Origin of the sequence: Streptomyces sp. NPDC020742 (genome assembly GCF_040641675.1) — a bacterium.
Taxonomy (GTDB): Bacteria; Actinomycetota; Actinomycetes; order Streptomycetales; family Streptomycetaceae; genus Streptomyces.
In genome coordinates this window covers 1-57,671 of sequence record NZ_JBFAEA010000009.1, presented here as the reverse complement: position 1 = coordinate 57,671, position 57,671 = coordinate 1, and the positions used below count along the sequence as shown (strand labels likewise).

General features: G+C 71.3%; 42 protein-coding genes and 2 pseudogenes (1 of these 44 running past the window's edge). 24 read left to right on the top strand and 20 right to left on the bottom strand.

Annotated elements, in window-relative coordinates:
- The 4 genes from AB0G84_RS17840 to AB0G84_RS17825 all read left to right on the top strand — a co-directional run.
- A protein-coding gene (locus AB0G84_RS17840; protein ID WP_361321153.1) for a Tex family protein crosses the window boundary here: on the top strand, positions 1-1,288 show its 3' portion. It extends 1,172 nt beyond the left edge of the window; only the last 1,288 of its 2,460 coding nucleotides appear in the window; its start codon lies off the left edge, out of view; its stop codon occupies positions 1,286-1,288.
- 235 nt (positions 1,289-1,523) lie between these two features.
- Positions 1,524-2,930 (top strand): hypothetical protein, encoded by a 1,407-nt coding sequence (locus AB0G84_RS17835; protein WP_361321151.1) that lies wholly within the window; start codon positions 1,524-1,526, stop codon positions 2,928-2,930.
- Positions 2,927-4,870 carry an AAA family ATPase gene (locus tag AB0G84_RS17830; RefSeq protein WP_361321149.1) on the top strand — a complete coding sequence of 648 codons (1,944 nt, stop codon included), beginning with the start codon at positions 2,927-2,929 and terminating at the stop codon, positions 4,868-4,870. Before AB0G84_RS17835 ends, AB0G84_RS17830 begins: the two co-directional genes overlap by 4 nt.
- Positions 4,871-5,498: 628 nt before the next feature.
- Positions 5,499-6,974 (top strand): MFS transporter, encoded by a 1,476-nt coding sequence (locus AB0G84_RS17825; RefSeq protein ID WP_361321147.1) that lies wholly within the window; start codon positions 5,499-5,501, stop codon positions 6,972-6,974.
- Here AB0G84_RS17825 and AB0G84_RS17820 read toward each other — a convergent pair.
- A complete protein-coding gene (locus AB0G84_RS17820; protein ID WP_361321145.1) occupies positions 6,946-8,928 on the bottom strand; it encodes an FUSC family protein in 1,983 nt (660 codons plus the stop codon). The genes AB0G84_RS17825 and AB0G84_RS17820 overlap by 29 nt on opposite strands.
- A 327-nt stretch (positions 8,929-9,255) precedes the next feature.
- Positions 9,256-9,480, bottom strand: coding sequence for a hypothetical protein (locus AB0G84_RS17815; protein WP_361321143.1), 225 nt, complete (start codon positions 9,478-9,480; stop codon positions 9,256-9,258).
- Positions 9,481-10,172: 692 nt separating this feature from the next.
- Between AB0G84_RS17815 and AB0G84_RS17810 the strand changes: the two genes are divergently transcribed.
- Complete coding sequence (locus AB0G84_RS17810; protein ID WP_361321141.1) at positions 10,173-11,183, top strand: FAD-dependent oxidoreductase; 1,011 nt, start codon at positions 10,173-10,175, stop codon at positions 11,181-11,183.
- Positions 11,184-11,363: 180 nt separating this feature from the next.
- Here AB0G84_RS17810 and AB0G84_RS17805 read toward each other — a convergent pair whose 3' ends face one another.
- The 3 genes from AB0G84_RS17805 to AB0G84_RS17795 all read right to left on the bottom strand — a co-directional run bounded on the left by AB0G84_RS17805 (position 11,364) and on the right by AB0G84_RS17795 (position 16,602).
- Positions 11,364-13,157 (bottom strand): BCCT family transporter, encoded by a 1,794-nt coding sequence (locus AB0G84_RS17805; RefSeq protein WP_361321487.1) that lies wholly within the window; start codon positions 13,155-13,157, stop codon positions 11,364-11,366.
- Positions 13,158-13,223: 66 nt separating this feature from the next.
- Positions 13,224-14,588 (bottom strand): M14 family metallocarboxypeptidase, encoded by a 1,365-nt coding sequence (locus tag AB0G84_RS17800; RefSeq protein ID WP_361321139.1) that lies wholly within the window; start codon positions 14,586-14,588, stop codon positions 13,224-13,226.
- Positions 14,589-14,682: 94 nt separating this feature from the next.
- Positions 14,683-16,602: a Xaa-Pro dipeptidyl-peptidase gene (locus tag AB0G84_RS17795; protein ID WP_361321485.1), complete on the bottom strand. Its 1,920-nt coding sequence runs from the start codon at positions 16,600-16,602 to the stop codon at positions 14,683-14,685.
- A 264-nt stretch (positions 16,603-16,866) separates the two neighbouring features.
- On the opposite strand from AB0G84_RS17795, the gene AB0G84_RS17790 reads away from it, so the two are divergent.
- Positions 16,867-18,354 (top strand): M1 family metallopeptidase, encoded by a 1,488-nt coding sequence (locus AB0G84_RS17790; protein ID WP_361321137.1) that lies wholly within the window; start codon positions 16,867-16,869, stop codon positions 18,352-18,354.
- Between the two features lie 266 nt (positions 18,355-18,620).
- Here the strand turns inward: AB0G84_RS17790 and AB0G84_RS17785 are convergent, their stop codons facing one another.
- The gene (locus tag AB0G84_RS17785; protein WP_361321135.1) at positions 18,621-19,475 is read right to left on the bottom strand and encodes an oxygenase MpaB family protein; all 855 of its coding nucleotides are present in this window, start codon (positions 19,473-19,475) and stop codon (positions 18,621-18,623) included.
- A 709-nt stretch (positions 19,476-20,184) separates the two neighbouring features.
- Between AB0G84_RS17785 and AB0G84_RS17780 the strand changes: the two genes are divergently transcribed.
- Together AB0G84_RS17780 and AB0G84_RS17775 are read left to right on the top strand one after the other, a co-directional pair.
- Positions 20,185-20,394, top strand: coding sequence for a hypothetical protein (locus AB0G84_RS17780; protein WP_361321133.1), 210 nt, complete (start codon positions 20,185-20,187; stop codon positions 20,392-20,394).
- Positions 20,395-20,428: 34 nt separating this feature from the next.
- Positions 20,429-22,117 (top strand): hypothetical protein, encoded by a 1,689-nt coding sequence (locus tag AB0G84_RS17775; RefSeq protein ID WP_361321131.1) that lies wholly within the window; start codon positions 20,429-20,431, stop codon positions 22,115-22,117.
- 195 nt (positions 22,118-22,312) lie between these two features.
- Here the strand turns inward: AB0G84_RS17775 and AB0G84_RS17770 are convergent, their stop codons facing one another.
- Complete coding sequence (locus AB0G84_RS17770) at positions 22,313-23,773, bottom strand: amino acid permease (protein WP_361321129.1); 1,461 nt, start codon at positions 23,771-23,773, stop codon at positions 22,313-22,315.
- A 560-nt stretch (positions 23,774-24,333) separates the two neighbouring features.
- Here AB0G84_RS17770 and AB0G84_RS17765 point away from each other — a divergent pair.
- The gene (locus AB0G84_RS17765) at positions 24,334-25,095 is read left to right on the top strand and encodes a MerR family transcriptional regulator (protein ID WP_361321127.1); all 762 of its coding nucleotides are present in this window, start codon (positions 24,334-24,336) and stop codon (positions 25,093-25,095) included.
- Positions 25,096-25,129: 34 nt separating this feature from the next.
- On the opposite strand, the gene AB0G84_RS17760 is transcribed toward AB0G84_RS17765, so the two are convergent.
- From AB0G84_RS17760 to AB0G84_RS17735, 6 genes are all read right to left on the bottom strand, one after another.
- Entirely contained in the window at positions 25,130-27,334 is a 2,205-nt protein-coding gene (locus AB0G84_RS17760) for a 3-hydroxyacyl-CoA dehydrogenase NAD-binding domain-containing protein (RefSeq protein ID WP_361321125.1), read from the bottom strand.
- Positions 27,335-27,366: 32 nt separating this feature from the next.
- Positions 27,367-28,581: an acetyl-CoA C-acetyltransferase gene (locus AB0G84_RS17755; RefSeq protein WP_361321123.1), complete on the bottom strand. Its 1,215-nt coding sequence runs from the start codon at positions 28,579-28,581 to the stop codon at positions 27,367-27,369.
- 22 nt (positions 28,582-28,603) lie between these two features.
- Positions 28,604-29,746 carry an acyl-CoA dehydrogenase family protein gene (locus tag AB0G84_RS17750; RefSeq protein WP_361321483.1) on the bottom strand — a complete coding sequence of 381 codons (1,143 nt, stop codon included), beginning with the start codon at positions 29,744-29,746 and terminating at the stop codon, positions 28,604-28,606.
- 103 nt (positions 29,747-29,849) lie between these two features.
- On the bottom strand, positions 29,850-31,031 hold the full coding sequence (locus AB0G84_RS17745) for a CaiB/BaiF CoA-transferase family protein (protein WP_361321122.1): 1,182 nt from the start codon (positions 31,029-31,031) through the stop codon (positions 29,850-29,852).
- Between the two features lie 175 nt (positions 31,032-31,206).
- On the bottom strand, positions 31,207-31,587 hold the full coding sequence (locus tag AB0G84_RS17740) for an MmcQ/YjbR family DNA-binding protein (RefSeq protein ID WP_361321120.1): 381 nt from the start codon (positions 31,585-31,587) through the stop codon (positions 31,207-31,209).
- 176 nt (positions 31,588-31,763) lie between these two features.
- Complete coding sequence (locus tag AB0G84_RS17735) at positions 31,764-33,308, bottom strand: sialate:H+ symport family MFS transporter (RefSeq protein WP_361321118.1); 1,545 nt, start codon at positions 33,306-33,308, stop codon at positions 31,764-31,766.
- A gap of 293 nt (positions 33,309-33,601) precedes the next feature.
- On the opposite strand from AB0G84_RS17735, the gene AB0G84_RS17730 reads away from it, so the two are divergent.
- Positions 33,602-34,792, top strand: a complete 1,191-nt coding sequence (locus AB0G84_RS17730; protein WP_361321116.1) for a saccharopine dehydrogenase NADP-binding domain-containing protein — start codon at positions 33,602-33,604, stop codon at positions 34,790-34,792.
- Positions 34,793-34,807: 15 nt separating this feature from the next.
- Here AB0G84_RS17730 and AB0G84_RS17725 read toward each other — a convergent pair whose 3' ends face one another.
- A complete protein-coding gene (locus tag AB0G84_RS17725; RefSeq protein WP_361321114.1) occupies positions 34,808-35,512 on the bottom strand; it encodes an endonuclease V in 705 nt (234 codons plus the stop codon).
- Between the two features lie 193 nt (positions 35,513-35,705).
- Between AB0G84_RS17725 and AB0G84_RS17720 the strand changes: the two genes are divergently transcribed.
- On the top strand, positions 35,706-37,127 hold the full coding sequence (locus tag AB0G84_RS17720; protein WP_361321112.1) for an amidase: 1,422 nt from the start codon (positions 35,706-35,708) through the stop codon (positions 37,125-37,127).
- A gap of 128 nt (positions 37,128-37,255) precedes the next feature.
- A complete protein-coding gene (locus AB0G84_RS17715; protein ID WP_361321110.1) occupies positions 37,256-37,555 on the top strand; it encodes a YciI family protein in 300 nt (99 codons plus the stop codon).
- 213 nt (positions 37,556-37,768) lie between these two features.
- Here the strand turns inward: AB0G84_RS17715 and AB0G84_RS17710 are convergent, their stop codons facing one another.
- Positions 37,769-39,199 carry a sugar porter family MFS transporter gene (locus AB0G84_RS17710; RefSeq protein ID WP_361321108.1) on the bottom strand — a complete coding sequence of 477 codons (1,431 nt, stop codon included), beginning with the start codon at positions 39,197-39,199 and terminating at the stop codon, positions 37,769-37,771.
- A gap of 509 nt (positions 39,200-39,708) precedes the next feature.
- On the opposite strand from AB0G84_RS17710, the gene AB0G84_RS17705 reads away from it, so the two are divergent.
- The 3 genes from AB0G84_RS17705 to AB0G84_RS17695 all read left to right on the top strand — a co-directional run bounded on the left by AB0G84_RS17705 (position 39,709) and on the right by AB0G84_RS17695 (position 42,656).
- Complete coding sequence (locus AB0G84_RS17705) at positions 39,709-40,614, top strand: SIS domain-containing protein (protein ID WP_361321106.1); 906 nt, start codon at positions 39,709-39,711, stop codon at positions 40,612-40,614.
- 68 nt (positions 40,615-40,682) lie between these two features.
- A complete protein-coding gene (locus AB0G84_RS17700) occupies positions 40,683-41,564 on the top strand; it encodes a class II fructose-bisphosphate aldolase (RefSeq protein WP_361321104.1) in 882 nt (293 codons plus the stop codon).
- Positions 41,565-41,840: 276 nt separating this feature from the next.
- Entirely contained in the window at positions 41,841-42,656 is an 816-nt protein-coding gene (locus AB0G84_RS17695; protein ID WP_361321102.1) for a DeoR/GlpR family DNA-binding transcription regulator, read from the top strand.
- Positions 42,657-42,659: 3 nt separating this feature from the next.
- Here the strand turns inward: AB0G84_RS17695 and AB0G84_RS17690 are convergent, their stop codons facing one another.
- A complete protein-coding gene (locus AB0G84_RS17690; protein WP_361321100.1) occupies positions 42,660-43,454 on the bottom strand; it encodes an SDR family oxidoreductase in 795 nt (264 codons plus the stop codon).
- 262 nt (positions 43,455-43,716) lie between these two features.
- Here AB0G84_RS17690 and AB0G84_RS17685 point away from each other — a divergent pair, with 262 nt between their 5' ends.
- Positions 43,717-44,937 carry an MFS transporter gene (locus tag AB0G84_RS17685; protein WP_361321098.1) on the top strand — a complete coding sequence of 407 codons (1,221 nt, stop codon included), beginning with the start codon at positions 43,717-43,719 and terminating at the stop codon, positions 44,935-44,937.
- A 572-nt stretch (positions 44,938-45,509) separates the two neighbouring features.
- Complete coding sequence (locus AB0G84_RS17680; protein ID WP_361321096.1) at positions 45,510-45,821, top strand: hypothetical protein; 312 nt, start codon at positions 45,510-45,512, stop codon at positions 45,819-45,821.
- A gap of 70 nt (positions 45,822-45,891) precedes the next feature.
- Here the strand turns inward: AB0G84_RS17680 and AB0G84_RS17675 are convergent, their stop codons facing one another.
- Positions 45,892-46,509, bottom strand: a complete 618-nt coding sequence (locus tag AB0G84_RS17675; protein ID WP_361321094.1) for a TetR/AcrR family transcriptional regulator — start codon at positions 46,507-46,509, stop codon at positions 45,892-45,894.
- Between the two features lie 316 nt (positions 46,510-46,825).
- Between AB0G84_RS17675 and AB0G84_RS17670 the strand changes: the two genes are divergently transcribed.
- Positions 46,826-48,955: an FUSC family protein gene (locus tag AB0G84_RS17670; RefSeq protein WP_361321482.1), complete on the top strand. Its 2,130-nt coding sequence runs from the start codon at positions 46,826-46,828 to the stop codon at positions 48,953-48,955.
- A 237-nt stretch (positions 48,956-49,192) separates the two neighbouring features.
- Positions 49,193-49,699 (top strand): MarR family transcriptional regulator, encoded by a 507-nt coding sequence (locus tag AB0G84_RS17665; protein ID WP_361321092.1) that lies wholly within the window; start codon positions 49,193-49,195, stop codon positions 49,697-49,699.
- Positions 49,700-49,734: 35 nt separating this feature from the next.
- Here the strand turns inward: AB0G84_RS17665 and AB0G84_RS17660 are convergent.
- Positions 49,735-50,520, bottom strand: a pseudogene (locus AB0G84_RS17660) (oxidoreductase); the annotation flags it as partial.
- A gap of 500 nt (positions 50,521-51,020) precedes the next feature.
- Between AB0G84_RS17660 and AB0G84_RS17655 the strand changes: the two are divergent.
- Positions 51,021-52,262, top strand: coding sequence for an IS110 family transposase (locus AB0G84_RS17655; RefSeq protein ID WP_361321090.1), 1,242 nt, complete (start codon positions 51,021-51,023; stop codon positions 52,260-52,262).
- An 8-nt stretch (positions 52,263-52,270) separates the two neighbouring features.
- On the opposite strand, the pseudogene AB0G84_RS17650 reads toward AB0G84_RS17655, so the two are convergent.
- A pseudogene (locus tag AB0G84_RS17650) lies at positions 52,271-52,672 on the bottom strand (oxidoreductase); the annotation flags it as partial.
- Positions 52,673-53,366: 694 nt separating this feature from the next.
- Between AB0G84_RS17650 and AB0G84_RS17645 the strand changes: the two are divergent.
- Positions 53,367-53,792: an SsgA family sporulation/cell division regulator gene (locus AB0G84_RS17645; protein ID WP_361321088.1), complete on the top strand. Its 426-nt coding sequence runs from the start codon at positions 53,367-53,369 to the stop codon at positions 53,790-53,792.
- Between the two features lie 51 nt (positions 53,793-53,843).
- Here AB0G84_RS17645 and AB0G84_RS17640 read toward each other — a convergent pair whose 3' ends face one another.
- On the bottom strand, positions 53,844-54,458 hold the full coding sequence (locus AB0G84_RS17640) for a TetR/AcrR family transcriptional regulator (protein ID WP_361321086.1): 615 nt from the start codon (positions 54,456-54,458) through the stop codon (positions 53,844-53,846).
- Between the two features lie 227 nt (positions 54,459-54,685).
- Between AB0G84_RS17640 and AB0G84_RS17635 the strand changes: the two genes are divergently transcribed.
- The 3 genes from AB0G84_RS17635 to AB0G84_RS17625 all read left to right on the top strand — a co-directional run bounded on the left by AB0G84_RS17635 (position 54,686) and on the right by AB0G84_RS17625 (position 57,502).
- Positions 54,686-55,204, top strand: a complete 519-nt coding sequence (locus tag AB0G84_RS17635; RefSeq protein WP_361321084.1) for a PH domain-containing protein — start codon at positions 54,686-54,688, stop codon at positions 55,202-55,204.
- A complete protein-coding gene (locus AB0G84_RS17630) occupies positions 55,201-56,859 on the top strand; it encodes a PH domain-containing protein (protein WP_361321082.1) in 1,659 nt (552 codons plus the stop codon). The genes AB0G84_RS17635 and AB0G84_RS17630 overlap by 4 nt, the downstream gene beginning before the upstream one ends.
- Positions 56,860-57,040: 181 nt before the next feature.
- The gene (locus tag AB0G84_RS17625) at positions 57,041-57,502 is read left to right on the top strand and encodes a VOC family protein (RefSeq protein ID WP_361321080.1); all 462 of its coding nucleotides are present in this window, start codon (positions 57,041-57,043) and stop codon (positions 57,500-57,502) included.
- Positions 57,503-57,671: the final 169 nt, after the last annotated feature.

Here is a 57,671-nt window from a genome sequence, read left to right as displayed (position 1 = left end):
GCTGATCGCCATCGGCAACGGCACCGCCTCCCGGGAGACGGACAAGCTGGCGACCGATCTGATCGCCGCCCAGCCGGAGCTGAAGCTCACCAAGGTGATGGTCTCCGAGGCGGGCGCCTCGGTGTACTCCGCCTCGGCCTTCGCCTCCCAGGAACTGCCGGACCTGGACGTCTCGCTGCGCGGCGCGGTCTCCATCGCCCGCCGCCTCCAGGACCCGCTCGCCGAGCTCGTCAAGATCGACCCGAAGTCGATCGGCGTCGGCCAGTACCAGCACGACCTGTCCGAGGTGAAGCTCTCCCGCTCCCTGGACGCGGTGGTCGAGGACTGCGTCAACGGCGTCGGCGTGGACGTCAACACCGCCTCCGCGCCGCTGCTTTCGCGGGTGTCGGGCATCGGTTCCGGCCTCGCCGAGAACATCGTGGCGCACCGCGACACCAACGGCCCCTTCCGCTCCCGCAAGGCCCTCAAGGACGTGGCGCGACTCGGCCCGAAGGCGTACGAGCAGTGCGCGGGCTTCCTGCGGATCCGGGGCGGCGACGATCCGCTGGACGCCTCCAGCGTGCACCCCGAGGCGTACCCGGTGGTGCGGCGGATGGTGACGTCGGCGGGCACCGAGGTCGGCTCGTTGATCGGCAACACGGCGGTGCTGCGCACCCTGAAGCCCGCCGACTTCGTCGATGACTCCTTCGGTCTGCCGACCGTGTCCGACATCCTGCAGGAGCTGGAGAAGCCGGGCCGCGACCCGCGCCCGGAGTTCCGCACCGCCACCTTCAAGGACGGCGTGGAGAAGATCGGCGACCTACAGCCGGGGATGCTCCTGGAGGGCGTGGTGACGAACGTCGCCGCCTTCGGGGCGTTCGTGGACGTCGGCGTCCACCAGGACGGTCTGGTGCATGTCTCGGCGATGTCGCGGACCTTCGTCAAGGACCCGCGGGACGTGGTCAAGCCGGGCGACATCGTGCGGGTCAAGGTGCTCGACGTCGACATCCCGCGCAAGCGGATCTCGCTGACGCTGCGGCTGGACGACGAGCACGGCAAGGGCGCCTCGGCGGGCGGCGGCGAGCGCCGGGGCGGAGCGGGCGGCGGCGAGCGCCGGGGCCCGCGCGAGGGCGGCCGGGGCGGCGGTACGCCTCGCCCGCGGCAGGGCGGCGGCCCGCGGCAGGGCGGCGGCCAGCGCGGCGGCGACCGCCGTGGCGGCCGTGACGCCGGTCCGGCCAACGACGCGATGGCGGACGCGCTGCGCCGCGCCGGTCTCCTGGGCGGCGGCGAGCGGGGCGGGCGGCGGTGAACGGCGGGCGGCGGTGAGCTGGGGCTGAGGGGCAGCAGGAGCCACCGCCTGCTGCCCCTCGGCCCTGCCCCTGGTTCTGCCTCGCCGCTACCTCCTTCTGCCCCGCAGTCGCGCGGCCGTGCCCCCTGCTTCACCGGTCATGGACCCGCCTCCGGCCCGCCGTCCTCCCCTGCCCCAAGATCCGTTGTCAGTGGCCCCTGGTACGAATGGGAGCAGTGGAGAACGGGGGTTGGGCATGGCGTACGAAGCGATGACGGCGGGGCACCCGCCGGTGGTCGGCCCGGCCGACCGGCGCGCCCTGGAGCGCTGGCGGCCGGCGGAGCCGGAAATCGTCGAGGAGGCACGGCGGCTGAAGGAGGCCGCGCTGTTGGACTTCGGGCTGACCGAGTCCGTCGTGGCCTCGTGGATCTACGCCAAGTGCCCGCAGCAGATCCCGACGACGGCGGTGCCGTCCGCCGCGGTGGTGGCCTCCGGTGACGGCAGCTGCCCGCTGCTCTACAACCCCGAGTTCTTCGTCCAACTGGGCCTGCAGGGCGTGAAGTTCGTCCTCTTCCACGAGGCGCGCCACCTGATCCACCGCCATCTGTTCGCCGATCCCGAACTGCGCGCGGACCCGGCCTTCCTCATCGCCGCCGAGGTCGCCATCAACCATGTGGCGATGGTGCGGCTCGGCCGCAAGGAACTACCGCTGATCGACGGCAGTCCCGCAGGCGTCGACCCCCGTGAGATCCACCGCGACTACGTCGCCGACCTGGCTGCCCAGGGCCTCGACCCACTCGGCTACGCCGACTTCGTCGAGACCGACATGACCGTCTTCAGGGAGCTCAAACGGATGCGGCAGCCACCCGCACCGTCGGCCCCCTGTGCGCATCTCACCGATCCGCTGACGGTGGCCGGCGACCAGGAGACCATCGACGCGACGGCGTCCTCCGCGCTGCTGAACGCGCTGCTCGCCGCCCGGCGCGGACACCCCGGCGCGGAGCGGGAGTTGCTCGACCTGATGGACCGTACGGACGGCGCGTCGGAGCGGGCGTCCCGGGTATGGGGGCGATTGGGCGCCGGGGCGCTGCGCGGTGAGACCGCACGGACGGCGAAGGTCGACTGGTGGCAGCGCTGGCTGGTGGACGTCCTGGCCTCGAAGCTCCGGGAGGGCGAGCGCCTGGTCTATCCGAAGAAGCGCGGCGCCCTGCTGGCCGCATTGGGGCACGACCCGATGCTGTCGCGCTGTGGCCCGGAGCGCGAGAAGGTCTTGGTGATCGCCTACGACACCTCGGGGTCGATGCCCGACCGGGTGATCGACTGGCTGACCGAGCTGGTCGGCGCGATCGACGGGGTCTCGGCGCACTGGCTGTCGTTCGACGCCGTGGTGATGCCCTTCCGGCCCGGCGAGCGGGTGTACGGCGGCGGGGGCACCAGCTTCCAGGCGGTGGCCGACTACGTCGAGGGCCGTACGACGGTCGACGGCAGCCGCTTCGAGGAGATTCCGGACGCCGTGGTGATGCTCACCGACGGCTATGCCCCGCCCCTCACCCCCGCCGAGCCGGACAAGTGGATCTGGCTGATCACACCGGGCGGCGACGACTGGCCCGACCACCACACCCCACCGATGGCCTGCCATCGTGTGACGACAGGAGAGCGATGAGCACGACCACGCCGACGGCGACCCCGCGGGCGACGACCGCCAAGGCCCCGGCCGCTTCCGCCACCCCGGTCCCGCCGCGCTCCCCCCTCGCGCCGGCCGCGCCCGCCGGTCCCGCCCGGTGGCGGCCGACGGCCACGTACCCCGAGCCGCCCGAGGGCTGGACGGGCGTCTCCCGCCTGGAGTCGTTCATCGACGCGATGATCGACATGGGCCAGACCGGCCAGATCTTCGGCGAGCACGGGATCGGCAAGACGGCCACCTTCTTCTCTCACGTACCGACGGCCTACCCGGATGCCGAGCTGGTCTTCGTCCCGGCCGCCAACCTCACCCCGGACGACCTGCTCGCCAACGCCCCGGTGCGCGACGCCAGGACCGGCGAACTGGTGCTGCGCCAGCTGGTGATGAGCCAACTGCGTCCCGGCAAGCCGTTCGTGCTGCTGATCGACGACTCGCTGCAGGCCGGTGCCACGATCCAGTCGCAGCTGATGCAGATCGCCTGCAACTGGACGCTGGGCGAGTTCGACCTGCGGGAGCTGGGCTGCATCGGCGTCTTCCTGACCGACAACGAATCGCTGGCCGAGACCGCGGCCCGGCGCAGCGACCTGGCCGTCCTGGACCGCATGGTGACGATCCGGATCACCGCCAATGACACCTCCTGGCGGCACCGACTCGCGGCGAAGTACCCCGACTGGAACCTGCGCGAGGTGTTCGCCCTCTGGGCCAGCCTCGGTCCGGCGCTGCGGGAACTCCTCTCGCCCCGCACCCTCGACCACATCCTGGCCAACGCCCGCGAGGGCTTCCCGCTGCGCTGGGGACTGCCGCTGGTCAACGGCGAGCGGCTGCGCCTTGCCGAGCAGAAGGCCGACGGCGGGCCGGGCAAGGACCACACGGCCGAGGTGCTGGACCGGATCGCGTCCTCGGTGGGCGCCGACAACCCCGTCTCCCTCCCCGACCCGGTGCGTGCGGTGGTCCGCGCGGCGCTGCGCAACCGCTGGTCGGTACTGCTGCAGGGGCCGCCCGGGTGCGGCAAGACGGAGCTGGTGCGCGAGACGGTCCGGGAGGGCCTGGACGGGCGTGATCCGCTCTACTTCTCCCTGCCGGTGACCAATGTCGAGGACCTCTGCGCACCGATCCCGACCACCGACGGCTCCCTGGACAACCTCCTGTCCGCGCCGTTCCTGGGCCCGGAGCCCAAGGCGATCGTCTGGGACGAGTACAACCGCCCCAAGGACAAGGCGGCGTTCGCCAAGCTGATGGAGATCACTCAGGAGTGGTCGCTGGCCGGTCGGCGGATCGAGAATCTGCGGGCCCAGATAGCGGTGCAGAATCCGCCGTACCACCTCGGGCGCAAGCTGCTGGTCTCCCGGAACAACATCGCCCAGGCGACCCGCTTCACCGTCTCGCTGACGGTCGAGCCGGGCGACATCCCGGCCAATGAGTGGCTGATCACGCAGTACGGTGCGCTGGCCGAAACGGTCCTGGAGTGGTGGAAGCACGACATCGACGAGGACGGCCGGGCCTGGATCACCAAGCGCACCATCGAGCGACTGATCAAGCTCCATCAGCGTGGGCTGCCCCTGGAGATGGGCACGGTCTACCTCGGCGACGGGGAGTACGCCCCGGTGCCGCTGACCGCGCTCATGGACCGGCTCAACGACCGCCCGGTCACCGGTCTTCGGGAGATGGCGGACGAGGTGGAAGCCTGGGAGGCGCGGCTGCGGGCGGCGGCGAGCCGGTCCAGCGAGGGCTCGAACGACAGCGACCTGGTCCACCAGGTCCTGGCGAACGCGGAGTTGTCGCAGCTGAAGAAGCACCAAGAGGCGGTGGTCCGGCTGGTCGCCCTGCTGCCGCCGAAGCTGCGTTCGACCTATCTGGTGGGGGCGTCGAGCGCTGCCCAGCGGTTCTGGATCGAGGTCTTCGCACTGATACCGCGGCGGTGATGCGCCGGCCGGCACCGTGGTGGCCGGCACGGTAATGGTGTGGACAGGCCGGCCCGGGCCTGGTTAGCCTGCGGCCATGTCCAGCCCCGAAGCGTCAAGACGCTAGCCACCGGTCGTCCGGTGGCTGCTCGCAGTGCCCCGTCGTAGCGCCTCCTCCTGGGCGTAGCGCGGGGCTGTGCGCTCCCCTGCCATCGGATCGCCGCCGTAACGGGCTGTGTTCCGACCTGTTCAGGGCCTCCGTCGTGGGAGGCCAGGTCGTTCGCGCGGTGGCCGCACTCGGCCCGCCCGGCTGGACAAGGGCGTTGGGACTCCGTACGCGAGTCCGCGGGGAATCGTGGGTTTCGTGGGAGTCCGGGTGGGAGCCCGCTCGGGAATCCGTTTGGGGCCTGCTGGGGATTCCGTATACGGGTCCCCGCACGGGAATCCGGTGAACCCCGCACGGCCGTCCCTGGGGCGTAGGGGACTCGTGTCCGGGTCCCATGGAACGCCCGGGCAGCACCAGGGCTTGGGACGGACGGTTCCTGCTGGGGTCGGTTCCTTCTGGGTTCGGTTCCTGGGTTCGGTTCCTGCTGGGCTCGCTTCTGCCGCCGCGCACCATGTCGATCCCTCGTGGTTGCGGAGTATTCCTGTGCCCTTCTTCCTCTACCTCCTCGGACTTGCTGTCTTTGCGCAAGGCACCTCCGAATTCATGCTGTCCGGCCTGCTACCGGACATCGCCGCCGATCTGCGGATCTCGCTCGCCGCGGCGGGCTCGCTGACGTCGGCCTTCGCCGTAGGAATGATCGTCGGCGCCCCGCTGCTGGCGCTGCTGAGTCTGCGCTGGCCACGCCGCCGTGCGCTGCTGGCCTTCCTGACGGCCTTTCTGCTGGTCCATGTGATCGGCGCGGTGACCACCAGCTATGCCGTCCTGCTGGTCACACGGGTCGGCGCGGCGCTGGCCAACGCCGGCTTCCTGGCGGTGGCCCTGGCGACCGCGACGGCCGTGGTCCCACCGGACGCCAAGGGCCGCGCCACCTCGGTCCTGCTCGGTGGCACCACCATGGCGTGCATCGCGGGGGTGCCGGCGGGTGCGTTCCTCGGTGCGGAATGGGGCTGGCGGTCGGCCTTCTGGGCGGTGGCCCTCGTCTCGGTGCCGGCCGTGGCGGCGATCGTCCGGTCGGTGCCGGACGAGGGCGGCCGGCAGCCGGGCAACCGTCGGGCGGACACCACCGACCGGGCCCACACCCCCTCCCCGTCCCGTCCCGAGGCCCACTCCTGCACCCGGGCCCACACCGGGGCTCCCACCTGCACCCCGGCCCGACCCCACACCGGGACCCGCTCCTGCACCCCGGCCCGATCCCGCGCCCGTGGTGAACTGCGCGCGCTGCGCAGCCCCCGGCTTGCGGTGACCCTGCTCCTGGGCGCCCTGGTCAACGGCGCGACCTTCTGCACCTTCACCTACCTCGCACCGCTGGTCACCCGGGTCGTCGGCCTCGGAGCGGACCGGGTTCCGGCCGTCCTGGCGCTCTTCGGCCTGGGCTCGTTCATCGGTGTCAGCGTGGGCGGCCGGTTCGCCGACACCCGCCCGATGCGGCTGCTGACGGTCGGCGGGCCGGCGCTGCTCACCGGGTGGGCCGTCCTCGCCCTGGCCGCCGACAGCGCGTCGGCGGCCGTCATCCTCGTACTCGTCCTCGTCCAGGGCGCACTGTCGTTCGCGGTCGGCTCGACGCTGGTCTCGCAGGCGCTCTACGCGGCGACCGGGGCACCGACCCTGGCCGGGGGATTCGCCACCGCCGCCCTCAATGTGGGCGCGGCGCTGGGCCCTTGGCTGGGCGGGGCCGCCCTCTCCGCCGGCCTCGGCTACCGCGCTCCGGTGTGGGTGAGCGTGCTGCTGCTCGCGCTCGCCCTGCTCACGGCGGGAGCGGCCCGCGGCGCCCAGAACGTCTTCCGGCGGCGCGGGCGACGGGACGGCGCGCGGGCCGCGCAGCGTAGCGCCCGTGGAGGAGGCAGCGGCACCGGAGGAAGCAACAGCGGTGCAGGAGGCAGCGGAACTGGAGGAGGCAACGGCACCGCAGGAGGCGGCGGTACCAAGGCCCTCAGCCCCCGGCGCCGGCGTACCCCCTGATCCGCTCCAGTTCCGCCGCCACATCGGTGAGCGTGGCGCAGTCCGGTACCGGCCCCAGCTCGGGGGCTGGTACCGGGGTGCCACCCCCGCGCGGGTCCTCCAGGGCATCGGCCATCGCGGCGAGCGCCCGGCACAGCCGCTCGGCCTCCGCCACGCTCGGGCGGCGGGCGCCGTGGTCGAGGCGTACGGCGCAGGCGGTCGCGGCGTCCACGATGCGTTCGGCGGCGGTGACGACGGTCAGCCAGTCGGGGTTGCGGTCGCGGGCGGCGAGGAGTTCCGCCGCGGCGGTCTCCGCCGCGGCCCTGGCCTCCCCCAGCGCCCGGTAGGCGGCCCGGCGCAGCGCCAGCCGCTCGGTGGGGTCCGCGCCGGGCGCCGACTCCAGTACGTGGCGCAGGAACCGCTCGGTGGCCCGCAGCGCGGCGGTGACCCGCTGGCCGACCCTGCGGCGCGGGTCGGCCAGCCGCGGCAGGTGCCCGACGACCAGGACGATGCCGCAGGCGATGGAGGTGTCGACGAGCCGCTCGCCGGCCGCCTCCGGGGAGCCGCTGACGTGGACGAACGACAGCACCATCACGGTGATCGCGACGGTCTGCAGCGCGAAGTGCCGGGTGGCGAACGGCAGCAGCGCTCCGCCCGCACCCGCCATCAGCGCGGGCCACCACGAACCGGTCAGCAGCAGGCCCGCCCCGGCGAAGACCAGCACCCCGGCCACGGTCCCGGCGAAGCGGTTGACCGTACGGGAGAAGAGCGGGCCGAGGTCCGGCTTGACGAGGAAGGTGACGGTCGCCGGAAGCCAGTACCAGTGCTGTGCGCGCAGTGCCAGCGCCACGGCGGCGCTGGCGGCGATGCAGACGGCGACCCGCAGCCCGTAGTCCTGTCCCGCGGGTCCGAACGGGCCGCGACCGGGCCGGGGACGCCCGCCCAGGGTGCGGAGCGCGGCACGGGCCGTGGGCAGCAGACCGGGCTTCGCTTCCGCAGCGGGCCGCACCGGGGTCGGCTCCCGCCGGTCGAACGCCACCACCGCGTCGAGCAGCGCCTGGTCGAAGGCCCCGCGTCCGGCCGTACTGGTCTCCGGCGCGGACAGCCGGCCCGGTGACGTCCCGGTGCGCAGTGCCTCCGCGAACCGGCGGGGGCTTTCGGCGACCCGGGACGGCAGCGGGCGGCCCTCCCAGAGCAGCGCGACACTCGCCTCGCAGAGCGAGGTGGCCGCGGCGAACCGCTCGCCCAGCAGCAGCTCTTCGGTACGGGCGGGGCGCCGCAGCAGCCGGCCGGTCAGCCGGCGCAGCCGCAGTGCCTCGTCGGCGCGGTCCAGGGCGGCGGTGAGCCGGCGCCGGGCGGGCTCGGCGTCGGGGCCGCCGGCCGCGCCCAGGGCAGCGGCGAGCGCGTCGAAGACCGTGGCGACCGCCGCCCGCTCACCGCTGAGGGCTCCGCCCGCCGGGCGCGGTGAGCGGACCACGAGCCGGAGCAACAGCAGCCACAGGCAGCCCGCCAGGACGTACAGCGCCTTCGCCCAGGGCGCGCCGGGCAGAGGCATTCCGGCGCCGAGGACGGCGGTGGCCAGCATCTGCATACCGGCGTTGGAGCTCACCGGCCCGGCCACGCTGCCCGCGCCGGAGACATAGCCGACCGCGAACAGCGCCGGTACGACCCACCAGCCGGCGCCGGCGGCCAGCAGCGAGGCACCGATCAGCATGCCGAGTGCCGAGGCGAGCGCGGGCAGGCCGATGTGGACGATGCCGGTGCGGCGGGTACCGGGGCGGTCGTTGACGCCGGCCAGCATCGAGCCGAGACCGGCCAGCACCCCGGGAGCCGGGTGTCCGGTGGCGATGCCGGCGCCGAGCAGCGGCCCTGCGCACAGCGCACCGCGGGCGACGGCAGTCCAGGGCACGGGCAGTCGTTGCCAGCGGAAGGGGTGCGCCAGCCAGGCGGGAACGGCGCGCGGAGCGCGGAGCATGGGCCTCCTCAGATGACGGCAGACGGACGGCGGTAAGCGGAATCCGAGGGGCGACATCGGCCGACGGTGCTGCTACCAGCCTAAGGTCCAGGTTTGTCCGCATCGCTGCCGGAGGGTTACCGCAAGATCACCGATGGCTGGCGAGGAGGGGCCGTCCGCCCCGTTGGCGTCGGCGGGGGCCGGACGCGCCGCGTTCGCGGCCCCGGAGCCCGACGCCACCAACACCCCTACTCTCCACGGCCATTGGCGGTCCACCGGTGCACCCGAGAACGCGAAGGAACCCCGGGACACGACGTCCCGGGGTTCCGACCTTGCTGAGTCCCGCTGTCAGCTGCCGAAGCCGGTGGTCTCCACGGAGACCAGGCCACCGAGCGGCGAACCGGGAACCGCGGGCGCGAGGGAGCCGGCGGTACCCACGGCGTCGCCGACGGTCACGGTGGCGCCGTGGCCGGCGATCTCGCCGCCGAGGCTCGCCAGGCCGCCGGAAACACCGTCCAGCTCGCTGTCGGAAATCTCGCGGGTGTCGATCTCGGGGGTGAAGCCGTTACGCATGTGCGCGTTTCCCTTCAATACTCCGTTTTTCTGGACCAGCGCCAACCGGTTTCGATGTACAGCAAATCCGGCCGGTTCCACGGACGCCCGGCCGCCCGAATACGGGCCTTGCGCCGACCGTGCGTGCTGCAGGATGCAATCACGCCACCGGAGTTCACGGCAACCTGCGATCCCCCCTTTCCTTTCCCTTCCCACCTCCAGCATTCGGCCCTCAACTGCGGGTTCATCCGCCTTTACGGCACCAACACCGACGCATGGCACCTACCGGACAATCACCACGGAAAATTCTGGATAGATACCGACCAAGAAGCCGGAAAGACACCTGGCAAATACTGGACAGACACCCCGGAAAGCTCGCACATACCCCGGACCGAATTGCCCACTTCCCCTTCCGTTTCTACTTCTCCTTACACCTCCGCTTCCGCTTCCTCATGGAATTCGCCGCAGCATGTCAGCCATGAGACGTCGGCGAGATGCCGGACTCTTCTCCGTATGGAGCACATCGCCCGCATGGGCAGCATCGGATATATCAACTGCATCGCACGGATATCCCTGCCTCAGGAATGCACCGTTCCCACACACCCCTCCCACACATCGCTCCCACCCACCCCTCCCACACACCGCGGCGCGGCACCGGACCGAGGGATTCCGGCCGCTTCCGGCCGCACCGGTCCGGCTCTTACCATCCGGGCATGACGAGCGATACGGGCGACATATGGGTGATCGGCGGCGGCGTCATCGGGCTGACGTCAGCGGTCGCGCTGGCCGAGGACGGGCACCGGGTGCGGGTGGTGAGCCGGGACGCGGCCGGCGCGACGACCTCCGCGGTGGCGGGCGGGCTCTGCTGGCCGTACCGGATCCTGCCGTACGAACGGGCCGTGCAGTGGTCCGTGCGGTCCTTCCAGGTGCTCGCCGATCTGGCGGAGCGGCCGGCGGAGACCGGCGCCCGGATGGTGCCGGGGACGATGGCGCATACGGGGGCCGGGGACCTGGACGCCGCCGATAACGGCCTCGCCTCCTGGTACGCGGCCGTGCCCGGACTGCGGCGGGCCGGCGCGGACGAGCTGCCCGCAGGGTGCGCCGCGGGCTGGCGGGCCCGTACGCCGCTGGTGGACATGCCGGCCCATCTCCGCTATCTGGAGCGGCGGTTGGCGGCGGCCGGCGGGAGCGTACAGCGGGGCGAGGTGACCTCGCCGGAGCAGTTCGACCGCCCGGAGGACATCGTCGTCAACTGCTCGGCGCTGGGCGCGCGGAAGCTCGTACCCGACCCTGCGGTGCACCCGGTCCAGGGGCAGTTGGTGGTCGTGGAGAACCCCGGTATCGAGGAGTGGTTCGTCGCCGCGGACCCGGGCTCCGCGGACACGACCTATCTGCTGCCACAGCCGTACGGGCTGGTGCTCGGCGGTACGGCACGGGAGAACGCCTGGTCACGGGAGCCCAATCCGGCGGTGGCGGAGGCGATCGTGGCGCGCTGTGCGCGGCACTTCCCGGAGCTGGCACGGGCCCGAGTGCTGGCGCACAAGGTGGGCCTGCGGCCGGCCCGGCCGGCGGTACGGCTGGGGAGGGAACGACGGCCCGGTGGGGCGCGGTGGGTCCACAACTACGGGCACGGGGGTGCGGGGGTGACCGTGGCGTGGGGCTGCGCGGACGAGGTGGTACGAACGGTGCGGGAGGCACGGGACGACGCGGGCGGTGTGCCCTAGTACTGGCGTGGCCCCAGCCGAGCTGCGGTCCGATGAAGGGGAGGGAGGGGTACGGGGGTGGTCCCTCCCGTAAGGGCGCCGGGCCACGGCCCCGTGGAGGGGGGACGGCGGCCCCCTCCACGGGCCCCTCACAGGGCTGCCCTCCACCGGCGGCCCTCCACCGGGCCTTGGCCCCCTCGGCTACCTCCTGGTAGCCCGCGCCCCGTTGCGGCCACCCCCACCGCCGGTACCGGCCGTGCCGCCGGAGTCGTGCGTACCACCGGGGTCGCGCGTGCCACCGGAGTCCTGGGTGGCACCGGCGCCGTTCCCACTGGTCCCGTTGGTCGCGTTGGTCCCGTTGGTCCCCGGCCCGATGCGGATCTCGAAGTCCCCGTCGTACCGTTCGTGTCCGGCGATCACGGCCATCTCGACGGCCTCCTCGCCCCTCTGGCCCCGCACGATCAGCGGATCGGTGCGCAGATCCCGCAGCAGCGCCCAGCACATGGCGATCATCACGACCATGAACGGCACCGCGACCAGGATCGTCAGGTTCTGCAGGCCGGTCAGCGCGTCGCCCGATCCGCCGCCGATCAACAGCATGACCGCGGCGACCGCACCGGTCACCACGCCCCAGAAGATCACCACGAGCCGGCTCGGTTCGAAGGTGCCCTTCTGCGACAGGGTTCCCATGACGATGGAGGCCGCGTCGGCACCGGAGACGAAGAAGATGCCGACGAGGATCATCACCAGCAGGCTCGTCACCGTGGCGAACGGGTACTGGTGCAGGACGTCGAAGAGCTGCCCCTCCGAGGTGGACGCGCCGCTGAGCTGCTGGGAGTCCTGCAGCTTCATCGCCGAGCCGCCGAAGATCGCGAACCACACCAGGCTGACCGCGCTCGGCACGAGGATCACCCCGCCGATGAACTGCCGGATCGTCCGGCCGCGGCTGATCCGGGCGATGAACATGCCCACGAAGGGCGTCCAGGAGATCCACCACGCCCAGTAGAAGACCGTCCACTTGTGCAGCCAGGTGCCCACGTCGGCGCCACCGGACGCCTCCGTCCTGCCCGCCAGCTGCGGCAGTTCGCCGAGGAACGAGCCGAGCGAGGTCGGCACCAGGTTGAGGATGAGCACGGTCGGGCCGACCACGAAGACGAAGACGGCCAGGACCACCGCCAGCACCATGTTGATGTTGGACAGCATCTGGACGCCCTTGGCGATGCCGGAGACCGCGGACAGGATGAAGGCAATGGTCAGTACGGTGATCACCACGACCAGCAGGCTGGTGCCCACGCTGTCCATCCAGCCGAGCACCTTGATCCCGCTGCCGATCTGCAGCGCACCCAGCCCGAGTGAGGCGGCGGAGCCGAAGAGGGTGGCGAAGATGGCCAGGATGTCGATGACCTGGCCGCCCCAACCGTTGGCCCGGCGCCGGCCGATGAGCGGGGTGAACACCGCGCTGATGGTCTGCCGTCTCCCCCGCCGGAAGCAGCTGTAGGCGATGCCCAGGCCCACCACCGCGTAGATGGCCCACGGGTGCAGCGTCCAGTGGAACAGCGTGGTGGCCATGGCAGTGTCCATCGCCTGGGCGGCGTCCTTCGGGTCGGTGCCCGGCGGATGGCTGGTGAAGTGCCCCAGCGGCTCGCTGACCCCGTAGAACATCAGGCCGATGCCCATGCCCGCGCTGAACATCATCGCGATCCATGACACGGTGCGGAATTCGGGCTCCTCACCCTCCTTGCCGAGGGTGATCCGGCCGTACTTGCTGACGGCCAGCCAGATCGCGAAGATCACAAAGCCGGAGGCGGCGAGGACGAAAGCCCAGCCCCCGTTGTCCATCACCCAGTTGAGCAGGGCGGTCGATACGTTCTTGAGCGAGGAGGTGGAGAGCGCTCCCCAGGCGATGAAGGCGAGGGTGAGCAGCGCGGTCACGCCGAAGACCACCCGGTCGGTCTGGGGCGGCCCGGACCGCTGGGGGCCGGTGGGCTGATCCACCGGCGAGGACGTGCCGCCGCCTCTGTCGCCGGCCTTCTTGACTGTGTCCGTCACATGTCAACCTTCCTATGGGACATATTTGCCCAGCCCTTTACCCCCCTTCACCGCCGGGCAGACGTCCAACGGCGCCGCAACCGCAAGGTGGTATCCGGCCCGCTGGTCCAGCAGCAGCGGGATGAGGCCGCGCAGCGACTGGCGCAGCGGTACGACGGCACTGCCGTCCGGGCCCCGCCACCAGCGCACCCCGTGCAGCGCCAACACGTCCTCGATCCGGGCGAATTGGGCCGCGTCGAGACGGTAGGCACAGGGCGGGTCGGCCAGGACCTGGCCGGCAGTGGGCGGTTCGTTGTCCGCGCCGCCCAGGTAGACCGGGCCGCGGTCGGCGTAGCCGGCGCGCCGGGCCGCGCTGGTGGCCGCCTCGATCCGGGTCCGGTGCCGGTCGAGGAACCGGAACGCGCCCTTCAGCGCGGCGAGCTGGGAGCGGACCCGGCGCCGGTTGTTGAGCGCGGGGTCGGCCCGCTCGGCCGCGGTGAGGGCGTCGACTCTGTTCTCGACGAGCAGCCCCACGGAGCCCTTCACGCCCGCGGTGTTGCGCAGGATCCGCTCCTGGCCGTCGCCGGCGACCTGCTTGACCGGCTCGCCGGTCTCCGGGTCGGTCCAGATGCCGTAGACGCCGGTGCTGAAGCCTGCCCGCTGGACGGCGGGTTCGACGAAGTCCTTGGACAGCGCGCCGGCTTCGCGGTGCACCGCGTCCCCGGTGTTGAGGTTGCGCGGCCACAGCGACAGCAGGTCCTTGCTGTAGTACGGCGCGGTGGGGCCGTACTCGTGCAGGTCGTAGACGGTGTCGGGGCGGTAGTCGCGGAGCACCGCGGCCATGGCGCGGGCCTCGACGGTCCGCAGGCCGAGGTGGTCGCGGTTGATGTCCGCCCCGTCGGCGTTGGTACGGGTGTCGGCCGCCCGGCCATCGGGGTTGGCGGTGGGGACGACCAGCACACTGGTCCGCTCCAGGAAGCGCCGGGTCGCCCGGTCCTTGGCGTAGGCGAGGTCGCGGATGGTCGTCAGGCAGGCCTCGCGGCCGGCGGGCTCGTCGCCGTGCTGGGAGCAGATCAGCAGCACCGAGGCCCCGCGCCGGACCGCCGCGGCCCGCTGCGGGGCGGGGGCACCGATGCGTACGAGCTGGAGCGGGCGGCCCTGGCCGGTGGTACCGATCCGGTCGATCCGCACCCGGGGCGTGGCACGGTCGACCGCGGCGAGGAAGCGCTGTTCCTCGGGCTGGCTGGTCCAGCGGGCACCCTGACTGGATTCGAAGCCCGTACGGGGTATTCGGCTTGCGGTGGCGCCGGCGGGCGGCGCGGGCAGGGTCGCACCGAGGCTGACGGTCAGCCCGAGGGCCACTGTCCCCAGGACGAGGCGGCGGGAGTGAAGCGTCACGAGGAGGTGCCTCCCTTGGGTGAGCGGTGGGGGTGAGGAGGAACGTCGGTGGGGGAATCCGGGGCCGCCCCTGAGGAGGGGCGGCCCCGTGTGGTCAGCCCGCGTACGGCAGCCGGCTGAGGGTGCGCGGCGGCGCGAGCCCGTCCAGCGGCGCCGTGCCGGGCACGTGCGGTGGGGCGGCGCCCGCGGTGGCCCGGGCAAGGGCGGCGGCGCCGCCGGTCAGCGGCAGCCGGGCGGCGGTGCGGGACAGGTCGAGGGTGAGCCGCGGTCGGGACGCGGGCGGGTCGATCAGGCCGGCGTCGGTGCCGGCCACGATCAGCGCCAACCGGTGGCCGGCGGGCACGATGTGGTCGGCGGCGGCGAGGTTCAGGGTGAGGGTGTAGGGCTTCCCGGGGGTGAGCGGGCGGCCCTTGTGGGGGTCGGCGTAGGTGCCGAGGTCGGCCCAGCCGCGGCTGAAGACGGTGTGCGCCACCTTCGCGGTATCGGCCGCGGTCTCCTTGAAGCAGCCGGTGTCGCCCTTGGTGCCCGCGCCCCAGCAGGTGCGCCGGTCGAGGGTGGTGATGCCCTCGCCGTCGGCCGCGTAGTTGCGGATGGTGGCGGGGCCGAGGTCTACCAGGACGGCGGTCAAATGGGCGGTCGTGGTGCTGGGGGTGGCGGTGACGGTCACCGACCCCGAGCCGGACAGCCGGAGCGGTGCGCGCAGCGGTCCGGTACTGAACCCGACCTTGGCGGGCGTCGTACGGTCGATACCGGCCGCCCAGTCGGCCTCGCTCAGTGCCGGGTCGTCGGTGAAGGCCTCGGTGGCGCCCTGGGGCGCCCGGCCGGTGCCGAGGACGCCGACCCCGGGTGCGCTGCCCGGGCCCGGCCGCAGGGTGGTCGCGGCGGTTCCGGGCGCGGGCCACCGGCGGTCGGTGGACCAGGTCCCCGGCGCACGCTCGACATCGGCCATCGGGGCCCGTTCGATGCCGTTGTCGTAGCCCATCAGGTAGTGGTCGAACCAGTGGTGCAGGGTCCTCACCCATGCGCCCCGCCGGTAGTCGAACGGGTCGACATGGCCGGTCCCGGAGAGCCAGATCTTGCGCTCGACGCCGTGCCGGGCGAGCGCGTCCCACCACTGGCCGGCGTTCCGGGTGCGGACGTTGAGGTCCTGCAGGCCGTGCACCAGGAAGACGCTGGCGCGGACCCGGTCGGCGTGCCGGACGTAGTCCCGTTCGGTCCACAGTCCGGTCCAGTCGCCGCTGCGCGGGGCGCCCTCGGCGAGCTTGCGCTGCACCGCGGCGCAGCGCTTGTGCGCGCCGGGGCTGTCGACCGCGTCCGCGAGACCGTCGGGGCCGGAGTCGTAGAGCGGGGCGCCCTGCGAGAAGTAGTAGTCGTACCAGGAGGAGATGCCGGCGATCGGGACGATGGTCTTCAGTCCCTTCACGCCGGTGGCCGCGACGCCGTTGGCGATGGTGGCGTCCCAGCTCTTGCCGATCATTCCGGTGCTGCCGTTGGACCAGCCGGCGGTGACGGGGCTGCCTCCGGTACGGGCGGTGTAGGCGCGACCCCGGCCGCCGAGCCAGTCGACGACGGCCCGGGCCGACTGGACGTCCGAGCGGCCGCCGACGTCGACGCAGCCGTCGGAGCGGTTGGTCCCCGCGAGGTCGACCAGCACCGTGGCATAGCCGCGCGGTACGAAGTAGTTGTCGTAGAAGAGCGGGAACTGGACCGGCCGGCCCGTGGCGTCATAGGTCTTCTTCTGGCTCTCGTTGCCGCGCCCGCAGCAGGAGTAGTAGGGGCTGGCGTCCATGATCACCGGTATCCGCCGCCCCTGCCGGGCGGGTTCGGACGGCCGCACGATGTCGACGGCGACGCGGTCGGTCCTCCCGTCCGCATCGCCGTCGAGCCGCGTGTCCACCCAGACCGATTCGCGTATCGCGTGGTCGTAGGAGTAGACCGGTCTGCTCTCGCCGGGTGCCGCCTGCGCCACGGCCGGTGAGAGCAGGACGGACAACAGGGCGACAACGGCCGTCAGGACGACAGCTGTGAAGGGGGTGCGGGGGATCCGCGCAGGATTGGTCACGGGCGGACGGTAGCGCGCCCGCCTCCCCGGCGTAAGGGTGTAAGGGGCCATGGCCGGCCGGTCGGTGCCGGACGCGCGGGGAGGAGCCGAGCTGACACCACGGCAGTTGGTGGGTTCATGTCGGTCATGTGTCAGATCGGGCCATGTACATGACGCCGACTCAACGGGCTGCATAGGGTCGTAACCAGAGCCATCCCCCTACGAGTTGGAGGACTCGTGCGTCACAGACTCCTCGTCCCGGGCGCCGCCGCGCTCGGTCTGCTGCTGGCGGTCCCGGCCTCCGCGGCCGACTTCCATCCCGGCGCTCCGGGCGTGGGCGACACCTACTACCCCGAGAGCGGAAACGGCGGCTACGACGTCTCCCACTACGACCTGCGGTTGAAGTACCAGCCGAAGACGGACCTGTTGGAGGGCACGGCGACGCTGCTCGCCACGACCACCCAGGACCTCTCCCGCTTCAACCTGGACTTCGGCCTCAAGGTCAGCGAGATACGCGTCAACGGCAAGAAGGCCTCCTTCGCCACCTCCGGCAAGCACGAGCTGGAGGTCACTCCGGCCACACCGCTGGAGAAGGGCCGGCAGATCAGCGTCGTGGTGCGCTATGCGGACAAGCCCTCCGACCTGAAGATCGACGGCTTCACGGCCTGGGCGCGTACCCCGGACGGCGCGGTGATCGCCCAGGAGCCGGACTCCGCCGTGTGGTGGTTCCCGAGCAACGACCACCCCACCGACAAGGCCACCTACGACGTCTCCGTTGCGGTCCCGGACGGCACCCAGGCGCTGAGCAACGGCGTCCTCGCCTCGCAGTCCTCCAAGCTCGGCTGGACGCGCTACAACTGGCGCTCCGACAAGCCGCAGGCCACGTACCTGACGACGCTGGCGGTCGGCAAGTTCGACCTCACCACCGACACCACGGCGAACGGCCTGCCGGTGATCAACGCCGTCAGCAAGGACCTCGGCGCCAACGAGGGGTCGGCGAAGGCCAGCCTCGCGCGCACCGCCGAGGCCACCGAGTGGCTGGAGAGCGTCTTCGGCCCCTACCCGTTCAACGCGGTCGGCGGCTACGTCCCCAATGTGCCCGCCCGGTACGCACTGGAGACCCAGACCCGCCCCTTCTACGGCAAGAAGGCCTTCGACCGCGGCACCAACGTCTCGGTCGTGGTGCACGAGCTGGCGCACCAGTGGTACGGCGACAGCGTCTCGCTCAAGGACTGGAAGGACATCTGGATCAACGAGGGCTTCGCCGCCTACAGCCAGTGGCTGTGGTCGGAGAAGGAGGGCGAGGGCACCGCGCAGGAGCTGGCGGACTACGTCTACGCCCAGCACCCGGCCGACGACCCGTTCTGGAAGGTCCGGCCCGGCAACCCCGGCGCGGAGAACCAGTTCGACGACGCCGTCTACGACCGTGGCGCGCTGGCCCTCCAGGCGCTCCGCAACAAACTCGGCGACAAGGTCTTCTTCGGCCTGCTGAAGTCCTGGCCGACGGAGCACAGGTACGGGAACGCCTCGGTGGCGGACTTCGTGGCCTTCGCCGAGAAGAAGTCCGGCAAGCAGCTGGCCGGCTTCTTCGACACCTGGCTGTTCCAGCCGGTCAAGCCGGCGGCCGGGGCGGGCAAGCGGGCGTTCGGCACGCAGCGGACCGTGGCACAGCCGAAGTCCTGGAAGCAGATCGCGGCCACCCACGACATCCACGACGGGCACTGACCCGGGCCTGGGAACTGCCGTCACACTCCCATGACCTGACGTCACGCTCCCGTCGTTCGCCCGGTGGGCCGGCGGGAGCGTGACGACCGGGCCTGGGACTGACCGGTTGGGGCGGCCGGGGACCTGCCCGGCCCCGTCCGGGCACCGCACCGTCGCCGGCCGAGGCCCGGAGCGGCCCGTACGCTCAGTGCCGACGGTCCGGCCCGTAACCCTCGCCGCAGACGGTCCGGCCCATAGCCTCGCCGCCGACAGCCGGGCGCGCGCAGTCAGTGCCGGCGCGCCGCCTGCCGGGCCCGCCGGGCGATCGGCAGGAACCGCAGCCGCTCGGGCAGGGCCGGGACCACGGCACGGACCACCCACCCGAGGCGGCGCAGCCGGCGCTCCTGAGCATCGGTCCACTCCAGCCCGAGGGCGCGCCGGGCGTCCGGTGGCATCAGCCCGATGCTGACGAACCGCCGGCAGCGGGCGAACCGCGGCCGGAGCCAGGGCCAGCTCAACCTGAGCAGCAGCCGCAGCCACCGCGGCCCCCGGTCCGGTACCGGAAGCGTCGGGTCCGTCGAGAGCAACTCCCTTACTACTACGTTCTGTTCGAGCTCATCGGCGAGAACCTTGTGGTAGTAGGGCCAGAACTCCTCGATGGTTTGCGGCATATCGCGGTCATGAATGCCCAGGATGCGGCCCACCTGGAGCCACTCCGCATAGAGCTGGCGCTCCTGCGCCTCGGTGAAGGGACGGCCGAGGTACCGCTGGGCGTGCCGGAAGACGGGGAAGCCCGTGGCGTGCACCCAGGCGTAGTGCGCCGGCATGAGCGCGTGGTACGCGCGGCCGTGGGCGTCGGTGCCCTGAATGGTCTTGTGCAGCTGCCGTAGCCGGCGCCCCTCCTCGGCCGCGCCCGCACCGCCGTACACCCACAGCTGCAAGGAGACCAGCGACCGCACACCGCGACCCCAGGGGTCGGTACGGAAGACGGAGTGGTCGTCCACGCCCGCGCCCACCGCCGGGCGGGCGACCTGCATCGTCAGTGCGGGCGGCAGGGTCAGGAGCATCCGGATGTCCCCGGCCATCGACCAGAGGACCCCTCCGACCGGCGGGGGAAGTGGGTCATTTTCTACCACATTCATGTCATTAATCATCATACGATGACCCGCTGCGACCGACGGACGCGGACCCCGCTCCCGCCGCCGCACCTCCGACACTCCAGCACCACGGCGCGGAGGCACTGCGGGGAAACCGGTCAGCGCGCCGATTCACCTGCCGGACCACCGCGGCCGACACCGCCGCTTCCCGCTCCGGACCAGGCCGAGCCCCTTGGGCGGCACGGACGCACCAGCGGCTCCGACGAGCGAGACACGCCACCAACAGGCCGCGACATCGCCCCACTTGACCGCGTGGACACCGGAAGCCGCCACCCGGGCGGCCGAGTTGACCCCTGAGGCTCACACAGCGTACGCCGCACCGCTGGAAGCATCCACAGTGGGGCACCCTTCACTCGGTGCACCCCTCATGGCGGCGCCTCACCCTCCAGCCCATCGAAGTCCGGCCACCCGACGCACCTGAGCCGGCCCGGTACGGTCGGCCCGACCCTCGCGCCCACGGGCCGGCGGCGCCATGCGGCTCTCCACTCACGACGCAGCCAGGCGAGCCCGCCACATCGGCACCACCCCGGCCTTACGGCCGAAATTCACCCTCAGGAGTGGTTTTCCTGCGGGATAAACCCTTGAGCTGGGCCGATTAAATCCCCACTTTTCCCACTAGAAACAGATAGTGACAAGTGCGCTACACAACGCGACACTCGCACTGTCCGTCCGAACCACCCGAAAGGAGCAATCCATGTCCTGTCCTCCCCCGATGGTCGATGCGCGCAAGGCACTCGACTTCCTCAGGACCAGCGGACTCGTCGACCTCGGCGTTCCGCTTGAGCGAGTCGTCGATCAGGTCAGCCAGCTCGACGACGTGGCCGGCTACGTGCTCGCCTGGGAGCGCTACGTCCTTGTGGTAGCCAACCAGGTCGCGGACGACGACTCCGCTGCGGGCAGCTGAGCCATTGACTGCGCCGATCGCCGGGAGGCATCCGATGGACACGACGCAACCCGGTGACGGATCGTCACAGAGGCGCGCGGTGGAGACCCGGGCAGTCGCCTGGCTCGCTGCGCGCCGCACTCTGATCGATCCGGCCGAAGCCGCCCCGGACCGGGTTCTGTTCGCCCGCAAAGCCCTCATCGAAACCGCATTCCTGGTGGGGCTGCGGGCGCGCCTCGACCCGGAACCACTGGATGCCGACTATGCGGCCGTCCTCGATCAGGTCGAGCGGATCGCGGCCCGCCCCTCCTACCGGGAACTGATCGCCCGGGACGAGGCCGCCCTGCTGTTGTACGCGGGGACCTATGCGGCACTCCGGCTCTGCGGACGCGAGGACCCGGAGTTCCGGCACCTGCTCACCCAGGTCGCCGCCGATGGATATGCGGCGGTCTTCGAACGGATTCCGTACCGGCAGCTCGATCTGCTGCACACCCTTGAGCTGTGCGGCGTCCCGCACACGCTGCCGGCCATGGACGACGCCCTGCCGTTCACCCTGCTCTGCAACCGCCCGAATGTCATCAAGCTCACCGATCGCGACATCTACGCCCTCACTCACACGATCTTCTACGCCACGGATTTCGGTCTCCGCGAGCCCCGTTGGCCACGGGGCTTCACACCGGGCGCGGCGGTGGAACTGCTCGAGGCGCTCCTCGTTCTCACCCTCGATCAGGAGAATGCCGACCTGGTGGGGGAACTCCTGTGCTGCCTGCTGTGTCTCGGGGTGAGGGACTCCGAGGAAGCCCGCCGGGCATGGGAGTTCCTCACGGCAGTACAGGAGGCCGATGGTCGGGTCAACGGGCCGCCCGGTGTGGTGCATCCCGGGCTCGCCGAGGGCGATGCCGCGTACCGGCGCTGGGCCACCGGCTACCACACCACGATCGTCGCGGCCCTGGCCGCGCTGCTGGACCGCAGCCCCCGGGTCGTGCGACGGAATCGGCCCTCGGCGCCGGCTCCCCGCCCGGCCGTGGAACAGCCGCTGCGGCGTGCGGTCGGGTGGCTGGCGGACACCAGCCGGCGCCATGCCCCTGCCACCTGCCTGCCCGCCGCAGCGGCCGTCGCGCACGCGGCGGAGGCTCTCCGGGAACCCGAGCTCGCGCTCCCCCTGCTCCTCGACTTCTCCGAACGGCTCATGGACGCGGACGCGGAGGTGTGGCAGGGGCACGGGATGGAGGTCGTGGGCGAGTTCGCATCGGGCCTGCGCACGCACGGGATCACCTGCTCGTCACTCGATGCGTTCCTCAAGTCCACCGCCGCCGCCGTCGACCTCCTGGACCGGGTTCCACCGCAGGCGGCGTACAACGTCCAACGCCTGGTCGGTCTGGGGCTGCTGTCTCCCGAGCGTGCGGAGGCTCTGACCGGTGGGGTCGACGCGGTGCACACCGCGCCGGAAACAGGGGTCTCTGACGTGCCCGGTGCCTGGAAGAACTACCACCTGGGGCACCTTGCCGGCTTCGTCCGGGACGCGGCTCGCACCGGGCGGGCGCAGCACCGCCTCACCCGCGACACCGTCTCCTTCCTCCTCGCCCAGCAGCACGCCTGCGGCGCGTTCGGCCACCCGGCCGGCGACGATCCGTCGACCCGCGAACGAACGCAGCTGTCCTGGACCCGGAGTGTCGTCACCGCCCTGGTCACCGTGCACACCGCCTGCGAAGCGGTCGGCACGCCCCCGTCGCCCTGCCCGTGATCCGTGCGCCCCGGCCGCGCCGGGGACGCAGCGGGGGTCCGGCGTCGATCGCCTCATGCACCCACCGTAGGTGCGGGCACTGACAGTCGGCCGGGCCCGGCCACGTCCGCCACGTCCGCCACGCACAAGGGCGGTCGCGAACGCCTTCCGACGTCCGCGACCGCCCTGTCCGTAGCAGGTGGCGCTGCGGTGCGGCTACTTCGCCTCTTCCCGCTCCTTGGCGATCCGTGCCACCCGGCCGCGGACCGCGAACCAGCCGATCACCAGGGCGGCACCCAGCACCGGGATCAGCATCACGGTCTGCCGGCCGACACCGTCGTCGAACCACATCAGCACGATCACGCCGAGGAGGAAGACGATGGTGGCGATGTCGGTGACCGGCGTGCCCGGCAGCCGGAAGCGCGGGCGCTCGAGGAGGCCGGCCTTCGAGCGGCGGACGAACACCATGTGGCAGATCATGATCGTGCACCAGGTGCTGATGATGCCCAGCGCCGCGATGTTGAGCACGATCTCGAACGCCTCGCCCGGCACCACGTAGTTGAGGGCGACGCCCAGCACACACACCGCGGAGGTGAGCATGATGCCGCCGTACGGCACTTGGTTGCGGTTCATCAGCCCGGCGAACTTCGGCGCGGAGCCGGCCATCGACATCGAGCGCAGGATGCGTCCGGTCGAGTAGAGGCCGGAGTTCAGGCTGGACATCGCCGCGGTCAGCACGACCAGGTTCATCACATCGCCGGCGGCCGGGACACCGACGTTGGACAGCACGGTGACGAAGGGGCTCTCACCATCGGTGAACTTGTTCCACGGCAGCAGCATGGCCAGCAGGACCACCGAGCCGACGTAGAAGACGCCCACCCGCCACATGATGGAGTTGACGGCCTTCGGCACGACCTTGTGCGGCTCACCGGTCTCACCTGCGGTGACACCGACCAGCTCGACCGCGGAGTAGGCGAAGACCACGCCCTGGAGGACGATCACCACCGGCAGCAGGCCGGTCGGGAAGATGCCCCCGTTGTCGGTGATCAGGTGCAGACCGGGTGCGTGGCCGCCGACCGGGTGCTGGGTGGCCAGCAGGAAGATGCCGATGAACATGAAGATCACCAGCGCGGCGACCTTGATGATCGCGAACCAGAACTCCAGCTCACCGAAGATCTTCACCGAGATCAGGTTGACGGTCAGCACGACCGCCAGCGCGATCAGCGCCATCACCCACTGCGGGATGTCGGTGAACAGGCTCCAGTAGTGCGTGTAGAGCGCGATCGCGGTGATGTCGGCGATACCGGTCGTGGACCAGTTGACGACGTACATCCAGCCGGCGACGTAGGCGCCCTTCTCCCCCAGGAACTCACGGGCGTACGAGACGAACGAGCCGGAGGACGGGCGGTGCAACACCAGCTCGCCCAGCGCGCGGACCACGAAGAAGGCGAAGAGGCCGCAGACCGCGTAGGCGACGGCCAGCGCCGGACCGGCGGAGTGCAGTCGGCCGCCGGCGCCCAGGAACAGGCCGGTACCGATCGCTCCACCGATGGCGATCATGTTGATGTGCCGGCCCTTGAGGCTCTTGCTGTAGCCCGCGTCGCCCGCGTCCTGCTGCGCGCCGCTCCCCCCGTCAGGTGACCTCTGGGCTGTCTCGGTGACGGTTTCTGTGCTCACTGCTGGTGCTTCTCGCTTTCGGGCAGGCGCTTGAGCGATGGCCGGATTCCGCGGGGTGCGCGGACGACCGACGGCACACCTTCCCTGAAGAGCGGCCCCCCGTCTGTGTGCAAGATCACACCGCGTATAGGCCACCCAAGGTTTGTCCATATTTGTCGTGAATTATTCGGCGATAGTTTTTGGATAAGGCCGCCGGTTCGCCCGATTCGGGGCCTGATTCCACGTCGAACACCAGGTATTTCGTGGCCTGTTTCGGTGTGGTTCAACTGGAAGTTAGCGGGATCGGCACATGCATGCCGTCGCCCATACGCGCCGGGGGCGGCTGTCCCCGACGGCCGTGCCACGCTCAGGAGGTCCGGCACTCCTCGGCAGGGTGATCTCGTCACGGCGTACGCCGTAGGCCGCGCCCCGGGGGGTGCGAGCGCCCCCCGGGGCCGGTCCGGCGACCGGGCGCGGTGCGGGGCTGCGCACAGGGTCAGGTTGCCGGGTCTGCGCGTGGGGCCTGCGGAAACGGTTCGTACAGGTTTCACAGAAGTGGTGAGACAGCAATACTGTTGAACATGAAGGAGTCCGCCACCGGCCTGACCGTCGACGAGCTGGCCGCCCGCGCCGGCGTCACGGTCCGCACGATCCGCTTCTACAGCACCCGGGGCCTGCTGCCGCCGCCGGAGATCGGTCCGCGGCGGGTCGGCCGCTACGGGCCGGACCACCTCTCGCGCCTCGCGCTCATCGAGGAGCTCCAGCACCAGGGCCTGACGCTCTCCGCAATCGAACGCTACCTGGAGCAGCTGCCGCCCGATCTGAGCGCCCAGGACCTGGCCATCCACCGTGCCCTGGTGGCAAGTTGGGTCCCGGACACGGCGGAGGACGCCACCCGGGAACAGCTAGAGCGGCGGGTCGGCCGGGAGCTGACCGAGGAGGACCTGGACCGACTGGCCGCGATGAGCGTGCTCGTACGGACCGACGATCCCCGGATCTTCCGGGTCGATCCCGGGCTGCTGCACCTGGGGACCCGGCTGCTGGACGTGCCGATCGCGCTGGAGACCATCCTGGCCGCGCGCACCGTCGTCATCGAGCACACCCGCTCGGCGGCCCGTGAGCTGAGCCGGCTCTTCAAGGACGAGGTGTGGGAGCCGTACCGGGACAGCGCGCCGGACGAGGAGGAGGTGGCGCGGATGAAGTCGCTGTCGGCGCATATGCAGCCGATGGTGATCCAGGCGCTGATCACGGCCTTCCAGCGGTCCATGAAGCAGGAGCTGCGGCAGTCGTTCGGCAAGGAGGGTGACGACACCGGCCGCGGGGAAGGCGCCGCGCCGGAGTGACGGGGCGGGCCGCGGCGGCCCGCCCCGTGACCGGTCAGTCGCTGAACTTCTCGCCCTTCTCGGCCTTGTCGACCAGCAACGCGGAGGGCGCGAACCGGTCGCCGTAAGCCGCCTGTAGCTCACGGGCGCGGGCCACGAAGCCGGGCAGACCGACCAGCTCTTCCCGCCCTGGCCCACCTTGGTATCCGTTGATGTACTGGATCACGCCGCCCGTCCAGCCGGGGAAGCCGATGCCGAAGAGGGAGCCGATGTTGGCGTCGGCGACGGAGGTGAGCACGCCCTCCTCAAGGCAGCGGACGGTGTCCAGCGCCTCGACGAAGAGCATCCGCTCCTGCATGTCCTGGAACGGGATGCCGGCGCCTTCCTTGCCGAAGTGCTCGCGCAGCCCCGGCCACAGGGCCGCGCGCTTGCCGTCCTCGCCGTACTCGTAGAAGCCGGCGCCGCCGCTGCGACCGGGGCGCTCGAACTCGTCGACCATCCGGTCGATGACCTCGTCGGCCGGGTGCGGCTGCCAGGTGCCGCCGGACTCCTCGACCGCCCGCCGGGACTCTTCCCGGATCTTCCGGGGCAGGGTCAGGGTCAGCTCGTCCATCAGGGACAGCACCTTCGCCGGGTAGCCGGCCTGGGCCGCGGCCTGCTCGACCGAGACAGGGTCGAGGCCCTCGCCGATCATCGCCACGCCTTCGTTGATGAAGTGGCCGATGACACGGGAGGTGAAGAAGCCGCGCGAGTCGTTGACGACGATCGGGGTCTTCTTGATCTGCCGCACCAGGTCGAAGGCGCGGGCCAGCGCCTCGTCCCCGGTCCGCTCGCCCTTGATGATCTCCACCAGCGGCATCTTGTCGACCGGTGAGAAGAAGTGCAGGCCGATGAAGTCCTGGTCGCGCTCGACGCCCTCGGCCAGCAGCGTGATGGGGAGGGTGGAGGTGTTGGAGCACAGCAGCGCGTCGGGCGCGACGATGTGCTGGATCTCCTTGAACACCTTGTGCTTGAGGGCGACGTCCTCGAAGACCGCCTCGATGACGGCGTCGCAGCCCGCGAGGTCGGCCGGCTCGGCGGTCGGCGTGATGCGGGCCAGCAGCTCGTCACGCTGCTGCTCGGTGGTGCGGCCCCGGGAGAGCGCCTTGGCGAGCAGCCCCTCCGAGTACGCCTTGCCCTTCTGCGCCGCCTCCAGGGAGACGTCCTTGAGGACGACCTCCATCCCGGCCCGGGCGCAGGAGTAGGCGATGCCGGCGCCCATCATGCCGGCGCCGAGGACCGCGACCTTCTGGACCTTGCGGGGCTCGATGCCCTTGGGGCGGCTGAGGCCCGCGTTGACCGCCTGAAGGTCGAAGAAGAAGGCCTGGATCATGTTCTTGGAGGTCTGGCCGGTGACCAGCTCCACGAAGTAGCGCGCCTCGATGGTCTGCGCGGTCTCGAAGTCGACCTGGGAGCCCTCGACGGCCGCGGCGAGGATGTTGCGCGGCGCGGGGTACGGTGCACCGTTCAGCTGCTTCTTGAGATTGGCGGGGAACGCCGGCAGGTTGGCCGCGAACTTCGGCTGGGCGGGCGTGCCGCCGGGGATGCGGTACCCCTTGACGTCCCAGGGCTGCTGGGACTCGGGGTGGGCCTCGATGAAAGCGCGGGCCTTGGTGAGGAGCTCCTCGGGAGTGGCCGCGACCTCGTGGATCAGCCCGGCCTCCTGGGCACGGGGGGCGTTGTACTGGGTGCCCTGCAGCAGCACCTTCAGCAGTGCGTCGGCGATGCCCAGCAGCCGGACCGTGCGGGTGACCCCGCCGCCGGCGGGCAGCAGGCCGAGGGTGACCTCCGGCAGGCCGATCTTGGTGCCGGGGGTGTCCAGGGCGATGCGGTGGTGGCAGGCGAGCGCGATCTCGTAACCGCCGCCCAGCGCGGCACCGTTGATGGCGGCGACGACGGGCTTGCCGAGGGTCTCGATGCGGCGCAGGTCGCGCTTGATGCCGTTGCCCGTCTCGAAGGCCTGCTGAGCCTGGGCGGGGGTGATGGCGATCAGCTCGCGGAGGTCACCGCCGGCGAAGAAGGTCTTCTTGGCGGAGGTGAAGATGATGCCGCGGATGCTGTCCTTCTCGGCCTCCAGGCGGTCCGCGACCGCGGTGAGGGAGGCCTTGAAGGCGTTGTTCATGGTGTTGGCGGACTGGTCGGGGTCGTCCAGGACCAGGGTGACGATGCCGGTCTCGTCCTTTTCCCAGCGGATGGTCGACAAAGCAGCGGTTTCACTCATGGTGCGTACTCCGTAGTGGGGTGGGACGAGGGTCAGAGGCGCTCGATGACGGTGGCGATGCCCATCCCGCCGCCGACGCACAGGGTGGCCAGGCCGTAGCGCTTGTCCTGCCGCTCCAGCTCGTCGATGAGGGTGCCCAGGATCATGGCGCCGGTGGCGCCCAGGGGGTGGCCCAGGGCGATGGCACCGCCGTTGACGTTGACCTTGTCCAGGCTGAGGCCCATGTCCGCGACGAAGCGCAGGACGACGGCGGCGAACGCCTCGTTGATCTCGACGAGGTCGATGTCGTCGATGGTCAGCCCGGCCTTGGCCAGCGCCTTGCGGCTGGCGGGGGCGGGACCGGTGAGCATGATCGTGGGCTCGGAGCCGGAGACCGAGGCGGACAGGATCCGGGCCCGCGGGGTCAGGCCGTAGCGCTCGCCGACCTCCTGGGAGCCGATGGCGACCAGGGCGGCGCCGTCCACGATCCCGGAGGAGTTGCCGGCGTGGTGGACGTGGTCGATCTTCTCGACCCAGTGGTACTTCTGCAGGGCGACCGCGTCAAAGCCGCCCGCGTCGCCGATGGTGGCGAAGGACGGCTTGAGGCCGGCGAGCGAGTCGGCGGTGGTGCCGGGGCGCATGTGCTCGTCGTGGTCGAGGACGACCAGGCCGTTGCGGTCGCGCACCGGGACGACGGAGCGCTCGAACCGGCCGTCCTTCCAGGCCGCGGCGGCCCGCTCCTGGGAGAGCGCGGCGAACTCGTCGACATCGCGCCGGGTGTAGCCCCCGATGGTGGCGATCAGGTCCGCGCCGATGCCCTGCGGGACGAAGCCGGTGTCGAAGTTGGTCATCGGGTCGGCGAACCAGGCGCCGCCGTCGGAGGCCATCGGCACCCTCGACATGGACTCCACGCCGCCGGCCAGGACCAGGTCCTCCCATCCGGAACGGACCTTGGCGGCGGCCATGTTGACGGCTTCCAGGCCCGAGGCGCAGAAGCGGTTCTCCTGGACGCCGGCGACGGTGTCGGGCAGTCCGGCGGCGATCGCCGCGATCCGGGCGATGTCGGAGCCCTGGTCGCCGACCGGGCCGACCACGCCGAGCACGATGTCGTCGATGGCGGCCGGGTCGAGGCCGGGGAAGCGGTTGCGCAGCTCGTGGATCAGGCCGACGACCAGGTCGATCGGCTTGGTGCCGTGCAGCGCGCCATTGGCCTTGCCGCGCCCGCGCGGGGTGCGGATCGCGTCGTATACGTACGCTTCGGAACTCACTGGTAAGCCTTTCGGGGGAGGATCAGTCGAGCAGGGAGCGGCCGATGATCTCCTTCATGATCTCGGTCGTCCCGCCGTAGATGGTCTGGATGCGGCCGTCGGTGAAGGCCCTGGCGACGGGGTACTCGGTCATATAGCCGTAGCCGCCGTGGAGTTGGAGGCAGCGGTCGGCGACCCGCTTCTGGAGTTCGGTGGCCCACCACTTGGCCATGGAGGCGTGTACGGCGTCGAGCGTGCCGTCCGAGTGGTCGGCGATGCAGCGGTCGAGGAACGTACGGGTGACGGCGCACTCGGTGGCCATCTCGGCGATCTCGAAGCGGATGTGCTGCAGCTTGGCCAGCGGCCGGCCGAAGGCCTCGCGCTCCTTGACGTACCGGGTGGTGATCTCCAGCAGGTGTTCGGCGCCGGCGATCCCGGCGACGGCTATGCCCATGCGCTCCTGCGCGAGGTTGGTCATCAGGTGCACGAAGCCGCCGTTGAGCTCGCCCAGGAGGTTCTCCTTGGGTACCCGTACGTCGCGGAAGAACAGCTCGGCGGTGTCCTGGGCCTTCTGGCCGATCTTGTCGAGGTTCCGGCCGCGCTCGAACCCGTCCGTGCCCCGCTCGACGACGAGCAGCGACAGTCCGTGCGCACCGCCCTCGGGCGTGGTCCTGGCGACGACGATGACGAGGTCGGCGAGGATGCCGTTGGAGATGAAGGTCTTGGAGCCGTTGAGCAGCCAGTGGTCGCCGCGGTCCTCGGCGGTGGTGCGGATGCCCTGGAGGTCGGAGCCCGTGCCCGGTTCGGTCATGGCGATGGCGGTGATGATCTCGCCGCTGCAGAATCCGGGCAGCCAGCGGCTTTTCTGCTCGTCGGTGGCGAGCGAGGTGAGGTAGGGGCCGATGATGTCGTTGTGCAGCCCCAGGGCGAAGCCGGGGGCGCCGGCGTGGGTGAACTCCTCGGCGAGGACGGCGCTGTAGCGGAAGTCGGGGTTGCCCCCGCCGCCGTACTCCTCGGGGACGGCCATGCCCAGCAGGCCCTGCCGGCCGGCCGCCCGCCAGGCGTCCCGGCCGACGATGCCGTCCTTCTCCCACTGTTCGTAATGCGGTGTCACTTCCTTGGCGAGGAAGGCGCGTACCGTCTCGCGGAAGGCCTGGTGGTCCTTGCTGTAGAGCTGGCGCGGCATCTGCGCGGTCATCTGGGCGGGCCTTCCTCGGAGCGGGTTCTGGACGGTTTCGATCAGCTTGTGTCGGCCTGCCGCGTGCGGGCGGGTGGTGGGGGGCGCTCGTTCAGCCGGTGGCGTCCTTCTGCTCGGTGCCGGCCGGGGCCTCGGCGTCGGCACCCGCCGGTGCGGTGCGGAGGCTGGGGACCTGCCAGTCACGGGCGATCTCTTCGGTGTCCGCCCCGGGCTGCGCGGGCGGCCGGCGGATCGCCCCGGGGGTCCGGGAGAAGCGGGGCGCGGGGGCGGGCTGGGTGAGGCCGCCGTGGTCGACGAAGGTGCCGCGGGCGGCGAGGTGCGGATGCCGGGGGGCCTCCCGCAGTGAGAGCACGGGTGCCACACAGGCGTCGGACCGCTCGAAGACCGCGGTCCACTCCGTGCGGGTCCGGGTCCGGAAGCGGGTGGCGATGGCGGTGCGCAGCTCACCCCAGGCGGCCAGGTCGTCCCGGCCGGGCACCTCCTGCTCGATGCCCAGCAGGCGGATGAACTCGCCGTAGAACCGCTGCTCCAGTGCGCCTACCGCCATATGGCCGCCGTCGGCGGTCTCGTACACGCCGTAGAACGGTGCGCCGCCGTCCAGGAGGTTCGCCCCGCGCCGGTCCTGCCAACCGCCGGCCGCGAGCATGCCGTGGATCATCGCGGTCAGATGGGCCGTGCCGTCGACGATGGCGGCGTCCACGACCTGGCCCCGGCCGCCCTCGGCGCGGGCGTGCTGGAGCGCCGCGAGCACGCCGATGACGAGGTAGAGCGAGCCGCCCGCGTAGTCGCCGAGGAGGTTGACGGGGACGGCCGGTGGGCCGTCGGGCGGGCCGATCATCCCGAGGGCGCCCGTGATGGCGATATAGCCGACGTCGTGTCCTGCGGTGTCGGCGAGCGGGCCCTGCTGGCCCCATCCGGTCATCCGGCCGTAGACCAGCCGGGGGTTGCGCGCCAGACATGCCTCCGGGCCCACGCCGAGCCGCTCGGCGACGCCGGGGCGGTACCCCTCCACCAGCACATCGGCGTGCTCGACCAGGTCGAGCACCTGGGCGACCCCGTCGGGGTGCTTCAGGTCGACCAGCACCGAGCGTTTGTTGCGGTTGGTGAGGTCGTACGCCGGGTCGATGCGCAGTCCGGCGCCGCCCGGCCGGTCGACGCGGACGACATCGGCACCGAGATCGGCCAGCAGCATGGCTGCGAAGGGGCCGGGGCCGATGCCGGCGAGTTCGACCACCCGCACCCCGTTCAGCGGGCCGTTCCCTGACTCCGTCATCGCGCCCCATGCCTTTCGCGCTGTGACACTTCTGATGTAACACTCGCGATGTTAAGAACGTGTTCCACTTTCCACAAGCCCCCTCCCAAGCGGCCACCACCGGAAAGGCCCGCGCCGACGATGGGCAACTCCCCTCGCCGTCACGGGCCTTAGCGCGCCGTCTGCCGCTGCGTCGCTACCCCCCGTCGAGCTCGGCGATGAGCTTCTTCGGGGCTATCACGCGGTACGACTCCTCCGCCCAGTCGCAGAGCAGCTCGGCCTGCGCGGCGCCGGCCTCCACCAGCGGCACCCGCACCCAACCGGACGCCCCTAGGCCGTAGCCCGCCGGCACGGCACCGGGCGAGCTCAGCGCATGCGCGTGCGCCTCCGGGTCCGTCAGCTTGACCGTGATCCCGAGCGGGTGGCTGCCGTCTTCGACGCCGAGGAACACGAAGACCTTCTTGTTGACCTTGATGACGCTCTCGCCCCAGGGGAACTCCTCCACGGCCCCGGGCAGACCGAGTGCGAACCGACGCACCCGCTCCCGCACCGCCGCCGGATCCGACGCCTTCGCCATCCCGCTCCTCCACGTCCGTTCCCCCGTACGGCACCGGCTGTGGTGCCGCCCGGCGCCGCGCTCGCCGCACGTTGCCGACCAACGTCCTCCACGCTAACCGCGACCACTGACAACGGCCCGCGCAGCGCCGTGCACCCGGCCGACAGGGGGAACATTGCCTCCGCACGACCGTGAGGTCACCTCGAGCCGGACGGCATCTCTCCGCTCGTCGGACCGGCCGGGCCCCCTTCCGGAACGGCCCCCTTCGCACCCCCGCCCTCGGGAACGAGATGGTCCTCGGGCGCCTGACGGCCCGCCAGCCCGCCCAGCCGCTGGGGCACATTGCCGCCCACCAGCACGATGACGACGAGCGTCAGCCCGAAGGTGAGCACCGCGAGCGCCCGTCCCAGGGGCATGCCCTCGGCCAGGTGCGCCCCGAGGACGGGCGCCACGGCTCCGCCCAGGGCCCCGACGTTGTAGACGAAGCCCAGCGAGGCGGCACGGGTCGCGGTCGGGAAGTGCCCGGCGAGGTACTTGGGCAGGATGCCGGAGATGCCCTGGCTGAGCGCGAGCAGCCCGAAGAGGAGCACACCGAGTGCGGTCAGGTTGTGCCGCACCGCGAAGACCGGGAAGACGAAGGCGAGGGAGGCCAGCAGGGTCACTGCGTAGGCGCGCCGGGTGCCCAGCCGGTCACCGACGAAGCCGGCCAGCCAGCAGCCCGCCATCGTCCCGAACCCCGCGTAGAACATCACGTCGGCGACCTGCCCGGGGGCGTACCCGAGATCGGTCTTGAGGTAGGTGGGCAACAGTGCCTGGAGGGGCCAGCTGTAGAGGAAGGCGCAGAAGACGGTCGCCATCAGGGCCACGTACAGCAGCCAGCCCCGGCGCCCGCCCAGCTGCACGGCGAAGGCGAGCAGACAGGCCGCCGCGGCGGCCGACAGCCAGGGCACGTACCCCGCGCCGACGGGCGTGAAGACGCAGAACAGCGTGGCCGAGGCGGTGAGCCCGAGCACCGCGTTCCCCCAGGCCCGCGCCCGCCCGGCGAACAGCGGCCGGAAGGGATTCGGACGCTCCCCTTCCATGCATCGCATCCCTTCCGTGCATCCTGGTGCGGCGGCGACCTCCCTCTGCCAGTCCCCCGCCTCCGGGAGTGCCCTGCGCATCCAGAGCGCGACGAGGACGGGCAGCACCCCGATCCAGAACATCCAACGCCAGCCCCAGTGGGGAACCACCCACCTGTAGAGCTCGGCGGCGAGGATGGTGCCGCCGGCGTATCCGGAGATCAGGAATCCGGAGGCCCGGTTGCGCCACCGGACGGGCCAGCTCTCCAGCACGTACGTCACGCCGGCGCTGTACTCCCCCGCCATCCCGAGGCCGATCACCAACCGGGCGACGAACAAGCTGGTGTAGCCCCAGGCGAACCCGCAGGCGAAGGTGCCGAGCGAGTAGAGCAGAATGCTGGCGATCATGGCGGCCTTGCGCCCGTACCGGTCGCCCAGCGCGCCCAGGACCGCACCTCCCAGCCACCGGGTGATGAAGGCGCCGGAGATGAGCGAGGCGGCGGTGGCGGTGCTCAGACGGAAGTCCTCGGCGATGTCGGTCAGGACCAGAGTGATCAGGACGAAGTCGAAGCCGTCGAGGAGGTAGCCGATCCAGGCGGCGAACATCGACGTCCACTGCTGCCGGGTGACCTCCCGGTACCAGCGCGGGGTCCGGTCGGCGGTGTCCTCGGTGCGCGTCATCACAGCAACCCGGCCTCCTCCAGGAGACGGCAGACGGGTCGGGGCGCGGCGGTCGTGCACCCACCGGCCCCACGGCATGGGACGTCCTATGTCAGCGATACTCACGGTGAATGTTGCCCGGAGTCGACGCCCCGTCAAGACCGCGCACTGCCCCCTCACCCCGGTATCGCCCAGTGCCCACCGGGCCACCTCAACCGTGACCAACGGGGCACCAGAGTGCGGCCGTTGACGGAACGACGGCGGCTGCCTAGGGTCCGGACACCAGGTCAACGGGGCCTGCGGAAGGATGCACCATGCGACGGCAGGACACCGCGGGACGGGCTCATGACCTCGTCCTCCACGGCGCGACCGGATTCGCCGGCGCCCTCACCGCCGAGTATCTGGCCCGGCACGCCCCCGACGACTGCCGCTGGGCGCTGGCCGGACGCAACCCCGGCAAGCTGGCGCGGCTGCGCGACCGCCTGGCCGAGATCAACCCGTCGTGCGCCGACCTGCCACTGCTGCAGGCCGACAGCGCCGACCGGGACGCCCTGCGCGACCTCGCCGCCGACACCCGGGTGGTGGTCTCCACCGTCGGCCCGTACCTGAGGCACGGTGAACCGCTGGTCGCCGCCTGCGCCGCGGCCGGCACCGACTACGCCGACCTCACGGGCGAGCCGGAATTCATCGACCGGATGTACCTGCGGCACGAGGCGACGGCGCGCAGCACGGGTGCGCGCCTGGTGCACGCCAGCGGGTTCGACTCCGTCCCGCACGACCTCGGCGTCCACTACACAGTGGGGCTGCTCCCCGAAGGCGTCCCGGTGCGGATCGACGGCTTCGTGCGCACCGATGCGACCATCTCCGGCGGCACCCTCGCCTCCGCGCTGACCGTCGCCTCCCGCCCGCTCGCCATGGCCCGGGCGGCCCGTGAGCGGCAGCGGGCAGAGGGGCGCCCGGCCGGCCGTACGGTCCGGGCACCGTTCGGCCCACCCATCAGGAGCAGCGAGACGCGCACCTGGGGCGTACCGCTGCCGACCCTCGATCCTCAGGTCATCGCCCGCTCCGCCGCCGCACTGGACCGCTACGGGCCCGACTTCCGTTACCGCCACTACGCCGGTGTCCGGCGGCTGCCGATCGCCGTCGGCGGGGCAGTGGGGGCCGGTGTGCTCTGTGCACTGGCTCAGGTTCCGCCCGCCCGGCGCTGGCTGTCGGGCCGTCTGGAGCCGGGCGACGGGCCGAGCCCGGAGCGCCGTGCCCGCAGCTGGTTCGCGGTGCGCTTCGTCGCCTCGGGCGGCGGCCGGCGACTGATCACCGAGGTCTCGGGCGGAGACCCCGGCTACGACGAGACGGCGAAGATGCTCGCGGAGTCGGCGCTCAGCCTGGCCTTCGACGACCTGCCGGATACCGCGGGCCAGGTGACGACCGCGGTCGCCATGGGGGACGCGCTGACGGCCCGGCTCCAGAAGGCGGGCATCACCTTCCGGGTGGTCCAGGACCGGTAGCCGGCGCGCCCGGGGTCAGGCGCTCGCCAGCGCCTTGCGGCAGAGCGCGTCGGCGGCCCTGGTCGTCTCGGGAAGCCGGTACGCGGCCGCCAGATGGAGGGTATGGGCGCAGGCGCGGTCGAGGTCGACGCGGTGCCCCACGGAGACGAAGACGGGCTTGACGCCCTTCTGGGTGCGCAGGGCCCGTCCGACCTCCTCATCACCGTCAAGGAGCGGCGAGGTCGCACCGCGCTCCGGCCCCGGCGGTGCGTACCGGAAGGTGAACGGGTTCTTGGCGACGCCGATCGTGGGCAGCCCGGTGAGCACGCCCAGATGGCTGGCGAGGCCGAACCTGCGCGGGTGCGCCAGCCCGTATCCGTCGCAGACCACGAGGCCGGGGGTGCGGGCGAGGCCGGCCAGGGCGTCCAGCACGGTGGGAATCTCGCGGAAGGCGAGCAGCCCGGGGACGTAGGGGAAGGCCACCTGGCCGACGGCGGTGGCCTCGTCGACGACGGCGCGGCTCCGGGCGTCCAGTGCGACGGCGGCCGCGGCGACGACGCCGCGCTCGTCGTCGTAGGCGACGTCCACCCCCACCACCGTGCCGTCGAAACCGGGCTCCGGCCCGGCCTCGTCGAGTCGCACGGCGGACCGCAACCGGTCCTGGACCGCGCGGGCCTGAGCTTCGTCGGTCGGCCAGTGCTGCAGCTCCGCTGCGCAGGAGATCGTTCCGGGGGTGTCCATGATGACCACCACGCTACCGAACGGCGTCCGGCCGTAAGGGCGCAGTGCGGTGCACCCCGCGGTCCGCCGCGCCCGGCGGCTTCCCGCTTCCGGTGGCACTTTGCGGCGGACCGCTGTCAGTGGTGCTGGGTACCGTGAACACGTAGGCACACACCGCACCGTGACCGTCCCCGCGACGCCTTGAGGGGTCAGCATGTCCGACGCTCTCCACTACCTCGACGCCACCGAACTCACCGGCCTGTTGGGCCGCCGCGAGGTCTCCGCCCGGGAGGTCGTACAGGCTCATCTGGACCGTATCGAGCAGGTCGGTTCGGAGCTCAACGCCATTGTGACGCTCGACCCCGAAGGGGCGCTGGCCGCCGCCGGGGAGGCCGACGACCGCCTGGCCGGGGGCTGCCCCCTGCCGCCCCTGCACGGCCTGCCGATCGCCTTCAAGGACACCCACCTCACCCGTGGCATGCGCACCACGTTCGGCTCGCCGCTCTTCGCCGACCATGTGCCCGATGAGGACGAGCTGGTGGTCGAACGTCTCCAGCGGGCCGGCGTCATCCGCCTCGGCAAGACCAACGTCCCGGAATTCGCCGCCGGTTCGCACACCTTCAATCCGGTCTTCGGCACCACCCGCAACCCGTACGACACCTCGCGCTCGGCGGGCGGGAGCAGCGGAGGAGCCGCCGCGGCGCTCGCCGCAGGGCTCCAACCACTCGCCGACGGCAGCGACATGGGCGGGTCACTGCGCAACCCCGCCTCGTTCTGCAATGTGGTCGGCCTGCGCCCGACGCCCGGCCGGGTCCCCCGGCACCCGGGCGACAACCTCTGGGACACGCTGACGGTCCCCGGCCCCATGGCGCGGACGGTCGCCGACGCCGCCCTGCTGCTGTCCGCGATGGCCGGCCCCGATCCGCGCTGCCCCCTCAGCCTGGAGACACCCGGGGAGGCATTCCGGGTACCACTCGACAGCGAGCTGAACGGGCTGCGCATCGCCTGGTCCCCGGACCTCGGTGAACTGGCCCCGGCCGACCCGGACGTCCTGGCCGTACTGGAGCCCCAACTGTCAGTCCTGGAGGGCCTCGGCTGCCGTATCGAGGCCGCGTGCCCCGACCTCACCGGGGCCGACGGGGCCTTCCGCACGCTGCGGGCGCACGCCTTCGACCTGGCATTCGGCGCCCTGCTGGACTCCGAACCGGCGGCCTTGAAACCGAGCCTGGCGGAGAACATCGAGCAGGGCCGCCGACTGACCCCGGCCGACCTCGTCAGCGCCACGGCGAACCGCAGCCGTCTGTACCTCAGGACGCTCGACTTCTTCGCCCGGTACGACCTCCTGCTCACCCCGGTCAGCCAGGTCACGCCGTTCGACGCGGAGCTGGAGTACCCCCAGCAGGTGGCGGGCCGGCCCGTGGAGACGTACCTGGACTGGATGCGCTCCGCCTATCTCATCTCCGTCCTCGGCGTCCCCGCCCTGTCGGTCCCCGCGGGGTTCACTCCGGGCGGCCTGCCGGTGGGGATGCAGTTCATCGGCCCACCGCGGGCTGATCTCGCCGTCCTCCAGGCCGGCCATGCGTATGAGCGGGCGACGGGGTACGGCCGGCGCCGCCCCGTCCTGGCCCCGGCCTGACCCATGTGCTGCCCGCGCGGGCCCGGAGCCTTGTCCCCTCGCCCCTCACCTGCCCCGGCTCTGCCCTGGCCTGCGCACACCGCGAGGCTGCCGGGGCGGTGCTGGGCGGGCCCTCGTATATTGCCTCCATGTTCGTACTGGAATTGACCTATACCGCACCCCTGGAGCGCGTCGACGCCCTCCTCGAAGAGCATGTGGCGTGGCTGCAGAAGCAGTACGCCGCCGGGCACTTCCTCGCCGCTGGGCGCAAGGTCCCGCGCGACGGGGGTCTGATCCTCGCCGCGGGGATGGACCGGGCGACCGCGGAGCGGATCGTGGCCGAGGACCCGTTCTCCCTCGCCGGGGTGTGCGAGTACCGGATCACCGAGTTCGTGGCGACGACAACCGCACCGGCTCTGGAGAGCTACCGCGAGCAGCTGCCCTCCTGAGGCACGCGCGCATCGGGCCGCCCGCTCAGGGCTGCGCCTGCATCGGGCCGCCCGCGCAGGGCCGCCCCCCGGTCACCCGTCCGGGATCTGGCGGGTGGCTGCCCGGTCCCGGAGGGTTGACCTCCTGTCCCGGCGACGTGGCCGGGTGGTCCGGCGGTGCGACTGGGCGGTCCGGCCCCATGGCCGGGTGGTCCGGCCGGAGCAGCCGCCGCCCTACCGAGCGTCCGTGCCCGCCGGATCCGACAGCGGCGTCTGCGGCCACCGGCCGCCATTGCGCCAGTAGTCCTGGATCTCTTCCAGCTGGCGGCCCTTGGTCTCGGGTGCGGTGACCGCGGCGAAGACCAGCGCGGCGAGCGCGAGGACGCCGAGGCCGGCGAACGTCGGAGCCGCGCCGGCCCGGGTCATCAGCGAGGGGAAGAACTGGGCGATTAGCAGGTTGGCGACCAGATCGGCGGTGAGCATCACCGAGGCTCCGGTGGAGCGCAGTTGGGCCGGGAAGGCCTCGCTCGCATAGACCCAGATCAGCGATCCGAAGCCGAAGTTGAAGGCCGCGGTGAAGAGCAGGATGGCGCCGAAGCCCACCCAGGTCGTGGCGCCGTGCAGGTCCCCCGCACCGAAGACCACGGTCAGCACGCCGAGCATCAGCACCATCGTTCCGATGCCCCAGAGCAGCACCGTACGCCGGCCGAGCCGGTCGATGATGAGGATCGCCAGCACCGTCGCGGCCAACGAGGCGAGTTGGACGAAGGACGGCAACAGGAAGTTCTGCCCGTTGCCGGTGAAGCCCATCTCCTCGAAGATCTGCGGGCTGTAGTACGTCACGGCGTTGATGCCGGTGATCTGGCAGAAGAACCCGAGTCCGACGACGAAGAGCGCGGCACGGGCGTACGGCTTGCGCAGCAGCGAACGCGCCGATCCGCCGCTCTCCTCGGCGAGCGCGGCACCCACGGTCGCGACCTCCGCGCGGGGGTCGACATCCGGGTCGGTCATCGCCATGACCTCGACGGCCCGTTCGGTGCGCCCCTTGAGGACGTACCACCGCGGGGTGTCCGGAAGCCGCAGCAGCGGGATCAGCACCAGGGCCGCGGGTACCGCCGAGAGCCCGAGCATCCAGCGCCAGTGACCGCCGCCCGACAGGCCCCAGTTGACGAAGTACGTGATCACGATGCCGGCGACGGTGGCCACTTGATAGGCCGCGACGGAGGCTCCGCGGATCCGTGCCGGGGTGGATTCGGCGACATAGAGGGGTGCGGCGACGATCGAGATGCCGATGGCGATGCCGAGCAGGAACCGGACGACGTCCAGCACCACGACATTGGGCGCGAGCGCGGAGAACGCGACGAAGACTGCGTAGGAACCCGCGACGATCAACATCGCCGCCCTTCGCCCCAGGGCGTCCGCGAGCTTGCCGCCGATCAGCGCGCCCACGATGGAGCCGAACACCAGGACGCTGTTGACCAGGCCTTTTTCGGTCTCGGAGAGGTGGAAGTCCCGGCTGAGGAAGACCAGGGCGCCGGAGATGCTGCCGGTGTCGTAGCCGTAGATGACGCCGACGACGGCGCCGGTGAGCGCGAACATCCGGCCGGTACGGCGTGCGGTGCGGGAGGAGGGTGGGGGCGTCGCAGGGAGCGTGCCAATGGACATAAGACGTCCTTAGTGCGGCGGAGCGGCCTTGTTGCAGGGCTGACGGGCGCCTGCAACAACCATCATTCATGACTGATCTTGCGAGTATTCGGCCACTTTCACGCAGCTGTCAACATCCACGCGCCACTCCGACCACTGACAGGTATCCCCGCCTCCCCGTCACACCGCCAGCCCTCACATCGATCCCAACTACGCCCTCTCAGCAGCCACCAGCCCTCACCAGCACTTACTACCACCAGCCTTCATCAGCACGTACTCACACCACCGGCGCCGACCACCGGCACCCCCTCCGGCACCCCCTTCGCACATCCACTCGTACGAGGGATGGATCGCGAGAGCGATTCTGCGTACAGTCGATTGCAACGAAGCCAAAAGTTGCAGAATCGCGCAGACGGGCACCAGTCACTACGCAGCGCATCTCCGCAACCCGACGCAGACCCAACGCAGCATCCACACGGCACCGGGCGGACGCCGGCCGGGCCGCGGTCGACATCACGGGAGGGTGGGCCATGAGCGAGACCTCGTACATGGAGCAGGAACTACAGAGCCAGCCGGAGACCTGGGCGGAGGCCGCGCGGATCGGCTCCGCGGGCGGCCCGCTACCGTCGGCGGGCCGGCGCGTGGCAGTGATCGGTTGCGGTACCTCGTGGTTCATGGCGCAGTCGTACGCGGCACTGCGCGAGGCTGCCGGGCTCGGGGTGACGGATCCGTTCGCCGCCTCCGAAGCGTTCCTCGGCCGCGACCGCGGCTATGACGCGGTGGTGGCGATCACCCGCTCGGGCACGACCACCGAGGTGCTGCGGGTACTCGACGCCGTCAAGGGGCGGATCCCCACGGTGACGATCATCGGTGACCCTGACACCCCGGCGGTCGCCCTCTCCGACGAGACGGTCACGCTGCCGTTCGCCGACGAGCAGTCGGTGGTGCAGACCCGCTTTGCGACCACCGCACTGACACTGCTGCGGGCACACCTGGGGCAGGACGTCTCCTCGGCGATCGCCGACGCGAAGGAAGCCCTGACCGCTCCCCTGGAGCAGGAGTGGGTGGACGCCGAGCAGTTCACCTTCCTCGGTACGGGCTGGACGTACGGCCTCGCCAACGAAGCCGCCCTCAAAATGCGGGAAGCGTCGCAGAGTTGGACGGAGTCCTACCCCGCGATGGAGTACCGCCACGGACCGATCGCCATAGCCGCGCCCGGCCGGGTGACCTGGCTGTTCGGGGAGGCGCCGGACGGGCTGGAGTCCGATGTGCTGCGGACGGGTGCGCGCTTTGTGTGCCATGCGCGCGACCCGCTGGCCGATCTGGTGCTGGTTCAGCGGGTGGCGCTGGAGCGAGCCCGCGCCCGAGGCCTGGACCCGGACAACCCCCGGAGCCTGACCCGCTCGGTCATGCTCCAGTCCCCCACCGCCTCCTAGCCGACGACCGGCACCCAGCCCCCTCTTCGCCCGTCCGTCCGCCCCACCGTTCAAGGAGCCGACACCCCATGCCCCTCGTGCCCACCGCTTCCATCGTCGACGCCGCGCGCGAGGCGCGGGTCGGTGCCGCGGCCTTCAATGTGATCCATCTGGAAACCGCCGAGGCACTGGTCACCGCGGCCGAGCGCACCGGCATCCCGCTGATCCTGCAGATCAGCGAGAACTGCATCCGCTACCACGGCAGCCTGCTGCCCCTCACCCGCGCCACCCTCGCCCTCGCCGAGGATTCCAGCGCCCCTATCGCGGTACACCTCGACCACATCACCGACGCCGAACTGGTACGCCAGGGCATCACCGCCGGCGTGGGATCGGTGATGGTGGACGCCTCCGCGCTTCCCTACGAGGAGAACGTCGCCACCACGGCAGAGCTCACCTCCTGGTGCCACGACCGGGGCGCCTACGTCGAGGCCGAGCTCGGCGAGGTCGGCGGCAAGGACGGTGTCCATGCACCGGGGGTACGGACCGACCCCGACGAGGCCCTGGCGTTCGTCCGGGCCACCGGAGTGGACGCCCTCGCCGTGGCGGTCGGCTCGTCGCATGCGATGAAGGAGCGCACCGCCGTCCTCGACAAGGAACTCATCGCCGCGCTGCACTCGGCCCTGCCGGTGCCCCTGGTGCTGCACGGCTCCTCGGGCGTACCCGATGAGGAGCTGCGCCGGGCCATCGCCGCCGGTATGACGAAGATCAACATTTCCACCCACCTGGTCTCCGTCTTCACCCGGTCGATCCGGCAGACGCTGGGCGCGGATCCCTCGCTGATCGACTCGCGCAAGTACCTCAAGCCCGCCCGGAAGGAAGTTGCCGACGAGGCAGCCAGGCTGCTGGACCTCCTGGGCACTCCGGCGACGGTACCCGGCCAGTACGCGGCCCAGGCTCCGGCCCGGGGCTGAGCAGACCGCGAGCCGGACCGGGGCCGTGGCGGGGAGGCAGCTCAGGGCTCGCCGGGCCGCAGCACAAGGCATGGAGGAGGCCCGGGGCCGGAGCGCAGGGTGGGGACGAGGCGGCTCAGGGCCGCAGTGCAAGGCACCGCCGAGGCCCAGGGCCAGCGCGCACCACACCGCTGAGCCCCGGGCCGAGATCAGGGACGATGCCTGCGCCCAGAGACAGACAGGAAGGCCACTACCAGGAGGTCATCGCATTCCGTGGGAACGAATTAGGCTCGCGCTATGAAGCGCCATGAACGGATGAACGCACTGCTCGAACTGCTCGGGGACCGAGGCCGAGTCGATGTCGAGGAGGCGGCGACCGCTCTGGAGGTCTCGGCCGCCACCATGCGGCGCGATATGGATGCCCTCGCCGAGCAGCAGCTGCTGACCCGTACCCGGGGCGGGGCGGTGCTCAGCTCCGTGGCGTACGACCTGCCGATCCGCTACAAGCACGCCCATCGGTCGGAGGAGAAGGAGGCAGTTGCGGAGGCCGCGGCGAGGCTGGTCGAGCGGGGGCAGGTGGTCGGGCTGAGCGGGGGCACGACGACCACGGCGATCGCCCGGGTGCTGGCCACGCGCGCGGACTTCGCCGAGGCGGGGCCGCAACCGCATCTGACGATCGTCACCAACTCCCTCAACATCGCCAATGAACTGGCGGTGCGGCCACAGATCAAGATCGTGCTGACGGGTGGGGTGGCACACTCCCGCTCGTACGAACTGGTGGGTCCGTTCAGCGAGTTGGTGCTCCAGCAGATCTCGATCGACCTCGCGTTCATCGGGGCCAACGGTGTGGATCCGGTGAGGGGAGCGACCGTCCACGACGAGGCGGAGGCCCGCGTCAACCGGCTCATGGCCGAGCGTGCCCAGCGCGCCGTGGTCGTCGCGGACTCCTCGAAGGTCGGCAAGCGGTGCTTCGCACGGGTCGGTGACACGGATGTCTTCGACACGTTCATCACGGACGGCGGGATGACGGCGGAAACGCGCCGCGAGTTCGAGGAGCGGGGCCTGAGAGTGGTGACGGCGCGACCGTCGTCCGGCGAACAGCCGGTGGGGTGACGACTACCAGGTGGTGTCGCCTCGGAGGGTTGCGTCGGCGCCACCGTCGATGAAGATGACCTGGCCGGTGACATGGGTGTTCTCGGGGGACGTCAGCCAGGTGAGGAGGGGGGCAATCTGGTCGGGACGAGCGTGCCCGTGGAGGGGCATGGGGACGGTGCTGTCGACGACCTCCCGCAGCTCCGGGGTGGCGAGCAGGGGCGCGGTCATGGGGGTGACGACGGTTCCGGGGGCCGCGGCGTTGAGCGGGATGCCGGCGCCGGCCCAGTCGTCGGAGACGGCCGTACGGCGGAGCCAGCGGGTGACGGCCTGCTTGGAGGCGCCGTAGATGGCATACCCCTCACCGCGTTCGACGGCGGCCCGTGCTGCGGCGACGGCCGCGTCCTCATCGCCGGAGAGCGCCGCGTCGACGATGGCCGGGTCGGCCGGATGGACGGAAGCGACGGACGAAATCAGTACGGCACGCGGGGCGGTTCCGGCGGCGAGCAGGGGGCGCAGGCCTTCGAGGGTGGCGACGGCTCCGAAGTAGTTGACCTGGATGGTGCGCGGGTCGAAGTGAGCGAGGCCTGCGCCGGCAATCACGGCGTCCAACCGTCCTCCGGTCAACTCGGCTGCACGGTTGACCAGTTCGGTGCGACCCTGGGGTGTGGCCAGGTCCGCACAGATGTCGGCGTCCTGGAGGTCGGCGCCGATGACGGAGTGGCCCTGATCGCGGAGTCGGGTCGCGGTGGCCTTGCCTATACCGGAGGCAGATCCGGTGATCAGGTACGTACGGGGCGTGGCGAGTTCACGGGGCACGGCGAGTTGACTCCTTCAGGGACGCATGACGGTCGGTGTGCTGGCTCGCCCACGGGAGCCGACAGCAGACTGACACACAGGGCGGCGATGGGGCCGAACCGAGGGTGCCGTACCTGCCGAACTCCCCTTGCTGTACGGCTCGGTGACGGTCACTCGGGTACCTGCGTGGTGAGCTCCGCTGCGGGTGGATACAGAGACCACTGCTATACTTTATGCATCCCGCCTCCGGCGCTCGCGATGCGCGCATTCGGAGGCTTTTTTCATGCCTTCTGACACCTACACACCCAGCGCGCCCGCCGCCACCGGCTACCGCGCCCTGCTCCGCAACCACGAGTTCGCCGGTTTGTACGCCAGCTTCACGCTGATGGTCGCCGGGAGCACCTTGTCGGGCTTCGCGCTCGGCACGCTGGTCGACCACCAGACCCGATCCCCGTTTCTGACGGCCGTGAGCATGTACGGCGCGACGTTCGCGACGGTGATCGGCGCACTGACACTGATGTCGATCGCGGACGGCAGCCGTCCTCGCCGGACCCTCGTCGCCCTCCAGTGCGTCTCACTGGTGGGCGTCGCCGCTCAGGCGATTCCCGGGCTGCCGTTGGCCGCCCGGTTCGGCCTTCTGCTGGTCCTGGGGTTCTTCCAGTCCCTGGCGAACGGCACACGGATGGGCCTGCTCGCCGAAGTCGTGCCGCCCTCCGCGTATGCGCTGGCACGTTCGCTGATGAACGTCACCTCGGGTGGCATGGCGATCCTCGGCTATGCCATCGGCGCCCTGCTACTGCGGTACCTGAGCCCGCAAGAAGTCTTCGTCACGGCCGCGGCGCTGAACGGTCTCGCCTTGGCGGTGGTGGCGACGACCGTCCGGGAACGCTCGATCCGTCTGACGCGCCGCCCGGGACCGCGGCAGACCTGGCGGACGAACGCCGCGCTCTTCTCCCACGCCGGCCAGCGGGCACTGTTGCTGAACCTGTGGGTTCCCAACGGCCTGATCGTCGGCTGCGAGGCCCTGTTCATCTCCTACGCGCCGGATCACGCCGGGGCTCTGCTGGCCGCCGGATCGGCGGGCATGCTCCTCGGGGATCTGACGGTCGGGCGCCTGTTCACCGCCGACCAGCGCCGTTGCTACGCCTTCGCCCTCCGGTTGCTGCTCGCCGCCCCGTACCTGCTGTTCGCCGTCCATCCGTCCCTGCCGGTGGTGATGGCCGCGGTGTTCGTCGCAAGTGCCGGGTTCGCCGCCACCCTGCCCCTGCAGGAGCAGCTTCTTGCACTGACCCCCGATCCGGTCCGCGGCCAGGTCCAGGGCGTTGAGTCCGCCGGCCGGATGACCTGGCAAGGGATCGGCGCGGCGATCGCCGGCGGGATCGCCCAGTACGTCACTCCGGGCATCGCGGTCGCCTTGCTGGCCGCCGTCTCGGTCGCTCTCACGGTCTTCTCCCGGCCCCTCGTGGTCCGGGCGCGCCCCGTCGACGTCGAGACGGCGCAGTGAGCACCGCGGAGCGGTCCGGAACCCGGGCGGAGTGAGCGCCGCCCGGCGGACGGAGCGGCGGAGCGACGGACGGTACGGCGGACGGAGCGACGGAGCGACGGAGCGGCGGAGCGGCGGAGCGGCGGAGCGACGGACGGTATGGCAGGCGGAGCGGCGGACGTCATGGCAGGCGGAGCGGCGGGCCGCCCGCTACTCATCGGCCAGCCGCAGGAAGCGCACAAACGGGCGGCCAGGATGCGCACACCCAGCGGTACCGGCGCTTGCCCTACCGGCCTGACCTGGGGCTATGCGGATATGGGCCGTCTCGCTCGGGCCCATCGGCGGGGCACCGAGCCGCGGTCGGGGCGAGCCTGAAGGGTCCCGAAAGCGTCGCTCTTGTGTCGCGCTTGTGTCCCCAGGGGACACCCGGGGCTGGATGTGCCGAGCGGGCATGGACAATGGGGAATGTACGTGCGAAGCCGTAGCGGCTCGCAGGGGAGTCTGAGTCTTGCGCTTCCCTGTCTTACGTTTCTCTGCCTTGCGTTTCGCCGTCTTACGTTTCTCTGTCTTACGTTTCTCTCGGGGGAGATGTCGTGCGGAAGATCTTGTCCATAGCGCTGGCAGCCGTGGCGTGCAGCACCTCGCTGACGGTGGCCGCCGCCGGGGACGCGGCGGCGGCCGGCCGCTCGCCGCAGTGCGTCAAGGTGCGGAAGTACTTCACCACGGGCCACAACCGGTATGTGCGGCTGACGAATCTGTGCACCCAGCGGACCTCGTGCTTCACCATCGTGGTGCCGCACCAGAAGGATCCCCGTGGCCGGCTGTCCAAGGGCGCCACGAAGGACGTCCGCTACGGCACAACGGCGACCCCGCGGGCGCTGTACGTGAAGAACATCCCCTGCTGAGGCGCTCCCGGATTCCCCGTCGGGAGCTCCGGATTGGGCGGAGCACTCCCCAGGAGCCGCCTCCTGAGCGTCAGGCTCGTACGGCGATGCCGTCCAGGACCATGGACAGGTACTGGCGGGCGATCTCTTCGGGGCTGTGCTGTCCGCCCGGGCGGTACCAGCTCGCCGCGACCCAGACGGTGTCGCGGACGAAGCGGTAGGTGAGCCGCACGTCGAGGTCGGCGCGGAAGACCCCGTCGGCAACGCCCCGCTCCAGCGTGCCCAGCCAGGCCTTTTCGAACTTCTGCTGGGAGTCGGCGAGATAGCGGAAACGGGGTTGGGCGGCGAGGTGCCTGGCCTCCTTCTGGTAGATGGCGACGGCCGCGCGGTGCCGGTCGATCTCCCGGAAGGACTCGGTGACCAGCGCCTGGATGGTCTCCCTGGGGCCGAGCCCGGCGGCCAGCACGGAGTCGTAGCCGTCCCACAGCTCGGTCAGGAACGTGGAGAGGATCTCGTCCAGCATCGATTCCTTGGAATCGAAGTGGTAGTAGAGGCTGCCCGCGAGCATGCCCGCCTCATCGGCGATCCGGCGGACCGTGGTGGCGTTGTAACCCTGCGCGGCGAAGACCTCGGCCGCGGTGTTGAGCAGTTCGCGGCGGCGCTCCGGGGAGGCGTTCGCGGTGGTCGTCTTCTTCTTGGCGGCTGGCACCCGGCCATTGTCGCCCCTCACCCCTCGCCCCCGGCCCCTGCGACCTGATCACGAACGCGACGAGGACGGCGTTCGGCGACACCACCCCGGCACGCCCAGCCCCACTCCCGTCCCGCCCCTGCACCACCCCGGAACGGAACGACGCCAGGCACAACGCCGCTAAATTATTTACGAGTAAAATACATGCTAACCTTTTTGCATGGGGAAGCACGTCAGGTACGCAGGGAAGAGAGGGAGCGCAGCCCCGGGGAGCGGAGCGGCGCGCACCCGGCCGTTGCCCATCAGGAGCACCGTGCGGCTGCGTCGCCCGGTCGACATCTGGCACAAGCCGGCGCTCAGCGCGGTGGTGGCCCTGGCGATCCCCGATCTCGCGCTCTACGCCGCGGGCCGACTGGACCTGGTCCTCTACACCTCGGCCGGGGCGATGTGCGCCCTGTACGCGCACGGCCTTCCGTACGCCGCGCGGGCCCGGACGCTGCTGTGGGTCGTACTCGGAATGGTCGCGAGTCTGGGTGTGGCGCTGACCGCGGCCTCGCTGACCGGCTCGGCGGCGCTGCTGGTCGTGCTCGCCTCGCTGATCGCCGCGGCCCACAAGGTGGTCTGCGACGCGACGCGGATCGGTCCCCCCGGGAACCTCATCCTGACCTTCGTCTCCGCCACGGCGTTCTTCGTTCCGCAGCGGCTGGAGCAGGTGCCGCTGCACCTGGCACTGGCGCTCGGCGGCGGCGTCCTCGCCTGGCTGGTGTGCATGGCGCCGGCGCTGGTACGGCCGCAGGGACCCGAGCGGATCGCGACCGCGCGCGCTCTGGAGGCCGCGGCCGCGCTGCTGCGTACGGAGTCGGCGGCCGGCGGTGGCACGACGGCCGGCGGTACCGCAGCCGGGGCGGAGGGGGCCGTTGCGGGTGATCGGGCCCTTGCGGGTGACGGGACTGCCGCGGGTGAAGGGGCCGCTATGAACGAGGGGGCCGTTGCGGGTGATCGGGCCCTTGCGGGTGACGGGACTGCCGCGGGTGAAGGGGCCGCTATGAACGAGGGAGCCGTTGCGGGTGCGGGGACCGCTGCGAGTGCGGAGGCTGCCGCGGTCGGAGCGGCGCCGGCACAGGCCCGGCATGCCGCCGCCGCTGCCGTGAACGCGGCCTGGCACACCGTGTTCCTGGTTCCGGCGGCCCGGGCCCCGGAGAAGGCCGCGGCCCGGGCCGGGCTCGAACGGCTGCTGGTGCGGGCGGAGGCCGCATTGGGGGATCCGGGCGGCAGCGAGGCCGACGCCCCCCTACCGGCTGGGGCTGTCGGTGGTGCTGTCGGCTCCTCCGGGGGTGCCGCCGGGGACGCCTCAAGGGATGCCGCCGGGGTCGGATGGGCCGCGGCCGGGGTCACCGGCCGGGCGGCGGCAACCATGGAGGACGCAGAGGACGAGGCGTCCCGCCCGTGGGCGGAGCGTGGCGTGGAAGCCGAGCGACTGGAGGCATGGGCGTGCGACCTGCGCCGAGGCCGCCCGTTGCCGGACGTCGCGCTGTCGACGGCGCAGGCCGAGGAGCTGAGGGGCATCGAGGCCGAGACGAGGGCCGGGGCGGACGCATGGGCCCATAGGGCGGTCGGGTCCGAGGCGGGGGACGCCGGTGCCGGGGGAACGGGCGGTCCGCGGCGTCCCGCCCCGGGGCGCCCGCGCGGGATACGGGCGGTGCTCGCCCGGTTGGCGCCCGGATCGCCACTGCTGCCCATCGGCGCCCGGGTGGCCGTCGGCTGTGCACTGGCGGGCTGGGCCTCGATGGCGGTCGGGGTCGGGCACCCGTACTGGGCGGTGGTCACCGCGGCGTCCATCTACCAGGCCAACACCACGCTCTCCTGGCAGCGCGCGGTGCAGCGCACGCTGGGCAATCTGCTCGGACTGGTGCTGTTCACCGCGCTGTTGCCACTGATCCACACCGGACAGCTCGCGATGATCGTGCTGGCGCTGGTCTGCCAGCTCGGCGCGGAGGCCTGCATCACCCGCAACTACTGGCTGGCTTCGGTATGCGTCACGCCGATGGCACTGCTGCTGACGCAGTTCGGCAGCCGTCAGCCGGCGACGACGCTGATCGCGGACCGCTGGATCGACACCGTGGTGGGCGCCGGGGTGGGCCTGCTCTGCTGCATCGTGGTGACCAACCGGCGGGCCGCCGACCGTATCGACATCGCACTGGAGCGGGTCGCGGAGGCGGAGGCGGCGGCGTTCCGGCTGCTCGCGACGGGGCCGGCGGCCGGTAGTGACGACGCCCGGGAGACCGGCTGGGCGCGCGACCGGCTGGTGGGCGCACTGGTCGAGCTGCGGGAGGCAGTGGAGGTGGCGGCCGGCGAGTGGTGGCAGCGCGCCCTCCCCGAAGAGCGGATCGCGCTGGCCGAGCAGCGGGGGCACCGCGCGCTGGCCGGCCTGGTCCGGCGGCTGTCCACCCCCGCCCTGGCCGCCTGACCACCCCGCCGCACCTCGGCGGAAAGCTCCACAAACTGCCGAAACGGCCTGTATCAAGGGAACCCACGGTGCGCTCACCCGCCTGGGCACGTCTCACCCGCCCGCCCGTTCCCGCACACCCCACGCTGCTTCGCCCGCGCGTCCACCCGGCCGCACCACGCGCCCGCCCGCGAGGCGGACGGCAGTGGATGGCAGGCACAATTAAGGGCGTAGGGAACGGCCGAGAGGAGCGTGCGGGTGACCGAGGACATCGTCGCGGGGGTGCTGCGCCAGTGGCAGCAGGTGCACCCCGGGCTGGACACCGGCCCGATGGCGGTGATCGGGCGGCTCAACCGCTGTTCCGCCCTGCTGCAGCAGGCGGCCGACGCACCGCTACGGCGAGCCGGACTCACCCGCCCCGAGTTCGACATCCTGGGCGCCCTGCGCCGGATGGACCGTGAGCTGACCCCGGGACGGCTGGCCCGCGAGACGTTCGCCTCCGGTGCGGCGGTGACCAAGCGCGTACGGCAGTTGGAGGAGCGGGGACTGATCGCCCGCCGGCCCGACGACCGGGACCGCCGGGTCGCGCACCTCTCGCTCACCGACGAGGGGCGCGACACCATCGACGAGCTACTGCCCGAGCAGCTCCGGTACGAGGCGTCCCTGCTCGACGGCATCGGCGATCAGCGACAGGAGGAACTCTCCTCGGCGCTGGGCGAGTTGCTGGTCGTGCTGGAGGGCCGCCTGGGGAGCCTGATGGAGTAGGGCGCCGTTCGACGCCCTCCCCCATGGCTCCGGCCTCACGGCTCCAGCCGCGCGACCCGTCCCCGCTCACCCGCCGCCCAGCAGCCCAGATCAGCGGCGCAGTCGACGGTGTCGTACGAGCCGTTGTCGAAGGCGTGCCAGGTGCGGCCGCCGTCGAAGGTGAGGTCGCTGCCGGAGGGCCCCACCGCGAGGGCGAGGCGGCGGGAGTGCGGGAGCCAGGCGACGCCGGAGCGGTACGCCTTCGGGGGCGCGGCGGCCGTCGTCCAGGTGGCGCCGGCGTCGTCGCTGACCGCCGCCGCCCGTGGGGAGGGCTGGTCCGGACGGAAGTCGCCGCCGACCGCAAGGCCGTGGGCCCGGTCGCGGAAGGCGAGCGCGAAGACCCCGCGGGCCGGGTCCCCCGCCGGGAGTGGAGCAGCGCTGACGGACCAGGTGCGGCCGCGGTCGGAGGTGTGCAGGACGCGGGCGGTGGCCGCACCCCCGGTCGCGATCCAGGCGTCGCGGCTGCCGACGGAGACCAGACACTGGCCGCTCGCAGCGAACGCGGCCTCGCCGCTCTGTGCCCGCGGCATACCGTCCGTGGGCAGTACCCGCCAACTGCGACCGCCGTCCCCGGTGGACAAGATGCGGTAGGCGCCGTCCACGGGGTCGCTGAGCGCGATGCCATGGCGCCGGTCGAAGAAGGCCAGGCAGTCGTAGAAGGCCCTCGGGTCGGTGTTGCGGAAGCTTTCGGTCCAGGTGGCACCGGCGTCATCGGTACGGAAGACCCGGGAGGCCTCGCCCTCTCCGATGGCGAGGACCACCGCGTGGCGGCCGTCGAACGCCCGTACCCTGCAAGCAGGCTCGATCGGGCATGAGTGGCAACACCGGGACACCGGCGTCGCTGCTTGCCCTCGCTGCTAATTAAGAGCTGCGATCAGGATCGCTACAGTACGGGCGTGCAGGTGGGCACCCGGTTGGGCTGTAAGCTCCGCGCCAGGAAGGCCGGATGCGACTTAGGTAAGCCTGCCCACAAAGGGGCTCTTTTGGACTCCGTCGGCCGGCCTTCCGGGGCGCCCCATGACTGCTGATTAAGAGTTGCGACTCGATCGCTTGTACGGACTTGCTGGCGGGTGTCCCTGCTGTCTGATGATCGTTGTATTTGCAGCCTGGAAGGCTGGATGCGACTTTCAAACGCCTGCCCGTCATGGGGCTCATCGAGACTGCGTCGGCCAGCCTTCTGGCCACCCTCACTAACTGATTAAGAGCTGCGATTCGATCGCTCGTACGGACTTGCTCTAGGGGTGGCCTGGCGCCCCGTCCGTGATCGATCTGGAGAGACGAGATGACGCAGCGGCCACCACAGGTATGGGCCGGGATCGACGTAGGAAAAGGACACCACTGGATCACGGTGGTCGACAGCGACGGGGACCCGCTGTGGAACCGCAAAGTGGTCAACTCCGAGTCCGACATCCTGGCTGCATTCGGTGAGGCCATGGGAATGTCGGACCACGTGACCTGGGCTCTCGACCTCATTGACGGTCCGGCGGCTCTGCTCTTGGGAGTCCTGGCTAACCACGGTCAGAGCCCGCGGTACGTCACCGGATCGAAGTTCGCGGCCTTCAAGAAGAGCTTCAGCGGCCAGGGCAAAACCGACTTGAAGGACTCCTACATCATTGCCGAGTTCGCCCGCTGCCTCCGGCGGCAGACAGTCCCTGTGCCGGCGCCCTCCAGACTCACGAAGGAACTGACGCTGATCCTGGCTCACCGCAACGGGCTCTCAGCCGAACGCACCAGGACCATCAACCGCATGAGGGCGTTGCTCACCAGCATTTTCCCGGAGCTGGAGCGGTCCTTTGACTTCGCCCAGTCTCAGGGTCCGCTGGTTCTCCTGTCCGGATACCAGACGCCGATGGCCATCCGGCGCATGGGCGAGAGCAGGCTGACTGCCTGGCTCGCCAAGCGTGGAGTGAGGAAGGCGGCAGCCATCGCCGAGAAGGCTGTAGCAGCTGCTAAGGCTCAGGAGACGGCAGCCAGTGAAGAAGACCTGGCGGCCGAGCTGGTGGCCGAACTCGCCCAAAAAATCTCGGAGATGAACAACCGGCTGAAGGACCTGGAGAAGAAGGTCAAGGAACTTCTCTCCCAGCACCCCCAGGCGTCCGTCGTCCTTTCCATGCCAGGCTTCGGCGAAGTCCTCGCGGCCGAACTCCTTGCGGCGATCGGCGACATCTCACGGTTCCCGACCGCTGGGCGGCTCGCTGTCGCGTCCGGGATGGCCCCCGTCTCCCGTGACTCCGGATCGAACACGGGAAACCGCCTGCGCCCGACCCAGTACAGCCGCCCCCTCCAGCGGGCGTTCTTCCTGTCGAGCCAGGTCGCGTGCTTGACCGTGGGGACGTGGGAGAACGAGACGTACTTGCGCAAGTACAAGGGCTACACGCACGACAAGGGACGCCACAAGAAGGCCGTCATCGCTGTCGCCCGCCAACGAGTCTCCATCCTGTGGGCCATGCTCCGCGACGGCCGGCTCTACGAGAGGGACTACAACCCTCGTGAGAAGGCAGCCGGAGAGGTCCAGGCGGCTTGACTAGACCCATTAAGAGCCTCGATGTCGCGGAACTCCAGCCCTCCGGCACCGGACGGCGAGACATTGCTCCAGTGCCTGCCGCCGTCATGGGTGCGCAGCACCGTACCGGCCGTACCGGCGACCCATGCCGTGGAGCGGCTGACGGCCGCCAGGCCCCGGAAGCGGGCGGTGCTGCCGCTGTCCTTGAGGCGCCAGCCCCCGTGCCGCCCGGTGGCGGGAGGGGCGGGCGAGGCGACCGGGCGCGGTGCGGCAGAGCCCGCGGACGGTGTGCCGGAAACGGGAGACGGTACGACGGGGGCCCGGGCCGGTGGAGCGGAGGCCGAGGTCGGTGCGGTGGCGGCCGAGGCCATGGCGGGCGGAGCGGCGGCCGGCACGGCCAGCGCCGTGGCGGCGACGGTCGCGACGGCCAGGCGCCGGAAGGCCCTCCGCCAACTGCGGCCCCGGACTCCCCCTGCGCTGCGACCTACGGTGCGGCCGCTGACTCCCCATAAGCGCCCACTCCCCCTCCCGAACCTGTCGTCCCGGCCAAACAATTCGCCCCACTCGGCCATTGCTCCCCACCCCGCTCGTGTCGTGCGCCGGAAGCTAGCCCAGAGCGACCGTGCCGTCCAGGCCACGGGACGGGCCCCGAGGGCGAGTTCGACACCTCCCGGGCCCCGACGGGGACCCGACGTCCACTCGACGCGGGCCCGGCCGGCACCCCATGGGCAGCCTCCAGATTCCCGCTAGGGCACTCACCGGACACCCGACGGACCGCCCCGCCGTGTGAGGCGTCGACTGATGCACCACGCTTTGCATCGCCTGATGCACCGTGTGTTGCGTCGCGTGTTGCACCGCGTGTTGCACCGCGCGTTGCGCGCCCGATGCGTCGTATCGGAGACGCCCCTTCCACATGATGCATCGTCAGTCGAACACCGGGAGGAACCGGTTCCGTACACCCCGCACACTCCCCCGGACAGCAAAGAGGGGCATATGGCGATATGCGACAGCCAGTGACGCAGGTCACGTCGGATTCCATAAGAATCGAATGCACCCGGCGCAATGCCCTTGCCGTCCTAGTGGTTGTAGACCTCTGAATCCGCACCATTTGCAAGGGAGCCGGCGATGTCCAGCGTCATCGACCAAGCCGTTCAGGCCCGTCTCATCGCGACCACTCCCCGGTCGCGGGTGATTCCGGCGAGCCTGCGCTATGACCGCAGCGATCCGTTCGCGGTCCGCTTGGTCTTCCCGCCCGCCGCGTCGCTGGACGGCGTCGAAGTGGCGTGGACGTTCGGACGGGACCTGCTGGAGGAGGGACTGCACGAGCCCGCCGGGGCGGGCGATGTGCAGATCTGGCCGGCCAACCCCGACGGGGAACGCGACGTCGTCGTGGTGGAGTTCCACACCGCGAGCGGGATGGCGGTGGTGCAGTTCGACGCGCAGGATCTGCGGAGCTTCCTCGCCGAGTCGTACGACCTCGTCCCGAAGGGCGACGAGATCCGGCACCTGGACGTCGAGGGCGACCTGGCCGCCCTGCTGCGCGGGGCGTAGGCCGGCAACTCGCCTCCGCCGCCCGCCTGTCGCCGCCCCGCTGCCGGCCGTTCATGCCGGGCCGGCGGCACCCTCGAAAAGGCGGGCGAGGTGCAGATCTAGGAGCCGTAGCGCGGACTCGGGCTCATGGACACCCAGCAGGACGTAGGTGGCGAGCCCCTCGGCGACCCCGATCAGCAGCATCGCCTCGTCCTCGGTGGCGCGCTCCGGCGGCAATTCCCCGCGTTCTGCGGCCCGTCGGAGCTGGTCGGCGAAGAAGGCCCGGAGCTGGGGGATGCCCTGCTGGGCCTCGGCCCGGAGCGCGGGGTCATGCACGGCGCGGGCGTAGTACGCGGCGCCGACCAGAAGACCGATGCGGCTCCTGTCGTCCAGCGGCAGCATCCCCGACAGGCAGGCGCGCAGCACCGCGCGCGGTGTCGGCTCCTCGGTGAACGCCTCGATGCGCTCGCGGATGCGGAGCTCGGCCAGCTGGTTGATCCGCCGGAGGGCGAAGATCAGCATCTCGTCCTTGGTGCGGAAGTAGTGCTGCAGCCGGCCCAGCGAGATACCGGCCTCGGCCGCGACGTCGCGCAGGCTCGCACCGTCCAGCCCGCGGGTACCGGCGATCCGCCACAGCGCCTCGGCGATCTCCTGACGCCTGGCTTCGTGGTCCACCTTCTTGGGCACGGCGGGGACTTCCTTCTTGCTTCGTACTTCTTGCTTCGCGCTTCTGCTTCTGCTTCTGCTTCTGCTTCTCGCTGGGTACTGCTCCTTCTTGCGGTGCGCCGCCTGCGATTCACGGCCCTTGCGGCCCGCCGCTCTGCCGCCCTCCCGGGCGCACGTTTTTACAAGTCGCTTGTACCGTTATAACGTACCCGGACTCAATACACTTGACTTGGAAACCGGTGACTCCGATGCCCGAGCACGCCGCCCCGCTGCTGCGCCCGCCCCGCCACCGTGTCGATCCGCGGGCGCGCCGCTGGTGGACGCTCCAGGCCCTGCTGACACTCAGCGGTCCGCTGCTGCTGACCGCGCTCGTGATGGCGGTCCTGTCCATACTCTTCTTCCCCGGTGCGCTTCCGTGGCTGGGGCCGTTGCTGCTGGTCGTGCTCGTACTGCCGGCCGTCGGCTACCTCGTCGCCATGCCCCGGTGGCGGTACGCGGTGCACGCATGGGAACTGGGCGGGCGGGCGGTCTACGCCGCGAGCGGGTGGTTCTGGCAGAAGCGACGGATCGCGCCGCTGTCCCGGGTGCAGACCGTGGACACCGTCCGCGGTCCGCTGCAACGGCGGTACGGACTGGCCACGGTGACCGTGACCACCGCCTCGACCGCGGGCGACATCCGGATCGCGGGGCTGTCCGACGCGGACGCCGAGGAGTTGTCCCGGCGGATCGGCGAGGCCGCGCAGGACGTGCCGGGTGATGCCGCATGAGCGCGTCGCCGCAGGACCCGCGGGCCACCCCCGCCTCACCCGACGCCCCACACGCGGGCGCGCCGTTCCCCACGGGCCGGTCGGAGCCCAGCGCAACCGCCGCCCCCTCCGTCGCCCCGGTGGACTGGCGACGGCTTGATCCGCGCACGCTCCTGGTGCACTGCGGCTGGTTGGGAGCGCCGGTCGCGTCCCTGGGACTGACCGCGCTGGCCACCGGGGGCCGGATCACCGCGAGCGCCTGGATCTCGCTCGCCGCCCTCGGCACCGCGTTCGCCGTCCTCACGGTGCTCGGTCTGGTCCGATGGGCCCGTACGGAGTTCCGGGTCACCCCGACGACGCTGGAGGTGCGCAGCGGACTGCTGAACCGGCGGCTGCGGAGTGTGCCGCTGTACCGCATCCGCACCGTTGACCTGACAGCCTCGCCGCTGCACCGGCTGCTCGGCGTCACCGTGCTGCGGGCGGGTACCGCGGGCTCCGGCGACGGCGGCAGCGAGCTGTCCCTGGAGGCCCTGTCGGTCGTCGAAGCGGACCGGCTGCGCACCGAGTTGCTGGCCCGGGCCGATGCCGAGGGGGCCGCCACCGACCCCGTGCTGGCCCGCATCAACTGGCGCTGGCTGCGCTATGCGCCGCTGACGTTCTGGGTCGTCGGCGGGGTGTTCGTGGTGGCGGGGTCGGTCTACCGGGCGCTGGACGGCATGGGTATCGAGCCCTGGAAACTGGGCTTCGTCCAGGAGGCGTTCACCGAGTTCGGGGCGAGCGCGCTCTGGCTGACGATCCCGGCGGCGCTGCTGGTCATCCTCGTTCTCGGCTCGGTCGGCGCGGTCGTCCTGTACGTCGAGAACTGGTGGAACTACTGCCTGGAGTGGACCGACGGCCGGACGCTGCGGGTGCGCCGGGGGCTGTTCACCACCCGGTCGGTGACCATCGAGCGGGCCCGGCTGCGCGGGGTGGTGCTGCGCGAGCCGCTGTTGCTACGGGCCGGCGGTGGCGCAGTGGTCCGCGCGGTGGCCGGCGGGCTGGGCAACCGCGAGGAGAACAGCAAGCGCAGTGGGTTGCTGCCGCCGGCGCCGCGCACCGAGGCGCTGCGGGTGGCGAGCGGGGTGCTGCGGACGCCGTTCCCGGGCAGTGCGTCACCGGTGCAGCTGGCCGCGCACCCCCGTGCGGCGCTGCGCCGGCGCCGGGTGCGCGGGCTGCTGTACGGGGTGTTGCCGGGTACCGCCGTGCTCGCGGGTCTCGGTGCGGCGTTCACGCCCGTCCTGCTGCAGTGCGCCTGGATCCATGCGGTGATCAGTACGGCGCTCGTGTGGTGGCTGGCCGGGGACGCGTACCGGAGTCTGGGGCACGCCCTCGACGGCGGGTATCTGGTCGCCCGCTCGGGCACGTTCAGCCGGGACACCGTCGCCCTGCAGCGTGCGGCGGTGGCCGCCTGGACCTTCTCCACCTCGCCGTTCACCCGCCGATCGGGGCTGGTCACGCTGACCGCCGCGGTCGCGGCGGGCGAGGAGGGGTACCGGATCCGGGACCTCGCGGCCGACTCCGCACCGGGTTTCGCCGCGGCGGCGGCCCCCGGGCTGCTCGACGAGTTCCTGGTCCACCCCGAGCTGCCGCGACAGGCGAGGAACGGGCTGCACCGGGCAGGCGGTGCCGAAGGATGACGGGCCGAGCGTGACAAGCTGAAGGACGGCTGACGGCCGAAGGGTGACGAGCCTCGCGGCGGCGCGGAGGGGCGGCTCAGCTCGTTCGGTGCCGGACGAGCACCTGGGCACCCCCATCGCCGGAGGGCCGAGTGCGCGCGTCGACCCCCGATGTCAGTGCCGGGGTCTATAAGTGGTGAGCATGACCCCTCCTCTTCACTGGAAGCTCGTGGTCGACGCCCACGACCCGCATGCCCAGGCCGACTTCTGGGCGGCCGCGCTCGGCTACGAGGTCGAGGACCACAGCGCCCTCATCGGCAAGCTCCTCGGCCTCGGCGCCGTCCCGCCCGAGATCCTCGTCGACCACCACGACCGGCGCGCCTGGCGGGACGCGGCGGCGGTGCGCCACCCCGACGACCCCTACGACGCGGAGAGCGGCACGGGACTGGGCCGTCGGCTGCTCTTCAATCGCGTACCGCGGTCGGAGAAGAAGACGGCCAAGAACCGCCTGCACATCGACCTGCACGGTCCGGCGGGTGAGCTGGACACGGAGGTGGAGCGCCTCCGTGCCCTCGGCGCCCGGGTCCAGAGCCACGTCAAGGAACCGGCCGGCGAGTGGGTGGTCATGACGGACCCGGAGGACAACGAGTTCTGCGTGCACTAGGTCGTGTCCGCAACATCAGGGCGGCCATGGTGTGAGGCGGCGTCGTCGAGCAGGGTGCGGTGGAAGCGTGCGGCCTTGCCGATGCTCCTATAGCTGTCAAGGAGGTCAGGCTGCGGTCGCCAATTCTCGGCAGGAGGGTGGCTGAGCTGGGGTTCGGGGAACGAGCAGG

What these genes read in the sequence shown, in the direction of transcription:
- AB0G84_RS17630 (WP_361321082.1), top strand. Translation starts at nt 55,201, where the DNA reads ATGAGCGCGTCGCCGCAGGACCCGCGGGCCACCCCCGCCTCACCCGAC.
- AB0G84_RS17635 (WP_361321084.1), top strand. Translation starts at nt 54,686, where the DNA reads ATGCCCGAGCACGCCGCCCCGCTGCTGCGCCCGCCCCGCCACCGTGTC.
- AB0G84_RS17715 (WP_361321110.1), top strand. Translation starts at nt 37,256, where the DNA reads ATGTTCGTACTGGAATTGACCTATACCGCACCCCTGGAGCGCGTCGAC.
- AB0G84_RS17645 (WP_361321088.1), top strand. Translation starts at nt 53,367, where the DNA reads ATGTCCAGCGTCATCGACCAAGCCGTTCAGGCCCGTCTCATCGCGACC.
- AB0G84_RS17705 (WP_361321106.1), top strand. Translation starts at nt 39,709, where the DNA reads ATGAGCGAGACCTCGTACATGGAGCAGGAACTACAGAGCCAGCCGGAG.
- AB0G84_RS17815 (WP_361321143.1), bottom strand. Translation starts at nt 9,480, where the DNA reads ATGCGTAACGGCTTCACCCCCGAGATCGACACCCGCGAGATTTCCGAC.
- AB0G84_RS17835 (WP_361321151.1), top strand. Translation starts at nt 1,524, where the DNA reads ATGGCGTACGAAGCGATGACGGCGGGGCACCCGCCGGTGGTCGGCCCG.
- AB0G84_RS17745 (WP_361321122.1), bottom strand. Translation starts at nt 31,031, where the DNA reads ATGACGGAGTCAGGGAACGGCCCGCTGAACGGGGTGCGGGTGGTCGAA.
- AB0G84_RS17725 (WP_361321114.1), bottom strand. Translation starts at nt 35,512, where the DNA reads ATGGACACCCCCGGAACGATCTCCTGCGCAGCGGAGCTGCAGCACTGG.
- AB0G84_RS17830 (WP_361321149.1), top strand. Translation starts at nt 2,927, where the DNA reads ATGAGCACGACCACGCCGACGGCGACCCCGCGGGCGACGACCGCCAAG.
- AB0G84_RS17740 (WP_361321120.1), bottom strand. Translation starts at nt 31,587, where the DNA reads ATGGCGAAGGCGTCGGATCCGGCGGCGGTGCGGGAGCGGGTGCGTCGG.
- AB0G84_RS17685 (WP_361321098.1), top strand. Translation starts at nt 43,717, where the DNA reads ATGCCTTCTGACACCTACACACCCAGCGCGCCCGCCGCCACCGGCTAC.
- AB0G84_RS17810 (WP_361321141.1), top strand. Translation starts at nt 10,173, where the DNA reads ATGACGAGCGATACGGGCGACATATGGGTGATCGGCGGCGGCGTCATC.
- AB0G84_RS17625 (WP_361321080.1), top strand. Translation starts at nt 57,041, where the DNA reads ATGACCCCTCCTCTTCACTGGAAGCTCGTGGTCGACGCCCACGACCCG.
- AB0G84_RS17695 (WP_361321102.1), top strand. Translation starts at nt 41,841, where the DNA reads ATGAAGCGCCATGAACGGATGAACGCACTGCTCGAACTGCTCGGGGAC.
- AB0G84_RS17710 (WP_361321108.1), bottom strand. Translation starts at nt 39,199, where the DNA reads ATGTCCATTGGCACGCTCCCTGCGACGCCCCCACCCTCCTCCCGCACC.
- AB0G84_RS17750 (WP_361321483.1), bottom strand. Translation starts at nt 29,746, where the DNA reads ATGCCGCGCCAGCTCTACAGCAAGGACCACCAGGCCTTCCGCGAGACG.
- AB0G84_RS17765 (WP_361321127.1), top strand. Translation starts at nt 24,334, where the DNA reads ATGAAGGAGTCCGCCACCGGCCTGACCGTCGACGAGCTGGCCGCCCGC.
- AB0G84_RS17775 (WP_361321131.1), top strand. Translation starts at nt 20,429, where the DNA reads ATGGACACGACGCAACCCGGTGACGGATCGTCACAGAGGCGCGCGGTG.
- AB0G84_RS17655 (WP_361321090.1), top strand. Translation starts at nt 51,021, where the DNA reads ATGACGCAGCGGCCACCACAGGTATGGGCCGGGATCGACGTAGGAAAA.
- AB0G84_RS17820 (WP_361321145.1), bottom strand. Translation starts at nt 8,928, where the DNA reads ATGCTCCGCGCTCCGCGCGCCGTTCCCGCCTGGCTGGCGCACCCCTTC.
- AB0G84_RS17730 (WP_361321116.1), top strand. Translation starts at nt 33,602, where the DNA reads ATGCGACGGCAGGACACCGCGGGACGGGCTCATGACCTCGTCCTCCAC.
- AB0G84_RS17700 (WP_361321104.1), top strand. Translation starts at nt 40,683, where the DNA reads ATGCCCCTCGTGCCCACCGCTTCCATCGTCGACGCCGCGCGCGAGGCG.
- AB0G84_RS17760 (WP_361321125.1), bottom strand. Translation starts at nt 27,334, where the DNA reads ATGAGTGAAACCGCTGCTTTGTCGACCATCCGCTGGGAAAAGGACGAG.
- AB0G84_RS17720 (WP_361321112.1), top strand. Translation starts at nt 35,706, where the DNA reads ATGTCCGACGCTCTCCACTACCTCGACGCCACCGAACTCACCGGCCTG.
- AB0G84_RS17735 (WP_361321118.1), bottom strand. Translation starts at nt 33,308, where the DNA reads ATGACGCGCACCGAGGACACCGCCGACCGGACCCCGCGCTGGTACCGG.
- AB0G84_RS17785 (WP_361321135.1), bottom strand. Translation starts at nt 19,475, where the DNA reads ATGAATGTGGTAGAAAATGACCCACTTCCCCCGCCGGTCGGAGGGGTC.
- AB0G84_RS17780 (WP_361321133.1), top strand. Translation starts at nt 20,185, where the DNA reads ATGTCCTGTCCTCCCCCGATGGTCGATGCGCGCAAGGCACTCGACTTC.